The organism is Streptomyces sp. NPDC051286, from assembly GCF_044455345.1.
GTDB lineage: Bacteria > Actinomycetota > Actinomycetes > Streptomycetales > Streptomycetaceae > Streptomyces.
Map to the genome: position 1 here is coordinate 1 of NZ_JBITER010000045.1, position 52,383 is coordinate 52,383.

Annotated in this window: 37 protein-coding genes and 2 pseudogenes; 21 read left to right on the forward strand and 18 right to left on the reverse strand. The window is 69.3% G+C overall.

The window, feature by feature from the left end:
* Window positions 1-1,077: 1,077 nt before the first annotated feature.
* The 3 genes from ACIBB8_RS30690 (at window position 1,078) to ACIBB8_RS30700 (ending at window position 6,011) form a co-directional block, all read left to right on the forward strand.
* Window positions 1,078-3,798 (forward strand): SpoIIE family protein phosphatase, encoded by a 2,721-nt coding sequence (locus ACIBB8_RS30690; protein WP_398957636.1) that lies wholly within the window; start codon window positions 1,078-1,080, stop codon window positions 3,796-3,798.
* A gap of 520 nt (window positions 3,799-4,318) precedes the next feature.
* Window positions 4,319-4,975 (forward strand): CBS domain-containing protein, encoded by a 657-nt coding sequence (locus tag ACIBB8_RS30695; RefSeq protein ID WP_398957638.1) that lies wholly within the window; start codon window positions 4,319-4,321, stop codon window positions 4,973-4,975.
* 160 nt (window positions 4,976-5,135) lie between these two features.
* Window positions 5,136-6,011, forward strand: a complete 876-nt coding sequence (locus tag ACIBB8_RS30700) for a universal stress protein (RefSeq protein WP_398957640.1) — start codon at window positions 5,136-5,138, stop codon at window positions 6,009-6,011.
* 412 nt (window positions 6,012-6,423) lie between these two features.
* On the opposite strand, the pseudogene ACIBB8_RS30705 reads toward ACIBB8_RS30700, so the two are convergent.
* Window positions 6,424-7,301, reverse strand: a pseudogene (locus ACIBB8_RS30705) (universal stress protein).
* 902 nt (window positions 7,302-8,203) lie between these two features.
* Between ACIBB8_RS30705 and ACIBB8_RS30710 the strand changes: the two are divergent.
* Both ACIBB8_RS30710 and ACIBB8_RS30715 read left to right on the forward strand, forming a co-directional pair.
* On the forward strand, window positions 8,204-8,638 hold the full coding sequence (locus ACIBB8_RS30710; RefSeq protein ID WP_398957642.1) for a Crp/Fnr family transcriptional regulator: 435 nt from the start codon (window positions 8,204-8,206) through the stop codon (window positions 8,636-8,638).
* 65 nt (window positions 8,639-8,703) lie between these two features.
* Entirely contained in the window at window positions 8,704-9,342 is a 639-nt protein-coding gene (locus ACIBB8_RS30715; RefSeq protein ID WP_398957644.1) for a CBS domain-containing protein, read from the forward strand.
* A 149-nt stretch (window positions 9,343-9,491) separates the two neighbouring features.
* Here the strand turns inward: ACIBB8_RS30715 and ACIBB8_RS30720 are convergent, their stop codons facing one another.
* A complete protein-coding gene (locus ACIBB8_RS30720) occupies window positions 9,492-11,105 on the reverse strand; it encodes an MFS transporter (RefSeq protein ID WP_398957646.1) in 1,614 nt (537 codons plus the stop codon).
* Between the two features lie 211 nt (window positions 11,106-11,316).
* Window positions 11,317-12,225, reverse strand: a complete 909-nt coding sequence (locus ACIBB8_RS30725) for a universal stress protein (protein ID WP_398957648.1) — start codon at window positions 12,223-12,225, stop codon at window positions 11,317-11,319.
* Window positions 12,226-12,895: 670 nt separating this feature from the next.
* On the opposite strand from ACIBB8_RS30725, the pseudogene ACIBB8_RS30730 reads away from it, so the two are divergent.
* A pseudogene (locus tag ACIBB8_RS30730) lies at window positions 12,896-13,003 on the forward strand (CBS domain-containing protein); the annotation flags it as partial.
* Window positions 13,004-13,082: 79 nt separating this feature from the next.
* Window positions 13,083-13,721, forward strand: a complete 639-nt coding sequence (locus tag ACIBB8_RS30735; RefSeq protein ID WP_398957650.1) for a CBS domain-containing protein — start codon at window positions 13,083-13,085, stop codon at window positions 13,719-13,721.
* A 200-nt stretch (window positions 13,722-13,921) separates the two neighbouring features.
* Here the strand turns inward: ACIBB8_RS30735 and ACIBB8_RS30740 are convergent, their stop codons facing one another.
* The 4 genes from ACIBB8_RS30740 to ACIBB8_RS30755 form a co-directional block, all read right to left on the reverse strand.
* Window positions 13,922-14,515 carry a hypothetical protein gene (locus ACIBB8_RS30740; RefSeq protein ID WP_398957653.1) on the reverse strand — a complete coding sequence of 198 codons (594 nt, stop codon included), beginning with the start codon at window positions 14,513-14,515 and terminating at the stop codon, window positions 13,922-13,924.
* 166 nt (window positions 14,516-14,681) lie between these two features.
* A complete protein-coding gene (locus tag ACIBB8_RS30745) occupies window positions 14,682-15,089 on the reverse strand; it encodes an Hsp20/alpha crystallin family protein (RefSeq protein WP_398957655.1) in 408 nt (135 codons plus the stop codon).
* 399 nt (window positions 15,090-15,488) lie between these two features.
* Window positions 15,489-17,951 (reverse strand): glycoside hydrolase family 65 protein, encoded by a 2,463-nt coding sequence (locus tag ACIBB8_RS30750; protein ID WP_398957656.1) that lies wholly within the window; start codon window positions 17,949-17,951, stop codon window positions 15,489-15,491.
* On the reverse strand, window positions 17,951-18,709 hold the full coding sequence (locus ACIBB8_RS30755) for an HAD family hydrolase (RefSeq protein WP_398957658.1): 759 nt from the start codon (window positions 18,707-18,709) through the stop codon (window positions 17,951-17,953). Before ACIBB8_RS30755 ends, ACIBB8_RS30750 begins: the two co-directional genes overlap by 1 nt.
* Before the next feature lie 502 nt (window positions 18,710-19,211).
* On the opposite strand from ACIBB8_RS30755, the gene ACIBB8_RS30760 reads away from it, so the two are divergent.
* Entirely contained in the window at window positions 19,212-19,670 is a 459-nt protein-coding gene (locus ACIBB8_RS30760) for a cyclic nucleotide-binding domain-containing protein (protein ID WP_358859486.1), read from the forward strand.
* Between the two features lie 107 nt (window positions 19,671-19,777).
* Window positions 19,778-20,491, forward strand: coding sequence for a response regulator (locus ACIBB8_RS30765; RefSeq protein ID WP_398957662.1), 714 nt, complete (start codon window positions 19,778-19,780; stop codon window positions 20,489-20,491).
* A 34-nt stretch (window positions 20,492-20,525) separates the two neighbouring features.
* Here ACIBB8_RS30765 and ACIBB8_RS30770 read toward each other — a convergent pair whose 3' ends face one another.
* The 3 genes from ACIBB8_RS30770 to ACIBB8_RS30780 form a co-directional block, all read right to left on the reverse strand.
* Window positions 20,526-22,241: a GAF domain-containing protein gene (locus tag ACIBB8_RS30770; protein ID WP_398957664.1), complete on the reverse strand. Its 1,716-nt coding sequence runs from the start codon at window positions 22,239-22,241 to the stop codon at window positions 20,526-20,528.
* Between the two features lie 391 nt (window positions 22,242-22,632).
* The gene (locus ACIBB8_RS30775; protein ID WP_398957666.1) at window positions 22,633-23,313 is read right to left on the reverse strand and encodes a helix-turn-helix domain-containing protein; all 681 of its coding nucleotides are present in this window, start codon (window positions 23,311-23,313) and stop codon (window positions 22,633-22,635) included.
* A 19-nt stretch (window positions 23,314-23,332) separates the two neighbouring features.
* The gene (locus ACIBB8_RS30780) at window positions 23,333-24,406 is read right to left on the reverse strand and encodes a zinc-dependent alcohol dehydrogenase family protein (RefSeq protein WP_398957667.1); all 1,074 of its coding nucleotides are present in this window, start codon (window positions 24,404-24,406) and stop codon (window positions 23,333-23,335) included.
* Window positions 24,407-24,619: 213 nt separating this feature from the next.
* Here ACIBB8_RS30780 and ACIBB8_RS30785 point away from each other — a divergent pair, with 213 nt between their 5' ends.
* Window positions 24,620-25,645 carry a zinc-binding alcohol dehydrogenase family protein gene (locus ACIBB8_RS30785; protein ID WP_398957668.1) on the forward strand — a complete coding sequence of 342 codons (1,026 nt, stop codon included), beginning with the start codon at window positions 24,620-24,622 and terminating at the stop codon, window positions 25,643-25,645.
* Window positions 25,646-25,862: 217 nt separating this feature from the next.
* Here the strand turns inward: ACIBB8_RS30785 and nhaA are convergent, their stop codons facing one another.
* Complete coding sequence (nhaA, locus tag ACIBB8_RS30790) at window positions 25,863-27,752, reverse strand: Na+/H+ antiporter NhaA (protein WP_398957669.1); 1,890 nt, start codon at window positions 27,750-27,752, stop codon at window positions 25,863-25,865.
* 724 nt (window positions 27,753-28,476) lie between these two features.
* Between nhaA and ACIBB8_RS30795 the strand changes: the two genes are divergently transcribed.
* Complete coding sequence (locus tag ACIBB8_RS30795) at window positions 28,477-29,922, forward strand: glyceraldehyde-3-phosphate dehydrogenase (protein ID WP_398957671.1); 1,446 nt, start codon at window positions 28,477-28,479, stop codon at window positions 29,920-29,922.
* Window positions 29,923-30,353: 431 nt separating this feature from the next.
* On the opposite strand, the gene ACIBB8_RS30800 is transcribed toward ACIBB8_RS30795, so the two are convergent.
* The gene (locus ACIBB8_RS30800) at window positions 30,354-30,773 is read right to left on the reverse strand and encodes a PPOX class F420-dependent oxidoreductase (protein WP_398957673.1); all 420 of its coding nucleotides are present in this window, start codon (window positions 30,771-30,773) and stop codon (window positions 30,354-30,356) included.
* A gap of 395 nt (window positions 30,774-31,168) precedes the next feature.
* Here ACIBB8_RS30800 and ACIBB8_RS30805 point away from each other — a divergent pair, with 395 nt between their 5' ends.
* Complete coding sequence (locus ACIBB8_RS30805; protein ID WP_398957675.1) at window positions 31,169-32,068, forward strand: YihY/virulence factor BrkB family protein; 900 nt, start codon at window positions 31,169-31,171, stop codon at window positions 32,066-32,068.
* Between the two features lie 144 nt (window positions 32,069-32,212).
* Here ACIBB8_RS30805 and ACIBB8_RS30810 read toward each other — a convergent pair whose 3' ends face one another.
* Entirely contained in the window at window positions 32,213-33,322 is a 1,110-nt protein-coding gene (locus ACIBB8_RS30810) for a galactosyldiacylglycerol synthase (RefSeq protein WP_398957677.1), read from the reverse strand.
* A 242-nt stretch (window positions 33,323-33,564) separates the two neighbouring features.
* Here ACIBB8_RS30810 and ACIBB8_RS30815 point away from each other — a divergent pair, with 242 nt between their 5' ends.
* The 4 genes from ACIBB8_RS30815 to ACIBB8_RS30830 all read left to right on the forward strand — a co-directional run bounded on the left by ACIBB8_RS30815 (window position 33,565) and on the right by ACIBB8_RS30830 (window position 36,691).
* Window positions 33,565-34,398: an SDR family NAD(P)-dependent oxidoreductase gene (locus tag ACIBB8_RS30815; RefSeq protein WP_398957679.1), complete on the forward strand. Its 834-nt coding sequence runs from the start codon at window positions 33,565-33,567 to the stop codon at window positions 34,396-34,398.
* A 39-nt stretch (window positions 34,399-34,437) separates the two neighbouring features.
* Window positions 34,438-35,304: a DMT family transporter gene (locus tag ACIBB8_RS30820; protein ID WP_398957681.1), complete on the forward strand. Its 867-nt coding sequence runs from the start codon at window positions 34,438-34,440 to the stop codon at window positions 35,302-35,304.
* Window positions 35,298-36,101: a polysaccharide deacetylase family protein gene (locus ACIBB8_RS30825; protein WP_398957683.1), complete on the forward strand. Its 804-nt coding sequence runs from the start codon at window positions 35,298-35,300 to the stop codon at window positions 36,099-36,101. The genes ACIBB8_RS30820 and ACIBB8_RS30825 overlap by 7 nt, the downstream gene beginning before the upstream one ends.
* Before the next feature lie 134 nt (window positions 36,102-36,235).
* A complete protein-coding gene (locus ACIBB8_RS30830; protein ID WP_398957686.1) occupies window positions 36,236-36,691 on the forward strand; it encodes a MarR family winged helix-turn-helix transcriptional regulator in 456 nt (151 codons plus the stop codon).
* A 207-nt stretch (window positions 36,692-36,898) separates the two neighbouring features.
* On the opposite strand, the gene ACIBB8_RS30835 is transcribed toward ACIBB8_RS30830, so the two are convergent.
* A complete protein-coding gene (locus tag ACIBB8_RS30835) occupies window positions 36,899-37,444 on the reverse strand; it encodes a DUF1697 domain-containing protein (protein ID WP_398957688.1) in 546 nt (181 codons plus the stop codon).
* A gap of 162 nt (window positions 37,445-37,606) precedes the next feature.
* A complete protein-coding gene (locus tag ACIBB8_RS30840) occupies window positions 37,607-39,421 on the reverse strand; it encodes an ABC transporter ATP-binding protein (RefSeq protein WP_398957690.1) in 1,815 nt (604 codons plus the stop codon).
* A 592-nt stretch (window positions 39,422-40,013) separates the two neighbouring features.
* Between ACIBB8_RS30840 and ACIBB8_RS30845 the strand changes: the two genes are divergently transcribed.
* Both ACIBB8_RS30845 and ACIBB8_RS30850 read left to right on the forward strand, forming a co-directional pair.
* Window positions 40,014-43,835: a S8 family serine peptidase gene (locus tag ACIBB8_RS30845; protein ID WP_398957692.1), complete on the forward strand. Its 3,822-nt coding sequence runs from the start codon at window positions 40,014-40,016 to the stop codon at window positions 43,833-43,835.
* Between the two features lie 288 nt (window positions 43,836-44,123).
* On the forward strand, window positions 44,124-44,936 hold the full coding sequence (locus ACIBB8_RS30850) for a hypothetical protein (RefSeq protein ID WP_398957694.1): 813 nt from the start codon (window positions 44,124-44,126) through the stop codon (window positions 44,934-44,936).
* A 301-nt stretch (window positions 44,937-45,237) separates the two neighbouring features.
* On the opposite strand, the gene ACIBB8_RS30855 is transcribed toward ACIBB8_RS30850, so the two are convergent.
* Window positions 45,238-46,128 (reverse strand): LysR substrate-binding domain-containing protein, encoded by an 891-nt coding sequence (locus tag ACIBB8_RS30855; RefSeq protein ID WP_398957696.1) that lies wholly within the window; start codon window positions 46,126-46,128, stop codon window positions 45,238-45,240.
* A 209-nt stretch (window positions 46,129-46,337) separates the two neighbouring features.
* Here ACIBB8_RS30855 and ACIBB8_RS30860 point away from each other — a divergent pair, with 209 nt between their 5' ends.
* Complete coding sequence (locus ACIBB8_RS30860) at window positions 46,338-47,675, forward strand: MFS transporter (RefSeq protein WP_366691737.1); 1,338 nt, start codon at window positions 46,338-46,340, stop codon at window positions 47,673-47,675.
* Between the two features lie 88 nt (window positions 47,676-47,763).
* Window positions 47,764-49,431: an amidohydrolase gene (locus ACIBB8_RS30865; protein WP_398957699.1), complete on the forward strand. Its 1,668-nt coding sequence runs from the start codon at window positions 47,764-47,766 to the stop codon at window positions 49,429-49,431.
* 27 nt (window positions 49,432-49,458) lie between these two features.
* Here ACIBB8_RS30865 and ACIBB8_RS30870 read toward each other — a convergent pair whose 3' ends face one another.
* Together ACIBB8_RS30870 and ACIBB8_RS30875 are read right to left on the reverse strand one after the other, a co-directional pair.
* Window positions 49,459-50,751: a sensor histidine kinase gene (locus tag ACIBB8_RS30870; protein ID WP_398957701.1), complete on the reverse strand. Its 1,293-nt coding sequence runs from the start codon at window positions 50,749-50,751 to the stop codon at window positions 49,459-49,461.
* Window positions 50,748-51,404, reverse strand: coding sequence for a response regulator transcription factor (locus tag ACIBB8_RS30875; protein ID WP_366691739.1), 657 nt, complete (start codon window positions 51,402-51,404; stop codon window positions 50,748-50,750). The genes ACIBB8_RS30870 and ACIBB8_RS30875 overlap by 4 nt, the downstream gene beginning before the upstream one ends.
* 171 nt (window positions 51,405-51,575) lie before the next feature.
* Between ACIBB8_RS30875 and ACIBB8_RS30880 the strand changes: the two genes are divergently transcribed.
* The gene (locus tag ACIBB8_RS30880) at window positions 51,576-52,115 is read left to right on the forward strand and encodes a hypothetical protein (protein ID WP_398957704.1); all 540 of its coding nucleotides are present in this window, start codon (window positions 51,576-51,578) and stop codon (window positions 52,113-52,115) included.
* Window positions 52,116-52,383: the final 268 nt, after the last annotated feature.

Consider the following 52,383-nt stretch of genomic DNA (forward strand, 5'->3'; position numbering starts at 1 on the left):
GTCTGCGTCACACAAAGGGCGCCCTATTCGCTCACCGTAATGACGAATGAACACGCTGTATTGGCGGCGGGGCGGCGATTATTGGCGCGCATCGGAAAGGAATCCTGACCGGCGGCCGGCGCGAGGACGACGGTCAGCTGGAGGACGTTGCTGCAGTCCAGCCCACGACCGCCTTCGGGGATGTCGCCCGGGGAAGGCAGCGGGAGAAGTCGGCACTGCTGGTTGCTCGAGAGGCTGGTTCCGCGGGCCCGGACGACGCAGCACGGGGGCACCCGACCCACCGCAGGGTCGTCGGCCCGCGCACAGCTGACCACGGCGGCCCGGCGCGAAGCGCGTCGTGCGGTTGAGCGGCCACGGTGGCGGCACGGTCGGCAACGCGCCGTCGACGGTGTACGTGGCGGCGGGTTCCCGGGCCTCGGTGTCGGTGCAGTGCCGGCTCGCCGAGAGGCGGGACACCGGCGGCGTGGCATGACGTGGTGACCGTGCGTGTGCAGGGCGCCTCCAGGCCCGGGAGCAGTGCTACGGCGGCCTGCGGCCCGGGGGCCACGACCACGACAGGCGCGGCCCGTTCACCGCCGTCGTCCAGCACCGCTCCCCGCTGGTGAGGGCGTACACCGGGCCCTGGAGTCAAGTGCACCGGGCGGCAGGCCGTCGGCGAGTTGCGCGGGCACGGCGCCAATGCCCTGCTCCGGCGCCCGTACCGGTGCTCGCGCGTTCCGCCGGTCGGTGCGCATCCTGCCGCCCCGGGCATCCGATGCCGCGACCACATGTACGTCGAGTCCGATTCCGGCAACGTCCAGCGCGCGGGCGAAGCCTGCCGTGCCCGAGCCGATCCGAGGGACCGCGACGTGTCGCGCGTGCCTGTCCGATCCGCGCGGGGCCACCTTGTGGCGCACGATTGAAGCAGTGGCCCGAGGTAGATCTCATCGTCGCCGACCGGAGCATCCAGCATCCATGTCCCCTGCGCCCCATGGCATTCACTGGGTGAAGCCGAGGCTGCGGCGAGTCGGCCGATGCCAATCGGACAATGAGTGAACCAAAGGGCATACATTGCAAGAAAGTGTTAGGAATGTCGACATGGTCGACCATTCCGACCGATCCCGGAGCGGGTCGGCTCGGTCACTGAGCGGCAAGGGTCCGCGAAGCGTAGCCGGGCAGGTTTTCATCCTGCAGGCGGTGGTCATTGCCCTGCTTGTCGCGAGCGCGGTTCTGGCGCTGGTCCTCCAATCGTTGAACGACGCCGAGACGGAGGCCAAGCACGTCTCGGTGGCTACAGCACAGTCGTTCGCACACTCTCCGGGGATCGTGGCGGCGCTCAAATCTCCCGATCCCTCCAAGGTGCTGCAGCCGCTCACCGAGGAGGCGCGGAAGCTGGCCGGTGTCGACTTCATCGTGGTGACGGACACACACGGGACTCGCTACACACACCCCCGTCCGGAACTCATCGGAAAGAGATTCATCGGCAACATCGAACCTTCGCTGGCGGGCCAGGTCCACGTAGAAACCGTCCACGGGCCCCTTGGTCGTGAAGTCCAGGCCGTGGTTCCCGTCAACGCTTCCGACAAATCCGTCGTGGGCCTGGTGGCCGCCGGTCTCAAGGTCGAGAACGTCGCCAGCGTGGTCGACAGGCAGCTACTGGTCATCTTTGCCAGTGGGGCCGCGGCGCTCGTCCTGGCCACGGGCGGGGCCGCCCTGGTGGCCAAGCGCCTGCGAAGGCAGACCCACGGGCTCGATCCCGCCCAGATGACCAGCATGTACGAGCACCATGACGCGGTGCTGCATTCCGTCCGCGAAGGGGTGCTCATCGTCGGACACGACGGTCGGCTGCTGCTGGCAAACGACGAGGCCGAACGGCTTCTTGACCTGCCGCCCGACGCCCAGGGACGCCCCGTCAAGGAACTGGAGAGCCTCGACCCGGCCACGGCGGAGCTGCTTGCCTCCGGCCGCGTGGCCACGGACGAGGTGTACTTGGCCGGAGACCGCATGCTGGTGGTGAACCAGCGACGCACGGCCCGCAACGGAAGCCCCCTGGGAACGGTGGCGACCCTCCGCGACTCCACCCAGCTCCTGGCACTGTCGGGCAAGGTGGAATCGACGAACGAACGCCTCAGGCTGCTGTACGACGCGGGGGTGAACATCGGCACCACCCTGGACGTGACGCGCACGGCCGAGGAACTGGCCGATCTGGCCGTCCCCCGTATCGCGGACTTCGTCACGGTCGACCTCGCCGCCCCCGTCCTGCACGGGGAGGAACCGACCGGCACGGCTGCCGACCTGCGCCGCACCGCCGTCAGCGGCATCCGGGACGACCACCCCCTCTACCCGTGCGACAAGCTCATCTCCTATCTCCCCTCCACACCTCAGGCACGCGGACTCGCCACCGGCCGGTCGGTGATGGTTCCCGATCTGTCCTGCGCACCCGAATGGCGCGCTCAGGACCCCGAGCGGACTGACAAGATCGTCGACTACGGAATCCACTCGCTGCTCACGACGCCACTGCTGGCGCGGGGCGTGGTTCTGGGCCTGACCAACTTCTGGCGCTCGCGGGAGGCCGGAGCGTTCGACGAGGAGGACCAGTCACTCGCCGAGGAGCTGGTCGCCCGTGCCGCGGTCAGCATCGACAACGCACGCCGGTACACCCGCGAACACGCCCTGGCGGTGATGTTGCAGCGCAGCCTGCTGCCCCGCGCTCTGCCCGAACAGAACGCGCTGGATGTCGCCCACCGCTATCTGCCCGCACAGTCCGGAGTCAGCGGTGACTGGTTCGATGTGATTCCCCTGTCGGGCAACCGCGTCGCATTGGTCGTCGGTGACGTCGTCGGCCATGGGCTGCACGCCGCCGCCACCATGGGTCGGCTCCGCACCGCTGTGCACAACTTCTCCACGCTCGATCTGCCGCCCGATGAGCTCCTCGGCCACCTCGACGACCTCGTGGACCGCATCGACAAGGAAGAGGGGAGCACACACGTCGGTGCAGGCATCGTGGGAGCCACGTGCCTGTACGCGATCTACGATCCGGTCTCCCGGCACTGCACCATGGCCCGCGCCGGGCATCATCTCCCCGCGCTGGTCCACCCCGACGGAAGCGTGGAGTTCCCCGCGCTTCCTGCCGGACCACCGCTGGGGCTCGGCAGCATGCCGTTCAAGACCGCCGAACTGGATCTGGCCGTGGGTGCTCAGCTGGTCCTCTACACCGACGGGCTGATCGAGGACCGCACCCGGGACATCGACGTGGGGATGGAGCTGCTCCGCCAGGCCCTTTCACATCCCGGCCGTTCGCCTGAACAGCACTGCCTGGCGGTGCTCGACGCGCTCCTTCCCACCCAGGCCAAGGATGACGTGGCACTGCTCATCGCCCGCACCCGCGCGCTTTCCGCCGACCAGATCGCCGAATGGGACGTTCCGTTCGACCCCGCCGCCGTGGCCGGGATACGCGCCGCCGTCGCGGAGAAGCTGGACGACTGGGGCCTGCCGGAACTGGCGTTCACCACCGAGTTGATACTCAGCGAGCTGATCACCAACGCCATCCGGCACGCCTCCGCGCCGGTCCGGGTGCGGCTCCTGCGTGACCGCAGCCTGATCTGCGAGGTATCCGACGGCAGCAGCACCTCACCCCATCTGAGGTACGCGGCCACGATGGACGAGGGAGGCCGCGGACTATTCCTCGTCTCGCAGATCGCCGAGGACTGGGGCACCCGGTATACCCATGAGGGCAAGGTCATCTGGGCACAGCTGCCGCTGTCTGAATCCGCCACGGGCGCGAACGACAGGAACCCGTCGCCGACGTCGTCGTCCTGATCCCCCCGGCGGATCCAGGCCCGGCCCGCGATCGTGGCCACCGGTGAGCCGCCGCTCCACGCAAGGGCGGAAAGAGCCCACCCGCTTCTCGCGGATCCCGATTGTGCGGTGCACGGCCGCCAGCCGCTTCTCCGCATCCTGGTAAGGACTCTTTCCGTCAATTTCATGAAAGCACCCCGGGTGGCAGGCGGCCACCAGGGCCGAACAGCTTTCATCCGGCCCCGTACGACCCTACCCGGCGCGATTCCCGGCCCTCAGGCTCGGAGATGCGGATCACTGTTCCGGAGGAGTCATGAAACATCTGCGCACAGTCGACGATGTGATGACGCACGCCGCCCTCGTGGTTGCCGAAGGGGTGCTGCCCCTCAACGGAACCATGCCCCGGTCGAGCCGCGCCCTCCCCGTCCTGCGGTCGTGCCGGAGCGTCGGCGGAGTGGTGAACGCGCCAATCGGCTCACGTACGAGCAGGACGACATGTCGGTCAACGCCCGAGAGGCCGCAGGGCGATAGGAGTGGACGGGTGAGACATCGAGACATTGGCGAGCTGATGACCCGCGAGGTCGTCACGGTCCCGAGAAACGCGGCGTTCAAGGACATCGTGCGCACGCTCACTGAGCACCAGGTGTCGGCCGTCGCGGTCGTCGACGACGTGGGGCACCCGCTCGGAGTGGTATCGGAAGGCGACCTGCTGCCGAAGTCGGCCGATCAGGGAGACTTCCTCCGGTCCCTGCCCGCTCCCGAGCCGCGCAAGCGGGAGAAAGCGGAGGGCACGCGGGCCGAGGAACTGATGTCTGCGCCCGCCGTGTGCGCCAGGGCGGACTGGACCGTCGCCGAGGCGGCCCGGCTCATGGAGGCGCAGAGCGTCAGAAGACTGCTGGTCGTGGATGAGGCGGACACATTGGTGGGCATCGTCAGCAGGCGCGATCTGCTCAAGATCTTCCTGCGCGACGACGAAACCATCCGCCACGAGATCACCGGCGAGGTACTCGACCTGACCTTGCACCAGGACCCAGGCGCCATCACCGTCGAAGTGACCGACGGCCGCGTCGAGCTGAACGGCTCGGTGCGGTTCAAGAGCCTCATCCCGGTGATCGAACGGCTGTGCCGCACAGTCGACGGAGTGGTTCATGTGGCACAGCACCTCGGATACGCCGTCGACGACGCATCCGTCGGGTGACCGTACGGCCATCGCACGGCACCCGCGGTCTGCGTCCGGTGCCGCGGACCGCGACCTGCACCGGCCCGATGACCGACGGATACCCGCCGTTCCACTCCGGCACGGGCGAGGACGAATCCTTCGGCACACCCCACAGCACCGCACTCGTGAGGAGGGCGCCTTGGACCACCACATCATCGTCGGCCTCGACGCATTCCCCGAAAGCGCAGCCGCTGCCCGCTGGGCGGCGCGCGAGGCCCGTCTGCGGGATGCGGCCCTGCACCTCATCCATGCCGAGCCGTGGTCCTTGCCGCTCGGCATTCCCGCAGCAGCCTCCGACGCACGGCGTGGCTGGGCCGAAGCCGTCCTGCAAGACATGGCCGACGAACTGCGCCGCGCTCACCCGGGACTCGACATCACCGCGCAGTCGGTCGACGGCCCGCCCGCAGCCTCGCTCGCCACAGCCGCGACAACTGCCGACATGCTCGTCATGGGATCCCGCGGGCTCGGCAGCGTGACCGGCTTCGTGCTCGGCTCCGTCGGCATGACCGTCATACACACCACCGAGCGGCCTGTGGTGCTCGTACGCAGCGGAGAGGACGCGCTGCCTCACGAGACCGAGCAGCACTCCCGGCGCCACGTAGTCGTCGGTGTCGACATCGGCCGGCCCTGTGACGCCCTGCTCGCGTTCGCATTCGAGGAGGCGTCGCGCCGATCCTGCCCGTTGCATGCCCTGCACAGTTGGCCGCCCCCGCAGTTCTACGGGTACGGATCGGCCTACGATCCCGGAATGCTTGCGCACATCAACCAGAGCGTGACCACCGGCCTGGACCAGGCTCTCAGCCCTTGGCGGGACGCGTTCCCCACGGTCGAGGTGACCGCCCGTACCCCGATGGGACACGCTGCGCAGCAACTCCTGGACGCCGGTGCCGACGCCGGTCTGATCGTCGTCGGCCGCCGGATCCGCCGCTCATTGCTGGGGGTTCGCATCGGCTCCACCACGCATGCCGTGATCCACCACGCGACCGCTCCGGTCGCCGTCGTCGCCCACGACTGAGACAGTCTCCGGCTCGGCGTTCCGGAGGCGGTCCGCGCGGTCGGGACGACCCACGGGGGGCATGCCTGCCGTGCGCAGCGAGGGAGGGTCGATGCCTTTCGTGCCCTGCCCGGACGCCGGGGACACCGCGGAGACCGGCCGCTGGCGGCCCTGACACAGGCCCGGCACGAGGCGGCTTCCTGGGCGGCCCGGAGCACAGCCCTGGCCGCATGGTCCGAGCCGTCCGAACCGGCAACGACCGGTCCGAACGCCTGACTGCCCAGTCGTGTGCCGAACGCGGCGCCGTCCATGGCGATCCTCCTGATACGAAGGTCACGAGTGATACGAAGGTCGCGAGGGCGTTGGTCTGTCAGACGCCGCAGGCCACGCGGGCCTGCCCACTGTCCGTCCACCTCCTTGCCTCAACGGTGGTTCATGGACGGTGGGGTACCACTGCGACAGGACAGCTGGAGTGATGGAGCGCCGTATGGGCTGTCCGGCCGAGTTGCAGACCCACGTGCCCCTTGCGCCGCGATGCACCCACGACAAGGAGGTCGGCGGCGGCGGAGCGCCGGACGAGAACTTGATGGGCCGGCCCCTCGACAGTGGAGCGGGAGACGGCAATGCCCGGGTTCTCCTCGATCGAGGCCGCAAGCGCTCGGTCAAGCTCTGTCTCCGCCCGCATCTCCCAGGTGAGGGGCGGCGGAGAGTCTTTGGTGTGCGGCCGGCCGACCGCTTCGGACGCGGGGCAACGCCAGGCGCGTACTGCGTCGATCTCACAGTGCCGGGTGGCAGCCTCACGGAAGGCGAACCTCACGGCAGCCGACCCGTGGGCCACGTCCGCGACGCCGAGCAGGATGCGTCCGTGTGCTCCGGCTGTTCCTGCCGCGTCACCACGTACCACGATGACCGGGCACTGGGCCCGGGACGCCAGGGCCAGACTTACGGATCCCAGCAGGAGCTCCTTGAGCTGGCCCCGGCCCCTGGATCCGACAACCAGCATCGCAGCCTCGTGCGCCTCGTCGAGCAGCGCGTTGACGTGTCCTCCGCCAGAACCTCGGTGGTGATCTTCAGATCGGGATGACGGGTGCTGGCGCGCGTGACCGCGGTGGCCACGATGCTGTCGGCCAGAATCTGCTCGGAGGGGCGCTCAACGCCCCGATACAGGCCTACCCCCTCGTAGCGTTCCCATCGGGAGGCATAGACGACTCTCAGAGGAAGGCCGTGACGGGCTGCCTCTTCCACGGCCCAGTCGACCGCCCGGAAGCTCGAATCCGATCCATCCACGCCCACGACCAAGGACTGCTCCATGGTCCCCATCGCCTTTCGTCCCGTTGTTCGTCGGATGCCCACGTCGCCGCCGTGCCCCCCTGACCTTCCCAGGAGGGATGATCAGGACCCGATCAGGGACATTCGACCTAATATTCGCAATAAACGATGCGATCGGCATACACCACCTCAGGAGGATCTGGCGTAGGTGTTCGGTGCGGATCCATCCCGCCGCCCCGGCCTCTGTACGTTGCGGCCCTTCCCCGCCGGCTCGGGTCCCGCCGTGCAGCACGGTGGGACGACAACCGAATGCCCTGCTCGCTCCCTCAGCAGGGCGCAGGCCCTCATGCAGGCAGTCTCGGGCGCTCGCGCGAAGCCAGGCTCACATCCGGTGCCGTGATCGGCCATGTGTGCCCCGTGAGGAGCGTCGTCCAGTGCGTGCGATCGCCAGGCGTCCGGACGTCCTTGGGTGGGGTCTCCCCTGCTCGACGAAGCTGAGAGCTTGAGGAAGGAGCTACCAGGGCTCGTGATCGACGCGGCGAGCGGGCGTGCCAGGCGTCGCCAGGCAGGCGGGACTTTCGGAACATGCCTTCCGCAGACGCAGCCAGGCCAGAGCCCGCCGCTCCCCCTACAAACGCAGAGGCCACAACCCCCAGATGCGGTTGCAGTACTAGGGCCGATTGGTCCCCGGGTCACCCCCGTAGAGCCCCTGGGGACCACAGGTCATTCGGCGCAGGCTGTTCTCAGTTCCGTCGAAGGAAGCACCGACGCGACCGGAACCGAGTCACGACGGCAGCCTCGGCCCGCGGATGGTACGAGCATGTGGATCCCCATCGGCAGGACCCGCACGCAGTGCAAGGATGCACAGTGCCGAGAGGAACACGGCTCCGGCTCTGCCGACAACGATCTCAAGATCCGTGCCGCCCCGTGGAGGAGACCAGATCATGACCACTCCAACCCTCCGGTCGCTGGGCACCAGGCATCGGGACCGGCTCATGCAGTTCGCCCGGGAAGTGTCCTTCCCGGAGGGGACACGCATCTTTGAGGAAGGGCAGCGTGCCGACCACTTCTGGATCGTGCGGACCGGCACCGTCAGCCTCGACTTTCACGTGCCGAAAGGACCGCCGGCGGTCATCGAGTCGCTCGGGCACGGAGAGCTGATCGGCTGGTCATGGCTGTTCAGCCCCTATGTGTGGCAGCTCGGAGCAGAGGCGATGACGCCCGTGCGTGCCTACGAACTCGATGCCGCGCAGGTGCGCCACGCATGCGACTTGGACCCGGAACTGGCGGCCGCCGTGGCCCTGTGGGTAGGCCAGGTGATAGCTCACCGGCTCCAGTCCGCCAGGGCCCGTCTGCTGGACCTGTATGCACCGCACTGAAGGGGGCTGCCCCATGTCACCTGATCCGTCGTCCCGGTCGGACGGGCCCCGGTGAGGAGATCGCCATGCCTGATTCACCGCACACGGTCAGCGATGTCATGACCCACACCGCCATCGCGGTGGGAGGACAGGCGAGTTACAAGCAAATCGTCGAGCTGATGAAAGAGTGGAGGGTGAGCGCCCTTCCTGTACTCGAGGGCGAGGGACGAGTGATCGGCGTGGTCTCGGAGGCCGATCTGCTCCCCAAGGAGGAGTCCCGGACCGACGACCCGAGCCGGCCGGAGCTGCCTCTGACCGACCGGCTGAAGGCGAGCGCCGTCAGCGCAAAGGACCTGATGTCGAGCCCGGCAGTGACGGTCCATCCTGACGCCCTGATAGCAGAGGCGGCACGCATCATGGCCCAGCGCCACGTGAAGCGGCTGCCGGTAGTCGACGCGACCGGACTGCTGGAGGGAGTCGTCAGCCGCAGTGATCTGTTGAAGGTCTTTCTCCGCTCGGACGAGGACCTTGCCGACGAGATCCGGCGCACCGTCACCGACTTGTCCCACCCCGGAGGAGCGGTGACCGTATCCGTCGTGGACGGAGTGGTCACGCTCGGCGGGGCGGTACGCGACCGGACGCTCATCCCGTTGCTCGCCCGCGCCACCCGAGCGGTCGAGGGCGTTGTGGACATCCACGTGGAACTGAACGGGACCACGGGTTAGGAACCTGAAAAGGGGCCGTTCACGGCACTGTGGTCGTCTTCGGGGCGGTCTCGGTTGAACGACGGGCCGCTTCGTCTCCTTGTTCGACTTCAGAGCGGTGATCGACGGGAGCGCCCGGAAGACCCCGACCGGATCGCAGTGGGCCAACCCTAACGACGACTGCGGGGTTGGGTCGCGGGGATGCGATGAGTGAAGAACAAAGCGATCAGCCCGGCAAGAGCAAGGATGCTGAGAGCGGCTCGCAGAGCGTCGACCCTCGCGTCTGCGTTGGCATCGAGAGCGGCCTGGGCCGCATCCGTATGTGCACCCGCCTCGTCGAGTTGCTTTTTGAGCTGGGCGTCCGACAGAAACGGTACGCCACCTGAGAGCTCGATGTTCGCCCGTGCCTTGATTTCAGCCGGGATCGCTGGGCTCCGTTCGATGTTGGCGAGAAACGAGGACGTCAGGGCGGCGATGAGAATCGACCCGGCCAGCGCGGTACCGATCGACGCACCGAGATTGGTGACGGTGTTCTGGACGCCACCCACATCGGCGCTCTGTTCGTCGGGCACCGCCGACACGGTGACCGACCCGAGCTGCGACGCCAGCGCCCCCATGCCGTATCCGATGAACAGGAGGGGGATAGTGACAATCTCGGCGCCCGCCTCCGTATCGAGTGCCGCGAGAAGGACAATCGCCCCCACGAGAAGCGCGAAGATCCCCTGGCGCACCACGCGCCGCGGCGAAGCGCGCGGGAGAAAGCGCGGAATCGCGGTGGCGGCTGCGAGCAGCGTCAAAGACAACGGAAGGATGCGGACACCGGTATCGATTGCCGGGAGGCCAAGCGCGACCGACAGATACAGCGGGACAATGAAGAACACCCCCATCTGCACCAGATATTGGAAGAAGAACATCGTCAGGCCACCGGTGAGTTGCCGGTTCTTCAGGAATTCAGGATCGATGAGCGGCTCCTTGCCGTGGTCCGAGAGTCGGACCTCCCAACGGAAGAAGAGCCAGACCAGGAACAGCCCTGCCAGCATCAACCAGACAACCAGGGAGATGCCGAGCATGGAGGGGGTTCCGGCCTTGGGTACGAACCAACCCCATTCGGCCGAGCGGAGTACACCGAAGACAAAGATTCCAACGCCCAGGCCGGAGAGCAGCGCGCCAGGAATGTCGATGTGCGGTCGCCTGGCGAGGGGTGCGTCGGCCATACGGCGGGTGAACAGGAGGATCCCGACCACCACCACCACCTCGCCGGCGAACACCCAGCGCCAGGAAAAGTAGGTCGTCGCGATGCCGCCGATGATCGGCCCGAGTGCAATGGCCACCGCTCCTGCAGCGGTGACGATCCCGTAGGCGGCAGGACGCCGTTCCACAGTGAAGTTCCCCGCTACGAGCGACACAATCGCCGGCAGGATCAGCGCCGCCCCGATTCCCTCGAGGAACGACCACCCAACCATGAGTACGGCGAGGTTCGGAGCGAGCGCGGTGGTGAGAGACCCGCAGCCGTAGACGACGCAGCCGGCCATGAAGGCGCGCTTACGGCCGACGAGCGCACCCACCTTTCCGCCGCAGATCATGAACATCGCCATCACGAGCGTGTAGGCCGTGATCGCACCCTGGATACCGGTCACCGTGGTCCCCACGTCGGCGGCGACACTCGCGATGGAGACGTTCATGACCGAGCTGTCGAGAGCCATCAAGAACTGACCCGCCGCCAAGGTGATGAGAACAATCCTTGTGGCTGGCATCCCATCGGAGGTACCTGCAGCGACTGTCATGGGCGGAGCCTCGCACAGCTGCCGGCAGGGACATGGTCAGCGCTGCATCAGATCAGTCAGTTGGCCGAGTACGGAGAGCCGCATTGCCGGGCCGGCACAGCGGTCGGGAGAAAGGCTGCTGCAGCCGAGCCTCACCGGCGGGGAAGGCCCGCAGCACCTACTCCGTCGACGGCACCGATGCCGCCCCTCGCATGACAGCGCGCCTCACTGTTCATTGCGACTCACTCGTCGTCCGCTTGTCATGCCGCGGGATCAGCTCGACCGGACAGTTCGCATGGTGCAGCAGGCTGTGGGTGACCCGGCTGAGCGTCGGGCCGAAGTTCCCGGGCGAGCGTCGCCCGCCCACGACCAGCAGATCCGCGTGCCGAGTCGCCTCAACCAAAATACCGGCGGCGGACATGCCCTTCTCCGCATCCGCCTCCACGGTGAGTCCCGGGAAATCGGCACGGATACGGTCCGCCACTCCCGTCAACGTGCGAACGTGGTTGCGAGCCACCTCGTCCACGGCGTCGAGCATCGTCACGACATTCCCGACCGACCCCAGCACGTTCCATACGTGCAGCAGCCGCAACGATGCCTCGCGCAGCTCCGCCTCACTCGCCGCGTGGCGTGCGCATTCCAGGTCGTGCTCGTCGTGGACGGCGACCAGCACGACGTCTGCCGCGGGAGCGCCTTCGATGCCGCGCACCACGACCACCGGCGTCCTGGCACCCGCAGCAACCTTCAGACCGACCGAGCCGAGCAACAGAGAGTTGAAACCTCCGCGACCGCGGTTGCCCACCACGATCGTGCCGTGGTTTCCCGCCGCGGTGTGCAGACTCACCACCGGTTCCCGGCGGCTCAGCTCCTTCGTCACCCTCAGGCCGGGGTAACGCTCGGACACCATGGCCGCGGTCTCCTCGAGAAGATCTCGACCCGCGTGCCGAACCTGCTCGATGGTTTCCATGGACGCGTAGATCATCCGGCTGTCCGTGTCGGCTGCGTAGACGAGGTGCAGGGGACGATCACGCCGTAGTGCTTCCTCGGAGGCCCACAGCACCGCGCGCTTGGCGGGCTCGGAGCCGTCCACCCCGGCCACGAGCGCTCCGAGTGCTGGGCCGCCCTTGTCGCTGGAATTCATGGTTCCTCCTCACCGAAGGCTGCCGGTGCGGCTCTCACCCTGACACCGCGCCCCCTCGCTGCGAGAGGGCCGCTCAGGACCCCGCGGGGGCCGAGTGTCCCTGTCGGTTACGCCGCCCTGTGGGCTTCTCCCGCGCCGTGGCGTGCCCGAACGCCTGTGAGTGAGGCTCGTTCGACCCTGCTTGCGGTGCCGTGGTCCAGCGGGTCCTGAGTCCGGAACGAGGGCGGGCGCTGCGTCCCGGGGTATCGCCGAGAACCGGCAGGGGTTGCCTCCATGAAGCACATCAAGGCGGGAGGCCTGATGACCGGCGAGGTCGTTTCGGTCGTCTCCGCCGACTCCTTCTGTCGTCTCCGCCAACTCCTTCCAAGGATGTCGCGAAGTTGCTCGCGCAGCACACCCCGACGGGACGCCCCGCGCAAGACCGGCGGACCGCACCGCGCCCCCGGATGCCTGTGGCCCTCCGCGCTCACACATAATCCGCACGCCAGTTCGACACCTGGCTCTCCGCCGCTCGTGGTGTCCGCACATGCCTCCGAGGGCCGAACAGCCCGCGGCGAACCCCGGAAGGCCCTACCCCCTGCGCATGCCGGTGCCCACGCTCGGAGTAATCCCCTCCGGGCGGAATCATGTGGCAGGGGGTGGACGTGCCTCTGTTACCGCCGGACATCTCATGACCGCGTCGGCGGTAACGGTGACGCGCGACGCGACCCTGGCCGTCCGTCTCATGGCGCGGGGCAACGTGAAGCGGCTCCCGGTCGTCGACGGCGACGGGCAGCTGCTCGTCGGTGTGACCGGCCGGAGTCGTGGACGTCACGGCTCGACTGAACGCCGACAATCCCACGCGAAGGTGATCGACAATGAGGCATCGCAGTGTGGCGGATCTGATGACGCCTACGGCCGTCAGTGTCCAGCGCGGCACGGCTTTCGTGGAGATCACCAGGCTTCTGGACGAGTTCGGTATCACGGCCGTGCCCGTACTGGACGACGACAGGCATCCCGTGGGCATCGTCTCCGAGGCCGACCTGCTCCGTCGCCGCAACGCCGGAAGCGGTACGCCCACAGCGGTCGATCTCATGTCCAGCCCTGCCATCACCGCCCGTCCCGACTGGAGTGCGGTCCGTGCTGCTCGCGTGATGGAGAAGCACAGAGTGAAGAGGCTGCCGGTCGTCGACGCCGACGACAGGCTGATCGGGATAGTCGCCCGCAGCGACCTCCTCCAGTTGTTCCTGCGCAGGGATCACGCGATCCAGGAGGAGATTCTTGAGGATGTGCTGACCGGCGCACTCCGGCTCAGCCCGTCGGCTGTGACCGTAGAAGTCGCCGACGGTCTGGTCACCCTCAGCGGCACCGTGCCCCGGAGCAGCCTCCTTCCCGTCATCCTCCGGATGTGCCAGAGCGTCGACGGTGTCGTGGACGTGCTCGATCGGCTCGACTACGAGCGCGACGACCTGTCGGACGGTCACACGAAGCCACAGGACGGCGGGAGAACACAGTGAGAGTGTCCGCGTGTCTGCATCCGCAGGAGACGAGTTGCACGACGTCGGATCACGACGACAGCGCGCCGCCTCTCGCGCAGCGAAGCCGCGCGGGCGGATGCCGAGTTGCCGGCGCAGCAGTGGAAGCGAATCCAGCGGGTCCGGGCGCGGCATCGAAGCGGAGGCGGTGGTCCTGGCACCGGTGGATCCGTCAGGCGTCATCAGTCGTCATCGGCCCCCGAGTCCCGGCGCAGCCGACCGGACCAGCGCGGCTCCACGCGCTCCCACTCCTGGTCCCATTGGGCGAGGCTGCGCGTCTCGACGCGGCGGAGCCTGAGGCGGACAACCAATCCGGCGGACAGGGCAACCACGCCCATGGCACAGGCCCCTGCTGCCGCGGCCTGCACCGCGCATTCTCCCCGGGAAGGCGGGGCAGCTGAAATCCTCCCCGAGTCATCCACCCACAGCGTGACCGTCCGGCCCACCGGCGTGTGGGGGGTGACCGCGATGGTGTCCGTATGAGGCAGGGAGGCGGGATACTCCCAGAAGGCCCGAGCCGTTGCTTCCGAAGCCCCCGTAAACCGGGCAGGGAGTCTGTCTTCGGCCTTGCTGACTGTCGTCGCCGTCACCTGGTGGCGGTGTCGGGCCTCCTGCTGCGCGGTCACGCTGTCGGCGTCCCAGACTTTGATTCCGACAGCAACACCGCAGAACACGGCTACGAGCGCAAAGAGCACGGAAGCGGCGAGCCAGCGGCTGCGTACACGGTCGGCAGTCCGCTGCAGCGAATTCGGGCGGCGCTCGAACAGTCGTCGCATTCGGCTTCCGTGCCGTTTCCGGGGCCATATGGACTCGGGTCCGGGCGAGTCGGACTGGAACATGTCACGCCTCCGCCCCGTGCCATCGCCGTACCCGCGCGCAGGGGTGGGTTCGGCACCTGGGAGATGAGCTCTGGTCTGGACCCCCGGAAGAGTGCGGACGTCCTCACCCCGGCCCGCTCCTGTGCGGGGCGGACACGGCCACCGGCGGGAGGATGCCGTCCTTGCAGGCCGCCTTGACACCTTCCGTCGGAATCTCGGCCGGCAGGCGGACGCGGCCCCGGAACGGGCGGTAGCGGAGCTCCGAGTGTTCCATCTCCGTCCTGCTCTCGGTGTGCTCGGCGCCGATGGTGGGGGTGTCGCCCTCGACCGGGATCCGGATGTCTATCTCGGGGTCCATCCCGGGAAGTCCGGCTCGCGGCACGTACTGCGCGTCCTGGTCACCCACCTCGATCGGGATCGGGTGAACGGCGATGGTCGGCCGCCCCACCGGGAACCGGGGGAAGTCGGCGCCGAACCAGTCCACGAGATCCGGGAAGAGGCCGTGCCTCCGCTCCATCTGCGTTCCTGACATCGTGTGCTCCACTTCCGGCGCCCCGGGGCGCCATCATCGATGTCCTTCTTCAATGTCATCCGGCAGAGGACACCTCCGCTTGGGGCCAACGGGCCCCTGCGGGGGCCGTCCGGCCCCTCCCTGCCGGTTCGCCCCGGCGGGTGCATCGAGGACACCTCGCACTGTCCGTCGCAACCCCACTGGTGAGTGCTGTGGAAGGCGTCGTGGGGAGGCCGTTAGGGCGTGTTTCGAAAGTAGCGTCGTCCGCCCGTAGGGCGGGCCTGGCGGCGTCTGGTGCGTGCGATCGCAAGGCGGAGGGTCGCCCCGATACCGGTCGTATCGGGGCGAGCCCGACAACGCAGCGAGCGTGCGTGCGTGCGTGCCAGGCGTCGCCAGGCAGGCGGGACTTTCGAACACGCCCTAGTCCTGACGGCCCTTCCCGTGACGGCGGGCGGGGCGTCGGCCCGACGGCAGATCAAGCCATCGCAGGGTGCCGGGGGCGATCATGTGGGTGTGGCCGCCCAGGACCAGCCGGACGGCTGGGCGGTGCGAGTCCGATACCGTGATCCGGAGCCGCTGTGCCCGTATGCCCAGGTCCACCTCGTGCCCGCGGAATCCGATGCGTACGCCGAATTTCGAGAGCTGGGGAAGCGGGGCCGGGGAAAGCCACAATGCGTCGTCACGCATCTCCAGCCCGGTCATTCCGCGCTGCACGAAATCGAGGGTGCCGGCCATCGCCCCCAGATGAATGCCTTCCGCCGTGGTACCGCCCTGGATGTCGAGCACGTCACCGGTCAGCGCCTCCTCGCAGTGCGCCCACGCCTCCTCACGGTGCGCCCGTGCCAGCACCCAGGCATGAACCAGGGAGCTGAGGGTGGAACCGTGACTCGTACGCGCGAGGTAGTAGTCGACGGTGGCGCGCCAGATGTCTTCGTCCAGCACATGTCCGAGACGCTGGAACAGGCAGCCGAGCTCTCCGGGTGAGAACAGGTAGCCGAGCATCAGCACATCGGCCTGTTTGGATGCCTGGTAGCGGTTGACCGTATCGCCCTCCTGCTCAAGGATGCGGTCGAGCCGCCGGATGTCGCCGTAGCGCTTCCGGTAAGCGGCCCAGTCGAGTTCCTCCAGTTCTCCGTAACCGGCGAACTGGCTGATGACACCACGGTGATACGGCACATGCAGCCGACGGGAGACGTCCTCCCAACGCTCCAGCTCCGCGGGGTCGAGGCATATGCGCTCCAGAAGAAGCTTGCGCCGCGGCTCGGGCAGGTCGCGGTAAAGCTCAGTGGCCCGTGCCAGCACCCAGGCCGCCGTCACGTTCGTGTACGTGTTGTCATCTATGCCTGCGGTCCCGGCTCCCGGATAGGCGTCGTGATACTCGTCGGGGCCGACCACACCGCGGATGCGGTACCGGGCCAGCGGCGCGTCCCATGCGGCGCTGTCCGCCCAGAACCGGGCGATCTGCAGCAGCATTTCCGCGCCCTTGGAATGCAGGTAGTCCGTGTCCGCGGTGGCCTGGCAGTACTGCCACACGTTGTAGGCGACGGCCGAACCGACATGGTGCTGCAGACGTGAATGGTCGGGCAGCCAGCGCCCCGAACGCGGGTTGAGATGGAGTTCCTGGGTCTCCTCCCGGCCGTCGTCGGCACTCTGCCAGGGGTACATGGCCCCGGCCCGCCCCATCTGTTGTGCCGCGCGGCAGGCCGCGGGCAGCCTCCGGTGGCGGTAGTCCAGAAGTCCCCGGGAAACCTCCGGGAAATGCAGACTCAGGAACCTCAGCACGAAGAGCTCGTCCCAGAAGACATGGCCCCGGTATGCCTCCCCGTGCAGTCCTCTCGCCGGTACGCCCACATCGAGCTCTGCCGTGTGCGGGGACAGCGTCTGCAGCACGTGGAAGAGGTGCAGTCGTAGAATCCTGCCCGCTTCGCCCGGAACCTCGATTCGGCTCCGCTGCCACAGGCCGGCCCACGCCCGATGGTGCGAGGCCAGCAGCTCGGAATACTGCGGGGCCGTCCGCACACCGGCCACAGCAGCCCGCAGCGGGTTGCCGATCGCCGGATCACGCGACGTGTGCAGCGCCACCGTCTTGTCCACGACGGCGTCGCATTCCGGATCCAGCGGCAGCACCAGTGTCTGGAAGATCTTCCGAGGAGTCTGCCGGGGACGGGGACGCCGGCCGGACTCATCCGGCTCGGGCCCATGACCTCCGGACGTGGCCACGATGCGGGAGGCCAGCGCGACGGCGATCTCCGACTCCACGGTGCGACATCTGAGCCACACCACGTCGTCCTGTTCCGTCCCGGTCGACCAGCCGGTCAGATGGCAGGCCGACAGATCCCGGTACCGCGCGACACCGGCGTTCCGGATGTCGCCGTCGATCGCCGCCTCCACCTCGATCGCCCCCACCCACCCGGTCGCGGTGAAAGCCGTGTGGAGGGCGGCGAGATGCGGGTTGCCCATGTGCACCAGACGGCACTGCTCGACATACAGGCGTCGGCCTGCCTGGTCCTGGTAGACGGACCGGCGGGTCAGCGTGCCGCGGCGCAGATCGAGCGTCTGCCGGCATTCGGCAAGATGTTCGTGGTCCGGTGACAGCCACGGCCCGGGGGCTGTGCCGGCGGGGCGGATGCGGTAGCGCAGCGGCAGCCAGTTCGGCACGTTGACCAAGTCGGCGTTCTCCACCTGCCGGCCCTGGACCGATGAGGTCAGCCGGTCGTAGCAACCCGCGATGTAGGTGCCGGGGTAGTGAGACCTGCTTGCGATGGACTCGGATGCGGCTCCACGGGTGGCGAAGTAACCGTTGCCGAGCGTGCACAGCGCCTCGCGGAGCCGCTCCTCCTCCGGCTCGTACCCCTCGTACGACCACTCCCAGGCCCCCGCCATCAGTCGTCGCCGATCAGCAGTTCGCCGGGATCGGACACCACGATGTCGGCGCCACGGCGTCGCAGGTCCGCGGCTTTGCCGGGATCGCCTGTCCGGTCCACGCCGACCACAAGGCCGAATCCGCCGTGGCGGCCCGCCTCGACACCGGCCAGGGAGTCCTCCACCACAGCGGTGTCCGAAACGGGAACCCCGAGGCGCCGCGCCGCCTCGACGAAGAGCGCGGGATCCGGTTTTCCCGCGAGCCCGAGCCGCCGTGCCTCATTTCCGTCGACCACGGCACCGAACTGCCCGACGAGGCCGGCCCGCGACAGGAGTTCCGTCGCGTGGCGGGAGGCGGACACGGCAGCACAGGGGATCCGCTCACTGCGCAGCGCGTGAAGGAGACGCACCGTGCCGGGCCAGACAGCGACCGGGTGGGCGCGCAGCGTTTCCGTGAACAGCTCGTCCTTGCGTGCGGCGACCGCCCCTACCGTCGCGGTGCCGGGTGGGTCGTCCGGGCTGCCTTCGGGAAGGTTCAGGCCTCGCGACGCGAGGAAGGCCGCCGCGCCGTCCTGCCGTGAACGGCCGTCGACGTGGCGGAGATAGTCGTCGACCGGATCGAAGGGCCGCTGTCCCGCGCGCTCCGACAGACAGGCGTCGAATGCCTTCTTCCAGGCCGCGGCGTGGCTCCGGGCGGAGTCGGTGATCACTCCGTCGGTGTCGAAGACCACGGCCCGCACGGAGTGCAGGCACGGGGCAAGAGACGGTACGGCTGCCATGAGCGGGGAGGACCCTTCGCCGGGGGTACCTTTCATGGCATCACGGCTCCGGGACACCGGCGCGTCGTGGACCTCAGTAGGGCAGCGGCCGCCCGGACGGGGTTCGCAGGTCGAGGGGCCGAGGCCCCGAGGGAGGCGGTGGGCGACGGACGATTCTGATGCGGCTCACTGCCACCACCTCCTGGCGCTCACCGAGTATGTGCCCAGGTGCGTGCTCCACAATCCTGCGGCGTGAGATCCGAGCCCATGGGCCGATCGGTCCCGGACCGCCCCCCGTACGGCCCAAGCGGGCGGGTCGCTGAGCGGACCACCGTGAAAGTCACGTGGAATGCCGGTCAACGGGCTGATGCCGTTCAGCGGGTTCGGGTACGGCAGACCCCGGGGGTGCCCGATGACCGAGCCTCCCCCGGAGCCCCGCCTATCGTTCACACCGGACGGTCGGGTACGCGGCCGGGCTGTCACGCGCGGAGCCGCGATCGCCCGCCAGGGACGGAGGACCCCCATGTCGACGCACAGTCTGCTCGACGCGCTCCCGCCCGAGAGCCGGCAGCGCCTTGTCGACACGGCGGCACACGAAGTGCCGCTGGTCCTCGACTCACGCCTCTTCGAGGAGGGCCGGCGGGCCGACCGTTTCTGGATCATCCGCTCCGGCCGGGTCGAAATCGACCTCCGGGTGCCCGGCCGCCGCCCGGCGGTCGTCGAGACCCTGGGCCAGGACGACCTGCTGGGCTGGTCCTGGCTCTGCTCCCCGCACGTGTGGCACATGGGCGCACACGTGGTCCACGCGGGTCAGGCCCTGGAGTTCGAGGCCGCGACGGTGCGCGCGCTGTGCGCGGCCGATGCCGTGCTGGGCCGGGCGGTGTACAAGTACGTGGCCGAGACAGTGGCGGAGCGGTTGAACGGAACGCGGGCGAGGTTGCTCCAGCTGTACGGTCCCCAGGCCGACATCGCCGAGGACTGAACGGCCCGGGTGGTGCAGGGGCCGATCGGCTCTGGTGCACCGTCGGTGTGCGGGCGACGATGAACACGGGGCCGGTGGCAGAGCCCTGCAGAAGCGAGGTGGGCGCCATGAGCGGCGAAGTCGCGTTCTCCGCACAGCATCCTATCCGCGTGTTCCTGCTGGACGACCACGAGGTGGTCAGGCGCGGGGTGCAGGATCTGCTCGACGCGGAACCCGACATCGAGGTCGTCGGCGATGCCGGCACGGCGGATCACGCGCTGGCCCGTGGCCCTGCGCTGCGCCCGGATGTCGCGATTCTCGATGTGCGGCTGCCGGACGGCGACGGGATCAGCGTCTGTCGTGAGCTGCGTTCACGGATGCCGGAACTGGCCTGCCTGATGCTCACCTCGTTCGACGACGACGAAGCACTGCTCGACGCCATCATGGCGGGCGCGGCAGGCTACGTACTCAAGGAGATCAAGGGATCCGACCTCGTCACAGCCGTCCGCACGCTGGCTTCCGGGCGCTCCACCCTCGATCCGGCGACCACCGCGCGGCTGATGGACAGCCTGCGCGGAGGTAGTTCCGACACCAAGGCCGAGGACGAGGACGCGCTCTCCGCACTGTCTCCACGGGAGAAGGACGTTCTTGCCCTGATCGGTGAAGGGCTGACCAACAGTCAGATCGGCAAACGCCTCTATCTGTCGGAGAAAACGGTCAAGAACCACATTTCCCGCCTCCTGGCGAAGCTCGGCGTGGAGCGCCGTATTCAGGCAGCCGTGATCGCCGCGCACAGACCGACGCCCTCCTCGCCGCCCTCGGCGAGCGGTCGCGAGTACTGACGCCGACGCCGCGGCCCGCCGCGCGGTCCGCGGATCACGTCAGTCGCAGCGGCACGCGCCACCTCACCCGGGTGCCGCCCTCCGCCGATGGCTCGACCGTCATGTCACCGCCGAGGTTCTTGGCGCGCTGCGCGAGGTTGTCCAGCCCACTGTGTGCCCCGTCGTGTTCCGGCATGCCCACTCCGTTGTCGGACACGACCAACGTCAGTGCTCCCTCACCGACCACCATCGAGACGTCCACCGAGGTCGCCCGGGCATGGCGTGCGACATTGCTGAGCGCTTCGCCGAGCACAGCGATCACCTGGTCCGCGGTCTCAGCCGGCACATCTGTGTCGATGAGCCCTGCCATGCGGAGAGACGGCTGGAAGCCCAGGGCAGGCGCGGCCTGCTCCACCGCGGTCAGCGTGCGGACCCGGAGCCCTTGTTCGGCACGGCCCGATTCGCGTGCGCGGAGGCCGAAGATGGTGGACCGGATGATCTTGATGGTCTCGTCGAGATCGTCCACGGCGCGCAGCAGCCGTTCACCGGCCTGGGGATGGTCCACGAACCGCACCACGCTCTGCAGGGTCATACCGGTGGCGAACAGCCGCTGAATGGCGAGGTCGTGCAGGTCCCGGGCGATCCGGTCCCGGTCCTCCAGCAGGGCGATCTGCTCGGCGGACTCACGCCGTTCCGTGAGTTCCATCGCCAGCGCCGCCTGCCCGGCGAACGTCAGCAGGGGCGCGGTCTCCCACTCGGTGAATGCGGGACGCTCCCGTACTCGGGCCAGCAGCAGCACCCCCAGGACCCGTCCCCCCGTCTTCATCGGCACCGCGACGGCCGGACCGAGCCCAGCCCATCGCGGGGGCCCAGCGGTGATCCTCGGATCACACTCGACATCGAGGCTGATGATCGGCTCGCCCGTGTGGAGAGCTGTGCCGACGAACGAACCTTCGCGTGGCAGGACCAGTCCGCGGTGCGTGTCGGCGTCCACGCCGGAGGCTATCGCCACCCGCAGGGCGCCCTCGCCCTCGGGGAGCGCCAGAACCCCCAGGTCGGCGGAGAGGATGCGCGAGGCATGGTCGACGATCATCTGCAGGACGTACGCCTCGTCCACGCCGCTCAGCAGACCCTCGACGATCTCGCTGTTGGCCTCCTGCCAACGCTGCCGGTCACGCGTCTCCGAGTACAGGCGTGCGTTCTCGATGGCGACCCCGGCTGCCACAGAGAGGGTGGAGAGCACCGTCTCGTCCTCGGCGTCGAAGGCGCGGCCGCCCCGTTTCTCGGTCAGGTACAGGTTGCCGAACACCTCGTCGCGGACCCGGATGGGCACCCCCAGAAACGAGTGCATGGGGGGATGGTTCGGCGGAAACCCGTGGGACGACCGGTGGTCGGCGAGTTCCTTGAGCCTCAGTGGCACGGGGTGGCGGATCAGCTCGCCGAGGATGCCATGCCCCTCGGGCAGCGAGCCGATGGCTTCCCTCTGTTCGTCCGTGATGCCCACGGGCAGGAACTGCGCAAGGCGGGTTCCCTCGCCGAGCACCCCGAGGGCTCCGTACTCGGCGTCGACCACGACGACTGCGGCTTCGACGATCTGGCGCAGCACCTGCGGCAGATCGAGCCCCCTTCCCACCGACATGACGGCGTCCAGCAGCAGCGCCGCCTCGGCGGGGCCGCGCTTCGAAAGATCGAGGCGGTCCTGGAGGTCGCCGGGGAGTGTGCCCAGCCGACGGCGTTCCTCGCCGTTGCGGTCAGTGCCCTTGTCGCCCACGGTGCCTCCACCGTGGCCCGCGCGTCACGGGCGGGCCATATGTCCACGGTAGCGGCCGAACACCACAAGGCACCCGGTGGAGCGCACCCGGCGGAACACGTCCCGGTACGGAAACCCGCTGGCCGAAGCGGACCGAACGGCCCCGCCGAGAAGCCCGTCCGAGGGACGAATGACCCAGATCCCCGAGGGACGCCCACGCCATCCTCCATGTCTCACCCCATCGCCATGTCTCACCCCGTCCCGGTGGCTCCACGACTGCGGCCGTGTCGCGGCCGGTCCGCGGGTTCCGCCCGCGCGCCCGGGCACCGGGCGGTCGCAGCCCGCTCGCACTCCCGCCCGCCGCACACCGTTTGCGGCGCGAGCGGCGTGCCGGCGACGACACGCAGCTCTCTCACTTCTGCACCACGCGACGCCCGGTGATACGAGTGGGGGTGACCACCATCCAGTGGGTGCGGGGGCCGCCGGCCCAGGGAAGGGAGGGGGCCACACGGTCCAGTCGCTGGATGGCCTGGGCACCGGTGACGCCTGATGCATCGCCCACCACCAGCACACTCCAGCCCTGGCTCATCGCGTCGTCGATGTGATCGGCCTCGAAGGCCACCTCGGTTCCCGCGGAAGCGGCCAGAAGTCCATCGCCGGCGGTCCGGAACGCGATCTCGTTGCCCGTCAGCACGTAGTTGACCGGGAAGACGGCCGGCCCGTCCGCCGTGACGAGCGCGATCCTGCCGACACCGTGGCCGGCAAGCAGTCGAAGGCACTCAGTGTCACTGAGCGCGACGAGTTCGGCGCCCGGCAGTGCCGCTGCCCTGCCGGGGGGACGTTCCACCGTCATACCGGTCAGCTCGGCCACGGTCGTCTCCAGCGCATCGGCGAGGCGCACGAGGACGCTGACGGCCGGTACAGCATCCCGGTCCTCCAGATAGGCAATGTACGAAGGAGCGGCGCCGCAGCGTTCGGCCACCTCCTCGCGGGTGAGACCGAGTTCCTGACGGCGCGCTGCCACGCGCCGTCCGAGGTCGCTGCGGCCGGTCGGAGACTCGCTGGAAGCGGATGAAGACGTGCCCTCACTCATGGTCCTCACGTCCTTCGGGTCACGGCAGGTCGGGGACGGAGACGGCGTTGTGCTGCGGGCCGCCCAGTGCCACCTTGAGGGCACCGGTTTCGGCGGCGCGGGAGAAGATGTCGTACGCCTCCTCCATCTGGCCCAGCTCAAAACGGTGGGTGATCAGCGAATCCGAGGGAAGGCGCCCCGCGGCCATCATTCCCAGCAGCATGGGCGTCGAGTGGGTGTCCACCAGCCCGGTGGTGATCGTGACGTCCTTGATCCAGAGGTCTTCGAGGTGCAGGACCGCAGGCTTGCCGTGGACCCCGATGTTCGCGACCCGGCCGCCCGGGCGCACCATCCGGGTGCACATCTCGAATGTCTCCGGTATGCCGACGGCCTCCATGACGACATCGGCACCGAGTCCATCGGTGAGGTCCTCGACGAGGCGCTCGGGTTCCTCGCTCGCGCTGACGGTCGCGTCCGCACCGAGTGCGCGCGCGGTAGCCAGCCGGGACTCCGCGAGGTCCACCGCGATGATGCGGCCGGGGCTGTACAGACGCGCGGTGATGATGGCCGCCAGACCGATCGGCCCAGCACCGACCACGGCGACCGTGTCGCCGGGCCGCACGTTGCCGTTCACCACCCCGACCTCGTACGACGTCGGGAAGATGTCGGCCAACAGGACCGCGTCGTCACTGTCAACGGCACCCGGCAGCGGATGGACGGACAGGTCGGCGAACGGCACCCGCACATATTCGGCCTGGGTGCCATCGATCGTGTGGCCCAACACCCAGCCGCCGCCCCCGCGGCACTGACCGTACTGTCCGCCGCGGCAGAACCGGCACCGTCCACAGGCGGAGATGCACGAGATCAGCACGCGGTCACCGGGCCGCACCGTCCGGACATCGCCGCCGGTCTCGACCACGGTGCCCACCGCTTCGTGCCCGAGCACACGGCCCGGAACCACCTCGGGCACATCGCCCTTGACGATGTGCAGATCGGTGCCACAGATAGTCACCGTGTCGACGCGAACGATCGCGTCCGCGGCGTCCTTGATGCCGGGATCCGGTACATCCCCCCACGCGGTCCGGCCGGGGCCCTGGAAGACGAGTGCCTTCATGACATCGCCCTTCTTCCTGTCAGGTCCAGTACGGGGCACTGCCAGGCTGACTCGGCAGGAGCTCGGGGCGCATGGGCCGGATGGCCCCCGGGCAAGGACCTGGCGGGCCACCCACTCCCGCCGACGCAGCAGCGGCCCCGGTCCGCGGTTCCCGAGGCGCATGCGGAAACCGGCCGGTTTGCCGGACCCACCCAGCGGCCGCAGGCTGGAGGTATGGGGCTCCCCCACTCACAGATGCTCAGCGGCTGGGCCGTCGGGACACCGGGGTCGATCGGTACCGGTCCCCTGATACGGATACACCGCGAGGTGAGCGCGCCCGCCCCGGACGAACTCCTGCTGCGGGTGGAAGCCTGTGGTGTCTGCCGCACGGACCTGCATCTCGCCGAGGGGGACCTCACTCCCCACCGTCCGTCGACGATTCCCGGACACGAGATCGTCGGCCGCGTGGCAGCAGTCGGCGAGGCGACCAGCGAGTTCCGGGTGGGCGACCGGGTCGGCGGTGCCTGGTTGCGCCGTACCTGCGGATCCTGCCGCTACTGCCGCTCCGGACGGGAGAACCTGTGCCCCCGGTCCACGTACACGGGGTGGGATGCGGACGGCGGCTTCGCCGACCTGGTACTTGTTCCCGAGGCGTTCGCCTACCGGCTCCCCGAGTCCCAGGACGCGGCCCTGCTCGCCCCTCTCCTGTGCGCGGGAATCATCGGCTACCGGTCGCTGCGCCGCAGTGCGTTGCCGAAGGGTGGCAGGCTCGGAATCTACGGTTTCGGCGCATCGGCCCATCTGGCCGCTCAGGTGGCGCTGGCCGACGGCGCGACCGTCCATGTAATGACGCGTTCCGCACAGGCGCGTGAACTCGCTCTGTCCCTGGGTGTTTCATCGGTCGGCGGCGCCTACGACAGCCCACCGGAGCCGTTGGACTCGGCGATCCTGTTCGCTCCGGTGGGTGATCTGGTACCGGTGGCCCTGGAGGGACTCGACCGGTCGGGCACCCTCGCGATCGCCGGCATCCATCTCTCCGACATTCCCGCGCTGAACTATCAGCGGCATCTCTTCCAGGAGCGGAATCTACGGAGCGTCACCTCCAACACCCGCGAGAACGGCCGCGAATTTCTCGAACTCGCCGAACGCATCGGTATCCAGGTCACCGTCAGCCGCTATCCCCTGAACCGGGCTGATCAGGCACTGGCCGACCTGGCCGCGGACCGTGTGAACGGCGCCGCGGTGCTCACGCCGGACTGACAGGAATCCGGCCCGGCGCCACTCAGCCACTCTCGAACCAGCGATGGGCCAACGGGGGCGATCCAGGGGCCCGACAGTCCGGGCAGCGACCTCCGCCCGGCTCCAATGGCTTCAGACGCCTCCGTAGCCGCCGGAAACGCCGAGCCGACATCCACGAAGCCTTCCTTGGACTCGCCTGCTGCCGGAACGCCGTGCCGTCACGCCCGCATCCGGCGGATCACCCCGTCAGTCCCGCGCGCGCACGGGCTGTTCGCACCGCGGCGGACAGCGCGTCGATGTCGTAGGCGCCGTGGTGCAGCAGGCCGTTGATGAAGAAGGTGGGGGTTCCTGTCACCCCGCTCAGATCGGCCGATTCGCCGTCCTCAGCGACCCGGCCGGCCCCCGCGTGGGTGCGCAGACTGTGCCGGAAGCGCTCGGCGTCCAAACCCAGTTCGTCCGCGTAGCGCATCAGGTCGGGCACCAGGAGCGCCCCTTGGTGCTTCAGGAGAAGTTCGTGCATCTGCCAGAAGGCCCCCTGATCCGCCGCGGCCTCGGCGGCCTCGGCGGCGAGTTGCGCGCCGGGATGGACGTCGGTGAGCGGCAGGTGCCGCCACACGTAGCGCAGATCGCCGAAGTCGGCGAGAAGGTCACGGACCACTGGTTCGGCCTGGCCGCAGTAGGGGCATTCGAAATCGGCGTACTCGACCAGTGTCACCGGAGCGGTCATCGGGCCCCGGACATGGTCACGATCGGGGTCGACCGGGACCGCGAGATCGATCACCCTCTCGGCCGTGCCGAGCAGTACCCGTGCACGCCGCTGCGGCGGCAGGAGCCTGATCGTCATCGCCACGGCGCAGGTCGCGAGGATGGAACAGGCCACCGCGCCCAGGATGCCCACCTTCGCCTCTTCGAGTCGGTCTCCTTCGAAGGCGAGCGTGGAGATCAGCAGGGCGACGGTGAACCCGACCCCGGCGATCGTGCCGCCCCCGGCGAGGGCGCCCCAACCGACCGGAGGCCTCAGCCGATGACGGCTCAGCCGGGCAAGCAGCCATGAGGCACCGGTGATGCCCACCGGCTTGCCGACCAGATAGCCGAGCAGGATACCCAAGGTGACCGGGGACGTTACCGCCCGCGACACCAGTCCCGCGTCGATGGTGATGCCTGCATTGGCGAGGGCGAACACCGGCACGATCACATAACTCGTCCACGGGTGGTACATCCGTTGCAGCCGCTCATTGAGCGACAGCGCCGACGCCAGTCCCCGGCGTGCCGAGCGCTCGAGCTCAGGTGTGGGCTGCTCGCGGAATGAGACGAACAGATCGCTCGCGCGTTCCAGGTCGCTGCGCGCCGCCGGGTAGGCATAGGTCAGCAGTCCCATGGCCAGACCCACGACCACCGGATCGACACCGGACTTGAGCAGGGCGACCCAGGTCGCGGCCCCCATCAGCAGGTACGTCAGCCCGTGACGCACGCCCGCCGCCCTGACCAGCAGGATCAGGCCGAACAGGGTCACGGCGGAAAGCAGGGCGGGCACGGTGACGTGCTCGCTGTAGACGAGGGCGATGACCACCAGAGCCAACAGGTCGTCGACGACGGTCACCGTGAGGATGAACGTGCGCAAGGCGTCGGGGAACCGTCGTCCCAGAATCGCCAGCATGCCCAGGGCGAACGCGGTGTCCGTGGACATGGCCGCCCCCCAACCGCGGGCCGAGGCACCGCCCGAGTTGAACGCGAGGTAGACCCCGACGGGGACGATCATGCCGGCGAGCCCTGCGGCCAGGGGCAGCATGACCCGCTGCCGCTCCCGGAGCTCGCCCATGTCGAACTCCCGGCGAGCCTCCAGCCCGATGACGAAGAAGAAGAACGTCATCAGACCGCTGTTCACCCACTCGCGCAGATCCAGCGATACCCCTGCGGATCCCACGGTCACCGACAGGCGCACCTCCCAGAAGGATGCGTAGGCCCCGGGAGCCGCGTTCGCCCACACCAGTGCCGCCACCGTGGCGGCCAACAGCACCGCCGCGCTGCCGGCCTCGGTCCTGAGGAACGCGCGCAGCGGGGTCCGGGTCTCCGGGGCATGTGTGCTCTGCTCCTGGAGGGGAGAAGGGAAGGAGGGATCATGGGTCACGGGAACATCACCGTGTGCCGTGGCCCTGTCGGCGGCGCAATGGCCCACCAGCGGCCGCATGGCGCTCAACCGCCACATGCTTCCGGGTTCCTCCCGGGACAGGCTGCGGGTGTGATCGAGCGCGGCGTCCAGCACCATGGTGAGGGGAGCGGGAGAGCGCGGTGACCGAGTCGGTGACGGCACTGGGCACACCGGCTGAGGCCGCTCCGCCTGCAGCCCGGCGGGCGAATCGGTCCCCACCGCAGCGGCTGGTGAAGACCCGCACGATGTCTGCTGTCACCTTCACCGGTGAAGATCCCCTCGAAGTCCTTACCGTCGACAACCCGCCACTGAACCTCGTGTCCCATAAGACCATGTGCGCGCCGGAGAACGCGCTCATTGCCGCCGCGACGCGAGGGCGAAGGCACAGCTCCTGGCAGCGTCCTGTCCGGCCGAAGCCTCGCGGTGCCGCCCCGGCTCGAAGAACGTGCCCTGCCGACGGTCGCCGCAGTTCAGGGCCCCCGTGCCGCGGGAGCGCGACGGGCGGTCCGGGTGCGTTCCCGATGGGGGACAAACCGGGTGAGAGCCCTGCACATCGAGCGCCATGCCCCGCACGATGGCCCGTTCCATGTCCTGACGTGGCCATGGGGCCCGATCACGGGATCCCGCTCAGGTGGCACCGGGTGAATGATCGAATCGGCGGGCGGTTAGCATATGAGCACCGCCTAGCTCGAAAGATAAGCCTGTGACTGTCAACGAGGACTCGTTCACCAACTGGAAGAACCGCGAGGAGATCGCAGAGTCGATGATCCCGATCATCGGGAAGCTGCACCGGGAGCAGGACGTCACAGTCCTGCTTCACAGCCGCTCCCTGGTGAACAAGTCGGTGGTGAGTATTCTCAAGACCCACCGATTCGCCCGGCAGATCGCCGGTGAGGAACTCTCGGTCACCGAGACGATGCCGTTCCTGCAGGCCCTCACCACGCTCGATCTCGGCCCTTCCCAGATCGACATCGGCATGCTCGCCGCCACGTACAAGGCCGACGACCGCGGTCTCTCGGTGGAGGACTTCACCGCCCAGGCCGTCGCCGGTGCCACGGGCGACAACAAGATGGAACGCCGCGAGGGGCGCGATGTCGTCCTCTACGGCTTCGGCCGCATCGGCCGTCTCGTAGCCCGCCTGCTCATCGAGAAGGCCGGCTCCGGCAACGGCCTGCGGCTGCGCGCCATCGTCGTCCGCCAGGGCGGCGACCAGGACATCGTCAAGCGCGCTTCGCTGCTGCGCCGCGACTCCATCCACGGCCAGTTCCAGGGCACGATCACCGTCGACGAGGCGAACAGCACGATCGTCGCCAACGGCAACGAGATCAAGGTGATCTACGCCAACGACCCGTCCGAGGTCGACTACACGGCGTACGGCATCGACAACGCCATCCTCATCGACAACACCGGCAAGTGGCGCGACCGCGAGGGCCTCTCGAAGCACCTGCGCCCCGGCATCGACAAGGTCGTCCTGACCGCGCCGGGCAAGGGCGACGTCCCCAACATCGTCCACGGCGTCAACCACGACACGATCAAGCCGGACGAGCAGATCCTGTCCTGCGCCTCCTGCACCACGAACGCGATCGTCCCGCCGCTGAAGGCGATGGACGACGAGTACGGCGTCCTGCGCGGCCACGTGGAGACCGTCCACTCGTTCACCAACGACCAGAACCTGCTGGACAACTACCACAAGGCCGACCGTCGCGGCCGCTCGGCGCCGCTCAACATGGTCATCACCGAGACCGGTGCCGCCTCCGCCGTCGCCAAGGCGCTGCCCGACCTCAAGGCGCCGATCACCGGCAGCTCGATCCGCGTTCCGGTACCGGACGTCTCGATCGCGATCCTCAGCCTGCGGCTCGGGCGCGAGACCACCCGCGAGGAGGTCCTCGACTACCTCCGCAACGTGTCGCTGACCTCGCCGCTCAAGCGGCAGATCGACTTCACCACCGCCCCCGATGCGGTCTCCAGCGACTTCATCGGCTCGCGCCACGCCTCGATCGTCGACGCCGGCGCCACCAAGGTCGACGGCGACAACGCGATCCTCTACCTGTGGTACGACAACGAGTTCGGCTACTCCTGCCAGGTCATCCGCGTCGTTCAGCACGTCTCCGGAGTCGAGTACCCGACCTTCCCGGCCCCGGCGGTCTGACCTCGGCGGACTGTCCGGTCCGGTGCCTCGACAGGCGGGGCGGCGGTGGGGCGGCAACCTGGTACCGATCGGCATCAGGTTGCTTTCCCACCGCCGGCCGCCACCGGCAGCGGACTGGGCCGTACGCCCGGTTACCCCCGGGCGGCCCCCGGTCACGACGTACGCCGCTCCGCGCACCTTGCTGACAGCCGGCAGACTCGCCTCCCCCGGACAGGGGCCGGCCAGGCCTCCTGTGCAACTGATGTCGGTACGGGCGGCAAAGCCGCGCCTGGGTGACGAGGCGTTGGTTGCGCCGGATCGGCGGCGACTGCCACCTCCTCTCGGCGTCCGGTGCGTGCGATCGCGAGGCACAGGGTCGCCCTTGTACCGGTCGTGTGTGGGTGATCCCGGCACGGCGGCGAGCGTGTGTGCCGACCGCCGCGGCGCGCGGGTCAGCCGGGCTGCCTGTTCTCCTTGAGCGTGCCCCAGCCGTGCCAGCGGTCGATCTCGATCCAAGCGCTGACCCGGCCGCGGTCCCGCTGCGGGTACGGCGTGCCGAGGTACTGCTGGGCCAGGCGGTCGATGTCGGTGAAGTCCTTGTCCTCACGTACGTCGGCGACGTGCCCGATGATGCTGAGGTGGGTGTACCAGTTCCCCTCGTCGAGCACAGTGAGCGTGACCCGGGGGTCGTTGCGGATGTGTTCGAGCCGCTTGCGGCCCTCATCCATGTTGACCAGGATCCGGCCGTCGCACCAGAGGTACCAGGTGGCCGTGGACACTGGCTGGCCGTCGGCCCGAAGCGTCGCGATGACGGCCGGGTTGGGCTTCTTCAGCATGGCGATCGCGGTCTCGGAAAGCGGTGGCTTCGACACGGAATCTCCTCCTCGGTGATCCATTCCGGGTGATCCATCGGGCTGCGTGTTCACCGTGCCACACCCCGGCGTGCCGAAGGCCTCACGCCCCGTCGGACCGGTCCGCGCGCCGCAGCTTCGGGTCAACGGATGGCATCGCGTCCCGTGCGGCCCGTGCCGAGTACACGAATGGGCTGGTGGCGCAGGGGGTCGAGGCGCGCGCGTCCCGCATCTGAGCTGCCGGGACGGACTCGTCCGGTCGTGCAGGTGGCCCTGGAACACGGGAGGAGTACGACCCATGATCGGAGGCACGAGGAAAGGTGGTAGCAAAGGACGTCCGTACCCCGGGGGATCCGCTGCCTCCCCCGGCGCCGCCAGGCCGCGCCGTGCCTGACCACGTCCCCCCGGAGACCAGTGTGCCCAGCAAGACCACACCCACCGCCTCGGGAACCGTCCCCCGCCAGGGCGCGCCCTCGGGGCGGGCGGCCCACTACCGGGCCGCCCTGCGCCGCACCCCCGTCTCCCTGTGGAACGACGACCTTTCGGACTGGGCTGCCGCCCTGACGTACTACGCCATCCTCGCCCTCCTCCCGGCGCTCCTGGTCACCGTTGCCCTCATCGGCCTGGCCAACCCCCGAGCAACCGACGCGCTGATCGCCGACATCATGGCCTTCGCTCCCGCGGAGTCCGGCGCCGCACTGCGCGAACCCCTGGAGGCCGCGTCCCAGGAACGCGGCCCGGTGTGGCTGCTGGTCGCGACGGGGACCGTCAGCGCCGTGTGGTCCGCTTCCAGCTATCTGGCCGTCTTCCGCCGTGCTCTGCACGCCCTGTACGGCGTCCGCGACACACGGCCCGCGCTGCGCAAGGCGCACATCATCGTGACCACCGCCGTCGGACTGCTTCTGCTGATGATGACCAGCGCATTCGCGCTGGTGCTGACCGGGCCGCCGGCCCACTGGCTGGGACACCGGATGGGTCTCGCACACGCAAGTGACGCGGTCTGGACGCTGCTGAAGTGGCCCCTCCTGATATTTCTTGTGGCCTGTCTGATCACGGTGCTGTTCCGTACCGGCCCGGCGGCGGCCAAGGGGCTGCGGCGGGGGCTGCCCGGCGGAGTGCTCGCCGCGTCCCTGTGGCTCGTGGCATCGGCCGGATTCACCTTGTACGCCACCCACATCGGTTCCTACAGCCGGCTGTACGGATCGCTCGCCGGGCTCGTCATCTTCCTGATCTGGATCTGGTTCACCAATCTCGCTCTGCTGGCCGGGGCCCAGTTCAATGTCGAGCTGGCACGGTCGGTGCAGGAAGCTCGGTAACAGCGTCGCCCTGAGCTTGCTCCGCTTTGACGGACACCATCGCTGTGGTGGTCACGAGCCGCGAGTTCCTACTCCGGTCCGGCATCCAGGGCAAAACTTGCCGGGAGGGGCATGAGCGACCGTACGTTCCCCGACCTACGCCGCTCACCAGGCGACCAGTTCGGCCGCGTCTGCGGTGAAGGCAGCCTGCCCGGCGGCGATCCGTCGGTCCCGCTCGGGGCCGGGACGCATCAACCGGTCGAGTGAGCTGAGCAGCCCGATCGTGTCGGCAGCGTGTTCGGTAAGGCCTGCCGCAGCCATCTCACCGACGCCTTCGGCGCCATGGCCGGGGATCGGCCGGTATCCGACGACCGGTACGCCTGCGGCGAGGGCCTGCACGGCCGTCTGCCCCGCGGCGTTGTCCACCAGGGCGCTCGATGCCGCCATGAGCTCAGGCAGGTCCTCGACCCAGCCCAGCGCCAGGACACCGGGAAGCTTCGCGGCGCGAGTCCGCAGTCGTTCGTCCCTTCCGCACAGCAGCACCGGAAGGTGGCCTGCACCGGCGAGCAGGAGCGCGGTGTCGGTCAGCCCCTGTCCCACGCCCCAGGCACCGGCCGACAGCAGCACGGCAGGCCGGCCGGGGCCACGCCGCGCGAACTCCCGCGCCCAGCGCGACGGCCGCCCGCACGCACGCTCGTGGGCCGCCGCGGCGAAGGCCGGAGGCACGACCGGGCCGCACACCTCCGCCGGGCGTCCGGTCCTGGCACGGACGCGTGCCGCTGCGGCCTCGGTCAGGCACAGGTGCAGGTCGTTGCTGGGGTGGAGCCACTGCCGGTGCACAGCGAAGTCGGTGACCACGACCGTGCTGGGCGGGCAGTCACCGCCCTGGGCCCGCAGCCGCCCTGTGACCTGAGCAGCCTGGTGGAAGGTGGAGACGAGCGCATCCGGGCGCCAGCGCTCGACGACGTCGCGCAGTCGTGGCTCCAGGGCTGCGGCCAGCGGCCCGGTGCCCGGCGCCCAGCCGTTCCGGTCGCGCTGGTCTCCGCGGTCGCGGAAGAATGCCGAGTAGACCGCCGCGTAGGCCCCTGGGCAGTGGCGGAGCGCCGTACGGTATGCGGCGCGCAGCCCGCGCCCGGCGCCGGGGGGCAGTATGTCGAGGAGGTCCACACGTGCGGTCAGGTGGCCGCCGGCCCGCAGCCGCCCGGCCAGTTCGGCGGCCACGGCGTCGTGTCCGGCGCCCATGCTCGCGCTGACGATCAGAATCCGGCGTCCCATTCTTGGATGTTCCTCGCATCGCGGCCGGTGCGCCAACCACGGACGGGCGGGGTTAGGGCGTGTTTCGAAAGTCCCGCCTGGCCCGCCCTGCGGGCGGTCGACGCTCCTTTCGAAGTTCGCCCTGGCCCAGGTGCGGACGAGCGCGATTGCCGGTGCGCTGGTTGCATGAAGGATGACTCGTTACGGGCCGCTACCGGCTGGTGCTTCACCAGGATGTCGGCGGCCCCGGAGGACGGAAGCCCATGCGCAAGAGCCACCCAGCCCACGGCACCCCGGCAACCGGGACCGACGCGACGCGGTCGGTTGCGGCCGGTCCGCCCGCCCCCGGCCCGCGGCCGGTCGTGTTGATCACCGGGGCCTCCTCCGGTATCGGCGCCGAAATCGCGTCACGGCTCGCGGCCGACGGGCGATGGGAACTGCTGCTCAACGGGCGGGACGAGGGCCGGCTCGGCAGTGTCGCCGCCCGCACCGCCGGTGCCGCGCTGCCGATGGACCTGGCCTCCGAGGAGGGCTGCCGCAAACTGGCCGAGGCGGCACTGGCGCACAGCGGAAGAGTTGACGCGCTCGTCGCCGGAGCGGGGCTCGGCTGGGCCGGCGCGTACACCGACATGCCGCCCGCCACAGTGGACCGTCTGGTGAGTGTCAACATCTGCGCCGTACTCCACCTCGTCCGCCTGGTGCTGCCGCAGATGGTGTCCCGCAGGTCGGGCCGGCTGGTACTGATCGGCTCTGTCGCCGGCCGGTTCGGTGTACGGGACGAGGCGGTCTACGCGGCGACGAAGGGCGCACTGATCGCATTCGCGGACAGCCTGCGCTACGAACTCCGGGGCACAGGCGTCCACGTCTGCCTGGTGCTGCCAGGTCCCGTGGACACGCCGTTCTTCACCCGCCGTGGCACCCCGTACACCCGGTCCTGGCCACGGCCGGTACCCGCCGGGCGGGTCGCGGCAGCGGTCGAGAAGGCGCTCGCCGGTGGCCGGGACGAGATCACCGTGCCGCGCTGGCTGGGCGTGCCGGGGCGGCTGCAGGGCGTGGCTCCGCGGCTCTTCCGCAAGCTGGCCATGCGGTTCGGCTGAGCGGGCCGGCAGCGGGCACGCGCGCAGGGTGTGTGACACGTGATCATCGTCTCCGTGGTGCTGGCGCTGCTCGCCGCGCTCGGGAACGCGGCAGCCTCCGTGCTGCAGCGCCGCGCTGCGGCAGCGGACCGGCCCGGCCCCATGGGCAGGCATCGCCTCGGGAGCCTGAGCCTCGTCCGCCGACCGGCCTGGCGCTGGGGTGCGGGACTGCTGCTGGTCTCGGGCCTGGCGCAGGCCCTCGCCCTGGCGACTGGGCCACTGGCTGTGGTGCAGCCAGTGATGACGACGGAGCTGCTGTTCACGTCGGTGCTGGCTGCGGCCGTCTTCCGGCAGCCGCCCGGGGCGCGGACCTGGGGGGCGTTCCTCGGTATGGCGCTGGGCCTGGCGGCCTTCCTCCTACTGGCCAGTCCGACCGGTGGCGTGGACACCGTGCCTCCGAAGAGGTGGCTGCTCAGTGCTGTGCCCACCGTCGCCGTGTCGACCGTGCTGATCATGGTGGGAATGGGGTTGCGGGGCTCCGCCCGTGCGGCGGTACTGGGGTCGGCGACCGCCATCGGCTTCTCCTTCACCGCGGCGCTGATCAAGGACACGCTCGGTTTGCTGTCCGGCGGAGTCGGGGTGCTGTTCACCACGTGGCAGATCTACGCGGCCGTGGCCGTCGGCCTGGGCTCGTTCCTGATGCTGCAAGCCACGTTGCGGGCGGGCTCGCTGGGCGCCTCGCAGCCCGCGCTCACTCTCGGGGACTCATTGCTGAGCGTCATTCTGGGCGTCTTGCTGTTCGAGGAGCAGATCGAACTGGGCTGGCGGGTGCTGCCGGAGGCTGCGGCGCTCGGGCTCATCGCGTTCGCCAGCGTGCATCTGAGCAGTTCCCCCGTGGTCTCCGGAAAGGACGAACAGCGATGGTAGGACGCTCCGCCGCAGGGCGGACGGTGGTGTCATCCGGCGCGGTGGCCGGCGCTCTGGGTGCGGCCGCCGGGGTGGCTGCCGCGTGGCACATGGGGCCCGCCGCCGCCTGGCTGCCGCCCGTACGGAGGATCCTCAGCCCCGCGCTGGACGGCCGCGGTCATCCCTCTCACGTGGCACTGACCTTCGACGACGGGCCGGACCCGGCCAGCACCCCGCACGTCCTGCGCGTCCTGGACGAATACCGGGTGCGAGCCACCTTCTTCGTCGTCGGCGACTCGCTGGAACGTCATCCCGCCCTAGGCCGGGCGCTTGTGGCGGGTGGTCACGAGGTCGCGGTGCACGGCTGGCATCACGAGCGCCCCTGGTTCCCCACACCGTTGCGTGACGTACGGGAGGTAAAGCGAGCCGTCGGCGCGGTACAGCAGATCTGTGGGACCGTCCCGCAGTGGTACCGGCCGCCCTACGGCATCCTCACCGGCGGCCGACTGGCCGCGGCCCGGCGCGCGGGGCTGCGACCGGTGCTGTGGTCGGCCTGGGGCCGGGACTGGACGGCGGACGCCGATGCCCGCTCCGTGAGGGCCTCGGTCCTCGCAGGTCTGACCGGCGGTGCCACCGTGCTGCTGCACGATGCGGACGGATGGAGCGCGCCGGGCGCGTGGCGAGCCACGCTGAATGCGCTGCCCGGCCTGCTCGCCGAGTGCCGTCGACTCGGTCTGAGCGTCGGCCCGCTGGCGGAGCACGGCATCGGACACGTCGAAAACGGCACAAACCTTCGCCGGGCACAACGTCACAGGTGACACGGGATGTGCATCATGCACTTTCCATACATCAACCACTTTACATGCATGATACACATCCATGAGAGAATGGAGAGCGGGCCGCCCGGACGAGAGCGAGAGTGGCCCGGCAACAGGCAGGAGGCGACAGGCGCATGGCCCGGGCAACACACGAAGTCGAGTACGAGCAGATGCTGCTCAGTCGCCACACGTTCTTGAACCAGCGAGGCAAACACCGCAGGGCCGGGGCCCTGGAGCGCAGCGCCTACATCCTGCTCAGCCGCATTCGCGTGCAGGGACCGATGTCCATCGGCGAACTGAGCGACGCCTTCGGACTGGACGCCTCCACCTTGAACCGGCAGACGGCTGCGATGATGCGCACCGGACTCGTGGAGCGCATCCCGGACCCTGACGGCGGAATGGCCCGCAAGTTCCGCATCACCGACGAGGGAGCACGCGTACTCGACATGGAAAGGGAGGGCATCGTCCGCTCCCTGGACCGGGTCATGGTCGATTGGCCGGAAGAAGACATCGCCGCCTTCGCTTCCTGTCTGAGGCGCTTCAACACCGACATCGAACGTCTCGGGGCCCGGCCGTGGCCGCGCCTGTAGACGCGGGCACCTTGAGACAGATGTGGGCTGCGAGGGTCAAAGGGCGATGCCGGTGAGGCTGCCGATCGGGCCCGGGCTCACGCGAGAAGGGGCGATCGTGAACGGCTCCAGCAAATACCGGCGAATTCAGCATGCGTCGCCCGCCCGCGATTCCCCGTCCAGAATCGGACAGGGGATGCCGGCCTCGGCCAAGCCCGGACTTGAGCGTCAGGACGCGCCCTTCTTGGCCGCGTCGAGAATCTTCACCACGGTGTGGAAGTAGCGCGTCGTCGCGTCGCGTCCCAGCGCGCGTTCCTGAAAGCCCTTGGCCGCGGGCGCCTTGCCGTTGATCAGATACCAGATGACAAAGGCGTCGTACTCGGTGCTGCCTATGATCTCCATGTCCTTCTTCGGGGAGATCAGCGGCAGAGCCAGGTCCGGATCGATCCGCTCGGTCGTGAACACCACGCAGCAGCGCATGTCGTGGGTGACCGTGACGTCCTTGAACGGGTCAAGCGTGATCAGCGCCTGCAGTTCCGGGACCGTACGCAGACAGACCGCGACCTCGTAGCCGAGCGTCTCTCCCAGATGGTCACCGATCCGGTCACTGAGCACGGCGCGGTCGGTCTCGCGGGACTCGAAGAAGACGTTCCCGCTCTGGATGTAGCTGCGCACGGAGTCGAATCCCATGTCCGTGAACAGGCTGCGCAAGTACTCCATCTTCACCGAACGGCCCGGCACATTCATCCCGCGCAGGAACGCGATGTACAGCAAATCCAACCACCTGTCCGCAAGAAGGAGGGGAACCTCGGCGTGCGTCCGCCAGCGTAGCGGTGACGGACGGACGGGCGAGCTCGACGACCTCGCGCGGATGGCCGCCGACGGTATCCGCCTGCCCGCCGCCGTGAATGATGCCGCCTGCCACCGGGCCGGCCTTCAGTGCAGGTCGGCCTGCGGCGCGGGAGTGTCGTCGAGGAAGCCGCCCGACTGGTGCTGCCACAGCTTCGCGTAGGCGCCGTCCGACGCGAGCAGCTCCTGGTGCGTGCCCTGCTCGACGATCCGACCGCGGTCCAGGACTACGAGCCGGTCCATCGTGGCGACCGTGCTCAGCCGGTGCGCCACCACGAGCGCCGTTCGCCCGTCCATGAGCCGCCACAGCGCCTCCTGGACGAGGATCTCGCTCTCGGAGTCCAGGGCGCTGGTCGCCTCGTCGAGCAGCAGGATCGGCGCGTCGCGCAGGATCGCCCTGGCGAGGGCGACCCGCTGGCGCTGTCCGCCGGACAGCTTGAGACCGCGCTCACCCACCATGGTGTCGAAGCCGTCCGGCAGCGCGTCGGCGAACTCCGTGACATGCGCCGCCTCGGCCGCGCGGCGGATCTGGGCGTCGGTGGCGTCCGGCCGGGCGAACGCGATGTTGTCCCGCAGCGTGCGGTGGAACATCGCCGGGTCCTGCGGCACGTAGGAGATCAGGCTGCGCACATCGGCCTGACGCAGCGTGCTGATGTCCTGACCGCCGATCAGGATCCGGCCGGCGTCGATGTCCGTCATCCGCAGCAGCAGCCGGGTGAGCGTGGTCTTGCCCCCGCCGGACCGGCCGACAAGGCCGATCTTCGCCCCGCTGTGCACGGCCAGGTCGAGGCGCTCGAAGAGCGGCTCCGCACCCGCGTGGGCGAAGGTCACCTTCTCGAAGCGGACATCGGCGGCCCGGGACAGCAGCGGCTCCGGCGACACCGGGTCGAGCACGGTCGGCGGCGTCAGGAGCAGTTCGGTGAACTGCGCGGCCTCCGTCATCGAACTCTCCAGGCGGCGGTAGATCTGGTTGAACTCGAACATGATCCGCGTCGCGTTGGTGTAGTACGTGAAGGCGACAACGACCGCCTCCACGCCGTGCCCGCCACCGCCGAGAGTAACCGCGAGCAGCAGGCCCAACGCGTTGGTCAGCACGGACATCGGCGCGACCAGCGTGTCGATGCGCAGGTTTCCGTAGTCCCACGACCTCAGCGTGAGCCGCCGTGACTGGGCGACGCGGGACCGGTGCTCGGCAGCCTCGCGCTTCTCGGCGGCGAACGCCCGGACCGTGTCCATGTTCATCAGGCTGTCGGCGACGTGGCCCGACACCCGGGCGATCGCCTCCTCACGCTGGTCGACGAGCAACTGGCGGCGACGGATGAGGGGCGTCACACACAGCGCCGTCAGCGCGATCATCGCCAACAGCCCGACAACGAGCAGCGGTTCGTAGTGCCACAGCACCACGGACCCGAACACCAACGGCACGAAGCTGCCCACGACCGAGAACGTCAGCGTGTCGACGAAATCCTCGAAGCGGGAGGCGAAGCTCAGAACCCGTTTGGTCAGCGAGCCGGCAAAGTTGTCGTGAAAGAACGCGGCGTCCTTGGCGAACAGTTCATCCATGCCGATCACGTACAGGTGCTCGATGCCGAGGGCATCGAGGCGGTTCAGGAAGTGCAGGCCGATACGCCACAGCGTCTCCGCGAGGAGCAGCACGCCGGCGAAGGCAAGTACGTAGGGCAACGTCGAGCCGATGGAGGTACCGGCGTCGCCGGCGATTCGACCGACGAGCTTCGCGACGACCAGCGGCGCGATGTAGGCAATGCCGATATTGCCAAGCGCCGGCAACAGCATCCCGGGCACCGTCAGCCACCGGAGCCTGGCCAACTCCCGGCCGTAGTAACGAAGTGCGAGGAGCACCGAGCCCCTGCCCGGCGCTTCGCGCGATTCAGGCGATCCCATACCAACCCCGTGTGGTCGTGCGGCGGTCCGCCTCGCGCTTCTGTGGGGGTGAGTCCCTTGCGTCAGTGGCCGCGCGGAGCTTCAGTTCGGGTGAGTGCGTCGCTCGGGTCGTCGTGCGACAGGCGGGAAACGGCCGCAGAGCCCCCGCGCAGCTCGTGGCGACGCACATGTGCGAGTACGGGGAGGCCAGGCCCGGAACCTCAGTGTCCCGCGACAGCGCCCGCGGAGTCCAAGCGTTTTTCTCAACCGGCGGCAACCCCGCATACAGGTAACGGCCAGGGGGAGGTTGTAAGACCCCGCCCGCAGCCCTCAGCGCCTCGCCGAGAACGTCACCGCCGCATCGAGACGGCTGATCCGCCTGCCCGGTGTGAAGTTTCATGGGGTGAGTGACCGTCATGTGCGGCCTTGACAAGGATGCTCAGGCACTTGGATTTTGTCAGGTTCCCGCCATGCCGGATTCTGACAGCGCCGACGTCTTTCTCCGGGAAGCGATCTCCGTAGACCCTGGCCCGGCACAGCCGACCGCCCCTCCCGCCCCGCAAGGGCAACAGGCGCGTCGGCTCCAGCCTGTAAACGGAGTTAAGGGGAGCACGTGGACAACCCAAGAGCAACCCGGTACAGACGACTTGCGGCGACGGCGGTGGTCCTGGCCGCTGTCGCCGCGCTGCCCGGCCTGGCAGGTGCCGCCGGGGCTTCGGAGCAGCACACAGGCCTGCGGCAGCCCGCAGCCTCTGCCGACCGGGCCGTCACGACCCGGATCACCCTGGTCACCGGCGACACCATCGATGTCGTCAAGGACGCAGACGGCAAACAGTCGGTGCACATCGCCGGCGCCGAGGGCGCGAGCAAGAGCACCGGCTTCCAGACGATGTCCGGCCCGGACGGGGACCTTTATGTGATCCCCGCGGACGCGATGGACGCCATCGCCTCCGACGCCGTCGACCGTGAGCTGTTCAATGTCACCCGGCTCATCAGGGACGGCTACGCCGACTCCCGCAGTGACAGCCTGCCGGTGATCGTCGGCTATGCGGACAAGCCGTCGGACGCCACCCTCAAGGCGCGCGCCGACAAGCTGCCCGCCGCCGACCCCGGTGCGCTGCTGGAGACCGTCGACATGGCGGGCGTGAAGATCAACAAGAAGGACGCCGAAGACTTCTGGCGGTCCGTCAAGCCGGTCTCCAAGGCGCCCCGGCACGGCAGAACGGTCACCGCCCCGAACGCATCGAAGGTCTCCCGCCTGTGGTACGACGGGAAGGTCCAGGCGTCCCTCGACAAGAGCGTGCCGCAGATCGGCGCTCCCGAGGCATGGGCGAAGGGTGTGGACGGCAAGGGCGTCAAGGTCGCCGTCCTCGACACCGGCGTGGACCTGGGCAACGCCGACGTCAAGGGCAGGCTGACAGCCACTCAGAGCTTTGTGCCGGGCGTCGCCACGGTCCAGGACGGACACGGCCACGGTACCCATGTCGCCTCCACCATCGTGGGCAGCGGCGCCAACTCGGGCGGCAAGTACAAGGGTGTGGCCCCCGGCGCCGACCTCCTCGTGGGCAAGGTGCTCGCAGACCAGAACGGCGGCCAGCAGTCGTGGATCATCAACGGCATGGAGTGGGCCGCGGCCCAGGGCGCCGATGTGGTGAACATGAGCCTCGGCGGCGCCGCGAGCAGCCCCAGTGATCCGATGACGCAGACGGTGGACCGGCTGTCGGCGACCACCGGCACCCTGTTCGTCATCTCCGCCGGCAACTCCGGCCCCGGCGAGAGCACCGTCGGCAGTCCCGGCACGGCCGACTCCGCGCTCACCGTGGGCGCGGTCGACAAGGCCGAAGTCCTCGCCGAATTCTCCAGCCGCGGCCCGCGCGTCGGCGACAGGGCCATCAAGCCCGAGATCACCGCACCGGGCGTCGGCATCGTCGCGGCCCGCGCCGCCGGCACCTCCATGGGCGCGCCCGTCGACGCGAACTACACCGCGGCCAGCGGCACGTCGATGGCGGCTCCGCATGTCGCGGGCGCCGCCGCCCTGCTGGCCCAGCGCCACCCGGACTGGACCGGCCGGCGCATCAAGGCCGCACTCGTCACGCATGCCAAGCCCAGCAGCGACTACTCCGTCTACCAGCAGGGCAACGGCCGGGTGGATGTCCCCGCCGCGCTCGACCCGGCGCTGGAGCTGTCCGGTACGGCCGACTTCGGGCTGGTCGAGTGGCAGCCGGGGACGTACGAGAAGGAAACCCGTACCGTCACCGTCACCAACACCACGGACACTGCCACCACCGTGACCCCCGCTATCAGCGGGAACATCCCGCAGGGCGCGGTCACCGTCCCGGGACCGGTCGAGGTGGCTGCGGGCGCCAGCGCCGAGATCACCGTCACCCTCGACCCGAACCTCGCTCCGACCGGTCTGACCTACGGCACCGTCACCCTGACCAGCGCGTCGGGCGCCACCGCCCACACCGCCGTCGGCCTGGACAAGCAGCTCGAACAGCGCAAGCTCACCGTCCACTTCAAGGACCGCAAGGGCCAGACGCCCAGCAGTTTCTTCTACAGCCTCATGGACCTGAGCACCCGCAGTATCAAGTACGGGGGCGGCTCCAACAAAGGGAAGGCCGAACTGAGCCTGCCCGTGGGTCGCTACAGCATGATGGGTTCGATGAACACCCAGACCAGCGGGGACAACTTCACGAACTACGCCATCGATCTCTACGCCCTTCCGACGATCGACCTCACCTCCCATGACGCCGAGCTGACCGTCGACGGCACCACAGCCACCGACTTCAAGCTGGACGTGCGCGACGAGGAGCGGCCCCTGGAGACCGCGGACTACGCGCACACCCTCACCCGCTCGAGGGAGGGGGACACGGGCTTGCCGCAGGGCTGGGGCGTGGCGTACATAGCCTTCAGTGAGCAGCACGCGGGCGCCATCCCGGTCGAGGCACCGAAGAAGGGTGACGGCGAGCTGTGGGCCTCGTTCTACCAGTCACGCCGCGAGCCGCTGATCCGGGCGTCGGTGACCCGGCCGGACTCGTATGCACTGACGCCCATCCCCACCGACTATCTCAACCGGTTCGACGGCCACGGCCGCTATGACGTCGTGGACGTCGGCGCCGGAACCGAGGAGGACCTGGCGGGACTCGACCTCAAGGGCAAGGCGGCCCTTCTGCACCGGGACAAATCCTTCGGCAACAACCCGGTGCTCCAGCGCGTGGAGGCGGCCGGCGCCGCCGCGATCGTCCTCGTTCCCACCGTCGACGAGACCCTCAGCGTGTACGTCGACGGGGTGAACGTGCCGTACTTCGGCGTCAACTACGACGAAGGCGTGAGGCTCACCGCCGCTGTCGCGGCCGGCCGGACCACGATCGACGTCCGGAGCATCAAGGAGTCGCGCTACCAGTACGCGGGCCACTACGCCTGGAACACCGGTATCCCGGCGAACCTGTCGACCCCGAGCAAGAAGGAGGACTACGCCAAGGTCCGCAACTCGTTCCACAGCGACGGCGCCGGAAAGACATCCTCTTACAGGATGGACTCCTCGGGTCCGGCCCCCTGGAACGGCGGCCGGTTCTCGCGCAGTATCCAGCTGGGCACCGAACGCGACGACTACATGCTGGCCCGTCCGGACATCACCTACCGGGCCCAGGTCAGTTCCTCCAGCAGCCGCGGGTCAATGATGATGCTCGAGTCGGCGCGCAGCTACAAGCCCGGGACCTCGGCCACCGCGCACTGGTTTGCGCCCGTGCAGCATCCGTCCGTCGCACCCAGCTTCGCCTGCTCGTTCTGCCGTTCCGACGTGGGCACCACCTTCGCTCCGGCTCTCGGCGGTGACAGCGACCCGACACACTTCACGAGTTCCGGTGTGAACCGGACCTGGGCGTACTACCGCAACGGCGAGCAGATCACCGGCACCTCCGGGATCTTCGTGCCGGAGAAGGCCGACTACACCTTTGTCTCCACCGACACCCATGCCGACAGCACAGTGAAGCTCGGCGGCAAGGCCGTCACCGAGTACGGCTTCACTTCCGAGGCGCCGACGTCGATGGAGGCACCCGACTGCAAGGCGGTCATCCCCCAGGCGACCGCCTGCGAGACACTGCCCGTCGTCCAGCTCCACTACCGGATGAAGGCCTCCCTGCTCAACGAGGTGGCCGCGGGCAGCCACTCCACGATCACCGTGGACGCCTCCCGCGCGAAGGGCTTCACCGGCGACAGCCGGATGGCCGGGGCGAAGTTCTCCGTCAGCTACGACGACGGCGCCACCTGGAAGAGCGTCGACGTCGACCGCACCGACGACAACTCGTTCAAGGCCCGGTTCACCAACGCCGAACTGTCCGACTCGAACGGCTACGTCAGCACCAAGGCCGAGGTCTGGGACGAGGCGGGCAACCGCACGGTCCAGACCGTCACCCGGGCGTACGCGCTGAAGTAACGCAACATGCCCACAGCGGGGCGCCGCACGGGAACTCCCGCGCGGCGCCCTTCGCGCCACTGGCACCATCGCATGAGCCGCATCCTGGCCGAGCCGCGCGACCGCACCCGGGCGGCTGCGTACGAGTCGGGCCCGACCGTGCCGCGTGGGGTGGGAACCCGTCTCTGAGCACCCGAGATTGCCGTATCCCGGCAACCAGGCGCAGGTATGACGCTGCCGCACCCCGGCCTGTTACCTGATCAGTGGTGTGTGGCTCAATGCTCCCGGAGCGACGGGGGGACAACGGAAATGGCTGTGCAGACGGCGGAGCAGTTGGGGTCGGCCCGGTCCGGGAAAGCGTGGCTGCGTGCGGTGGCCTGGGCGCTGCTCGGACTGGTGTTGCTGGCGGTCTCGGTGGCCCCGAGCATTCCGGTCCCCGAACGGATCGCCGATGAGAGAGCCTTCCTGGATGCACAGCCGTGCGGCAGCGGGGAGGCAGCAGGGGGCACGGCAGGCTGCCTGCACACGATCCGTGGGACGGCTCTCTCCGCCGAGCGCGTCAAGAGCGGCAAAGCGACGGTGTTCCGCGTGCAGTTGCGGGCTCCTGTTCCGGCCCCCGCCGATCGGCCGATGCACCTCGATTCGCACGGCGAGTTGTCGGAGCTCATCAAGCCGGGGGACGAGGTGGAGGTCACCACCTGGCGGAATGTCCAGGTCGCCGTCAGCCACGACGGGGTGAGCGAGACGCTCCCCGGACTGCCGGACGAGAAGGCCACCATGCTCGTCGGGCTCACGCTGGCCGGTGTCTGGCTAGCGATCCTGGGCTTCATCGCCGCGTTCGGCAGCGCCCGGCGGGCCCGCTGCCTTGCCACCGGCCGCCCCTTCCCACCGCCGGTCCGATTCAGTCTGGCGAAGTGCGTGGGCGTGGTGGCCGCATCGCTCGCCGCGGGGTTCGTCGCCGGCAGTATCTGGGACGCCTGGACGGCAGTGGTGATGACGGTGGCCTTCTGGGCACTGATCGCGCTCCCGGCCACGATCGCGGCCCTGCTCTGGGACCGCGATCAGTCTCGCACCTCATTGGCCGCCGCTCAGCTTGGCGCTGAGCACGGCCGGGCCAACTAGGGCCTGTTCTGAGTTCCCCGCCTGCGCCCCGACGCCCGGCACGCACGCTCGCCGCACGGCGCACGCACCGACCACCGCTGCGCCCGTGCTTCGCGCGGACGACGGGGAACTCAGAACAGGCCCTAAAGCACTGGGGACTCCTGTTCGGCCTTGGCATCGGAGAGCCGTAAGGCGCTTCGATGCTCACTGACCGCCCCGAAACGCGCCGCGCGTGCGGCGGACCCGTCGGAGCACGCCCGCAGTGCATCGCGCCCGGTCCCGTCCCGGTCGGCCCAGGTCACAGTTGGGGCCGCAGCCGGGGTCACAGTCCTGGGAACCGCCGCATATGTCGGTCACAGAAGGCGCGCAGGCCGTCGACCAGAGCGTGGATGGAGGAGCGGGCGTAGTGGGAGGCGTCCCAGCCCGCGTACAGGGGGACGGTCAGCGGGCCGTCTGGCGTGTCCACGATCAGTTCCTCGAGACCGAAGCGGGCGCCGTCGGTGACCAGGCAGACCCCTCGGCCCGCCGCGGCCAGCGCCTGGGCGAAGGCCGAGGAGCCGGTCTCGGTGACACCCGCAGGGGTGAGGCCCGTCCGGCTGACAGCCTCGTCGACAACCAGCCGGGCCGCGTTGGAACGAGTCATCAGGATCAGCGGCTCGGTGACCAGCTCGGCGAGGGTGATCGCGGTGCGTCCGCTCCAGGGGTGATCGGCGGGAACCTGGGCGATGACGGGAGTGCGGCCCAGGAACGCCGTTTCCAGCGGGGCCGGGGCCGGGGTGGTGGAGAGACCGAGGTCGGCGTCGCTGCGCATCAGCGTGTCGAAGACCTTGTTCGGCTCCTCCTGGATGGCGTCGCGGAGGGCGGGCCCGGCGGCGGCGCCCGCCATGAACGGGGCCAGGAGGTACGCGACCGTGGAGGGGGCAGCGACCACGGTGAGCGCCGCCCCCTCCCCCCGGCCGACGGCGACCATCGTCTCGGCAGCCTGCTCGGCGCGGCGCACCAGGTCCTGGGCGATGGGGCGGAAGCGCCGGCCGGCAGCGTTCAGGGTCAGCGAACCGGGGCGGCGAGCAAACAGAGAGACACCCAAGTCCCTTTCCAGAGCACTCAGTTGGCGAGAAAGGGAGGGCTGGGCGATATGCACCTGGCGGGCCGCGGCGGTGACCGACTCGGTCTCGGCGACGGCGAGGAAATAGCGCAGCACCCGTAGTTCCATGACGACCTCCCGGACGCCTCGCGAGGTGCCATGCCTCAAAGGCATGGGAATGTTAGCAATCAAGTATTAGACGGCATGGGTGGCCGAATTCAAACTGTGACTGTCCTGTTCACCGTCCTGACACCTTCACCGAAGGCCTCCCCGCCCGATCCTCTCGCACCGTCCGGCGGCCCCTTCACCGAAGTCTGCATGTCCCCGCCGGAGGATCCATGAACGTCCCACGCCCTGCCGCTGCCGCCGGGAGAACCCGTGCTTCGCGCCAGGCCCGCCGCGCCGGTCTCGCCTCGTTCGTCGGCACCACCATCGAGTGGTACGACTTCTACATCTACGGAACGGCGTCCGCGCTGGTCTTCGGAAAGCTGTTCTTCCCCGACGTGTCGCCCGCCGCGGGTGTGCTCGCCTCCTTCGCGACGTTCTGGGTCGGCTTTCTCGCCCGGCCGCTCGGCGGGATCATCTTCGGCCACTTCGGCGACCGCATGGGCCGCAAGGGCACCCTGGTCACCACACTGCTGCTGATGGGCGCCGCCACCTTCCTCGTCGGAGTACTGCCCACCCACGCGCAGATCGGGGTCGCCGCGCCGGTGCTGCTGGCGCTGCTGCGCGCCGTCCAGGGCATCGCCGTGGGCGGCGAATGGGGCGGCGCGGTGCTGATGGCGTCCGAGAGCGCACCGAAGGGCCGGAGTTCCTTCTTCGCCATGCTGGTGCAGCAGGGCTCCCCGGCGGGGGCGATCCTGTCCACGCTGGTCTTCCTCGCCGCGGGCACCCTGGACGACGCGGCCTTCCTGTCGTGGGGCTGGCGCGTGCCGTTCCTGCTGTCGGGACTGCTCGTCGTGGTCGGCCTCGTGATCCGCCTGAAGGTCGAGGAATCGGACGACTTCGAGCGTGTGAGGGAGAGCGGCGACGTGGTGAAGCTGCCGATCGCCGAGGTGCTGCGCACCGCCTGGCGGACCGTGCTGCTCGGCATCGGCGCCTCGATCATGGGTATCTCCGCCGCGTACTTCACCAACACGTTCGTGCTCTCCTGGACCACCAATGAGCTGCACATGGACCGGCAGACGATGCTGTACATCCTCCTGGCGCTCTCGGTGGTGCAGTTCACCTGGCAGCCGATCGCCGCGCTGATCTCCGAGCGGGTGGGCGAGGCCCGGTTCATGGTGTGTTCGCTGCTGGCCAACGCCGTCGCCGCCGTCCCGATGTTCCTGCTGATCAACACCGCGCGGCCGGTCCTTGTCTTCTGCGGCATCGCGCTCGCCACGATCAGCGGCTCCGGGTACTACGCCGTCCTCGCCGGCTTCCTCGCCCGCGCCTTCCCCTCCCGGGTCCGCTACACCGGCATCTCGCTCTCGTACCAGCTGTGCTCGACCCTCATCGGCGGTACGACCCCGCTGGTGGCCCAGTCCCTGCTGACGTCCGGCGGCGGCTCCGTCTGGCCCGTGGCCGGGTTCTACACGGTCCTGCTGCTGGTCACCACGGCGTGCGTCGCCGCTCTCGCCCGGCTCACCGAACGGCGCGCGCCTCAGGAGCGGCCCGTCCCGGCAGCCGTCTGACCTCCACCGCACCAGACCTTCGGTGGCGCCGCGCTGCCTTCCCGGCCGCGGCGGCCGCCGGACCCCATCCCCCAAGGAGTTGACCATCGTGCGCCTCGACGCCGTGTTCCACAATGGACGGTTCACCACCCTCGACCCGGACCGCCCCACGGCTCGCTCCATCGGCGTCCTGGGCGGCCGGATCGCCGCCTTCGACGAAGAACTGCGGGGCTGCACCGCCGACATGGTCGTCGACCTCGGCGGGGCGCACGCCGTGCCCGGCTTCAACGACGCGCACCACCACCTGAGCATGGTCGGCAAGGGGCTGCGCGAGCTGGACGTCTCGTACGCCGCCGCGCCCGGCCTCGACGCGGTGTACCGGGCCGTGGCGGAGCGGGCCGCGACGCTGCCGGCCGACGCCTGGGTGCTGGGCGCGGGCTACGACCAGAACAAGATCGGCGCCCATCCGACGGCCGAGGCGCTCGACCGGGCAGCCCAGGGCCGTCCGGTCTGGCTGGTGCACACCTCGCACCACATGGCCGTGGCCAGTACGGAGGCGTTCGCCCGGGCCGGGTTCACCGATCTCAGCACCGTGCCCGAGGTGCCCGGCGGCATGGTCGTGCGTGGCGCGGACGGGCGCGCGGAGGGCCTGCTCCAGGAGACCGCGATGCAACTGGTCGAGCGAGTGCTCCGGCCGGCGCCCGCCGAGGAGTGGATCGCGAACATCGCCGCCGGGTCAGAGGCTGCCCTCGCGGTCGGCCTGACCAGCGCGACCGAGCCGGGCATCGGTGTGACCGACGGCATCGGCAACGGGCCCGCCGACCTGGACGCCTTCATGCGGGCACGGGAACGGGGCCAGCTCGGCGTCCGGATGACGGTCATGCCGTACATCACCGCACTGCGCAACTGCGGCGTCTTCGAACCGGGCGCCAGGTGGTACGGCCTCGACCTCGGTCTGCGCACCGGCTTCGGCGACGAGTGGCTGCGCATCGGGCCGACGAAGATCCTCTCGGACGGTTCGCTGATCGGCCGTTCGGCCGCGATGTGCTGCGACTACCACGACTCCCCCGGCAACAGCGGGTTGCTCCAGTACGAGCGCGAACAGATCCGCCGGTACATCGTCGAGGCGCACCGCTGCGGCTGGCAGGTCGCCACGCACGCCATCGGGGACGCCGCCCTGGACATCGTCTTGGATGCGTACGAGGAGGCGGGGCGGCTGTATCCGCGCGCCGATGTGCGTCACCGGATCGAGCACGCGGCGGTGACGAGCGACGCGCAGGTCGCCCGGATCGCGGCGCAGGGCCTGATCCCGGTACCGCAGGGCCGGTTCCTGTCGGAGACCGGTGACGGCCTGCTGGCGGCACTCGGCCCCGTTCGGGGCCAACTGGCCTACCGGATGCGGTCTTTCCTGGACGCGGGCGTAGTGCTGCCCGGCTCCTCGGATGCCCCCGTGGTCGCCGGCGACCCGCTGCTGAGCATCCACGACATGGTGAACCGGCGCACCGCCTCCGGCATGCCGATCGGCCCGCACGAGGCGGTGACGGCGCAGGAGGCACTGCGCGCGTACACGGTCGGCTCGGCCCATGCCGTCCACGAGGAGCACATCAAGGGAACCCTCACCCGGGGCATGCTCGCCGACTTCGTGGTCCTCAGCGACGACCTGCTGGGGGTGGCCCCCGAACGCATAAGGGAGCTGACCGTGGGGGCGACCGTCGTCGGCGGACGAGTCGCCCACGACTCGGGGGCGCTGAAAGTCTCCGCGGCAGAGGAATCCTAGAAGGGATCACCGCCTTCGGACTGGTGTTCACATCCGGAGAGTCGGGCCTTGGGGCGGGGCGGTCCATGCCTCGGGGTGCGGTGGAGTGGAGTCGGGTGGCAGGGTGACCGTGACGACCAGGCCACCGCCTTCGTGAGGGCGGGCTGTGGCGTCGCCGCCGTGGGCGCGGACGATCGAGCGGACGATGGACAGGCCGAGGCCCGCTCCCTTGGCGGTGACCAGACGTTCGTTGCCCAGGCGGCGGAAGGGCTCGAAGAGGGCCGGAATCTCGTACGCAGGCACCACGGGGCCGGTGTTCGCGACGTCGATCTCGATCCTGCCGTCGTCGCGGGTGCGGCTGGCCACCCGTACCCAGCCGCCGTGGCCAAAGTTGTGCCGAATGCCGTTCTCCACCAGGTTCTGGACGAGTCGTTCGAGCAGCAGGGCATCGCCGGCGGTGACCGCCTCGTGCGCCTCTTCGTGCAGGGTGACCCCGGCCTGCTGCGCCTCCGGGGCCGTCTGCGTCACCACATGGGCGACCACGTCGGCCAGATCGACCGGACGCCGCTCGATGACCTCGTTCTCCGAAGTGGCCAGCAGCAGCAGGCCGTCGATCAGCTGCTCATGCCGGGCGTTGATCTGCAGCAGGTCTTCGCCGAGCCGCTTGACGTCCTGCGAGGCGGTCCTGCGGTGCATGGCCATCTCGACCAGGGCGCGGCCCAGGGTCAAAGGTGTGCGTAATTCGTGGGAGGCGTTGGCCACGAAGCGCCGCTGGCCGTCGAAGGAGCGGTCGAGGCGTTCGACCATGGTGTCGAAGGCGTTGGCGAGGTCCTTGACCTCGTCGTCGGGGCCACGCAGGGAGATGCGTTCGTGCAGCCCGCGGTCGGCGACCGGAGCGGCGGCGATACGCCGGGCGGTGTCGGTGACCCGGTGCAGCGGGGCCAGGACACGGCCGGCGATGAGCCAGCCGAATCCCGCAGCGACACTGCCGACGACGGCGAGTGCGATGCCGCCCTGGGTGATCAGGGAGGTGGTCGCGGCGTCGCGCAGCTTGTCCTCCTGGGCCTTCATCCACTTCCCCGGATCGCTGCCGATGCGTACGGCGCCGTCGGCAGGAGGCAAGACGGTGGCGGGCGGGGTGGCCGGGCTGCGACCGCTGAAGACCTTGGGGCCCTGCGGGCTCAGCTGCTGACTGAACAGGACATAGGTGACACCGAGCAGGACCACCCCCGCGGCGAGGAACATACCGCTGTAGATCAGGGTGAGCCGGCCTCGCAGGGTGATGCGGCGCGGCAGCAGTTTCCGGGGCTTCAGGGGTTTCACGGGCTCTCCGGGCGTCATGGGATGCGGTACCCCACCCCGGTGACGGTCTCGACGACGGGCGGGTCTCCCAGCTTGCGGCGCAGTTTGAGGACGGTGAGGCGGACCGCACCGGTGAACGGGTCGGCGTGCTCGTCCCACACCTTCTCCAGCAGATGCTCGGCGGAGACCACGGCCCCGTCCGCGCGCAGCAGCTCGGCCAGTACGGCGAACTCCTTCCGTGCAAGCGGAACGTACCGCCCGTCCCGGAAGACCTCATGGCGCGCCGGATCCAAGGTGATTCCCGAGCGGCTCAGGACCGGCGGCACCGCGGGGCGGCTGCGCCGCCCCAGGGCCAGGACGCGGGCGGCGAGTTCGGGGAAGGCGAAGGGCTTGGTGAGGTAGTCGTCAGCGCCGAGACCGAGCCCGACGACCCGGTCGGTGACGTCCGCGGCGGCGGTCAGCATCAGCACCCGCGAGGACGCCCCGTTCGCGACGAGCCGGCGGCAGACCTCGTCGCCGTGGACCAGAGGCAGGTCCCGGTCCAGGACGACGACGTCGTAGGCATGGACGTCCGTGCGTTCCAGGGCGGCGGCGCCGTCGTGTGCGACGTCGACGGCGTGGGCCTCCTGACGCAGCCATTCCGCGATCGTGTCGGCGAGGACCGGCTCGTCCTCCACCACCAGCACCCGCATACGTCCCCTGCCCTTCTCCTCGGTGTACGGACCGTCCGACGTTCACAACAGCCCATGGTGCGGGTCGGGTTGTTTCCTTTTCGTCAGGAAACAACAAGGAAACGCGCCACCGTCTTCCATTCCCTTCCAGACCGGCACTGCAGCCGGCCGCGACGAAGAGGAGACGACGACGTGCGCACATTCAACCGCAGCGTGCTTGCGGCACTGCCGCTCGCCCTGGCCCTGGTGCTGACCGGATGCGGTTCCGATGACGGCGGCGCCAAGGTGGCCTCGGCCGACGGAAACAAGAAAGACAGCAGGAGCGAGGGCAGCCAGACCGACAAGGAAAAGCAGGAGTCGGGCGTGAAGTTCGCCCGGTGCATGCGGGAGAACGGCGTGGACATGGAGGACCCGCAGCCCGGTAAGCCCATGCGTGTGATGGGGGACGGCAGCACCGACCTGAACAAGGCCATGCAGGCATGCCGCAAGTACATGCCCCAGGGAGGCCCCGGCTCCCCCAACGAGGACCCCAAGGCCCAGGAGCAGATGCGGAAGTACGCGCAGTGCATGCGCAAGAACGGCGTGGAGAACTTCCCCGACCCCGGGGACGGCGGCATGCGGCTCGACAACTCGATCACCGGGGACCCGGACTTCAAGAAGGCCGACAAGGCGTGCCAGGACATCATCAAGCGACTGCGCAACGGCAACGTGCAGAAGAAGGAGCAGGGATGAGCGAGCCCGCAGCCGCCACTGCGGCGGACCAGCCGTCGCCCGGAACGGAAGAGGCACCCCGCCGGAAGCGACGGGGCGGGAAGATCGCCGCCACCACCGCCCTCCTCGTGGTCGCCACAGGTGGGGCAGCGGCCGCGGGCCTCGGCCTGGGCGGCGGGGGGGGGGCGGGGGGGGGGCGCCCCCCCGCCCGCCCCCCCCCCCCCCCCACGCCCCCCCCCCCCCCCCCCAAACCCCCCCCCCCCGCGCCCCCGGCCTCGCGCAGAGCAAC

Bases quoted from the DNA above. Each gene is read 5' to 3' on its own strand.
- ACIBB8_RS30690 (WP_398957636.1), top strand. From the start codon at position 1,078: ATGGTCGACCATTCCGACCGATCCCGGAGCGGGTCGGCTCGGTCACTG.
- ACIBB8_RS30710 (WP_398957642.1), top strand. From the start codon at position 8,204: ATGACCACTCCAACCCTCCGGTCGCTGGGCACCAGGCATCGGGACCGG.
- ACIBB8_RS30715 (WP_398957644.1), top strand. From the start codon at position 8,704: ATGCCTGATTCACCGCACACGGTCAGCGATGTCATGACCCACACCGCC.
- ACIBB8_RS30720 (WP_398957646.1), bottom strand. From the start codon at position 11,105: ATGACAGTCGCTGCAGGTACCTCCGATGGGATGCCAGCCACAAGGATT.
- ACIBB8_RS30725 (WP_398957648.1), bottom strand. From the start codon at position 12,225: ATGAATTCCAGCGACAAGGGCGGCCCAGCACTCGGAGCGCTCGTGGCC.
- ACIBB8_RS30735 (WP_398957650.1), top strand. From the start codon at position 13,083: ATGAGGCATCGCAGTGTGGCGGATCTGATGACGCCTACGGCCGTCAGT.
- ACIBB8_RS30740 (WP_398957653.1), bottom strand. From the start codon at position 14,515: ATGCGACGACTGTTCGAGCGCCGCCCGAATTCGCTGCAGCGGACTGCC.
- ACIBB8_RS30745 (WP_398957655.1), bottom strand. From the start codon at position 15,089: ATGTCAGGAACGCAGATGGAGCGGAGGCACGGCCTCTTCCCGGATCTC.
- ACIBB8_RS30750 (WP_398957656.1), bottom strand. From the start codon at position 17,951: ATGGCGGGGGCCTGGGAGTGGTCGTACGAGGGGTACGAGCCGGAGGAG.
- ACIBB8_RS30755 (WP_398957658.1), bottom strand. From the start codon at position 18,709: ATGGCAGCCGTACCGTCTCTTGCCCCGTGCCTGCACTCCGTGCGGGCC.
- ACIBB8_RS30760 (WP_358859486.1), top strand. From the start codon at position 19,212: ATGTCGACGCACAGTCTGCTCGACGCGCTCCCGCCCGAGAGCCGGCAG.
- ACIBB8_RS30765 (WP_398957662.1), top strand. From the start codon at position 19,778: ATGAGCGGCGAAGTCGCGTTCTCCGCACAGCATCCTATCCGCGTGTTC.
- ACIBB8_RS30775 (WP_398957666.1), bottom strand. From the start codon at position 23,313: ATGAGTGAGGGCACGTCTTCATCCGCTTCCAGCGAGTCTCCGACCGGC.
- ACIBB8_RS30780 (WP_398957667.1), bottom strand. From the start codon at position 24,406: ATGAAGGCACTCGTCTTCCAGGGCCCCGGCCGGACCGCGTGGGGGGAT.
- ACIBB8_RS30785 (WP_398957668.1), top strand. From the start codon at position 24,620: ATGGGGCTCCCCCACTCACAGATGCTCAGCGGCTGGGCCGTCGGGACA.
- ACIBB8_RS30810 (WP_398957677.1), bottom strand. From the start codon at position 33,322: ATGGGACGCCGGATTCTGATCGTCAGCGCGAGCATGGGCGCCGGACAC.
- ACIBB8_RS30815 (WP_398957679.1), top strand. From the start codon at position 33,565: ATGCGCAAGAGCCACCCAGCCCACGGCACCCCGGCAACCGGGACCGAC.
- ACIBB8_RS30825 (WP_398957683.1), top strand. From the start codon at position 35,298: ATGGTAGGACGCTCCGCCGCAGGGCGGACGGTGGTGTCATCCGGCGCG.
- ACIBB8_RS30830 (WP_398957686.1), top strand. From the start codon at position 36,236: ATGGCCCGGGCAACACACGAAGTCGAGTACGAGCAGATGCTGCTCAGT.
- ACIBB8_RS30840 (WP_398957690.1), bottom strand. From the start codon at position 39,421: ATGGGATCGCCTGAATCGCGCGAAGCGCCGGGCAGGGGCTCGGTGCTC.
- ACIBB8_RS30850 (WP_398957694.1), top strand. From the start codon at position 44,124: ATGGCTGTGCAGACGGCGGAGCAGTTGGGGTCGGCCCGGTCCGGGAAA.
- ACIBB8_RS30855 (WP_398957696.1), bottom strand. From the start codon at position 46,128: ATGGAACTACGGGTGCTGCGCTATTTCCTCGCCGTCGCCGAGACCGAG.
- ACIBB8_RS30860 (WP_366691737.1), top strand. From the start codon at position 46,338: ATGAACGTCCCACGCCCTGCCGCTGCCGCCGGGAGAACCCGTGCTTCG.
- ACIBB8_RS30870 (WP_398957701.1), bottom strand. From the start codon at position 50,751: ATGACGCCCGGAGAGCCCGTGAAACCCCTGAAGCCCCGGAAACTGCTG.
- ACIBB8_RS30875 (WP_366691739.1), bottom strand. From the start codon at position 51,404: ATGCGGGTGCTGGTGGTGGAGGACGAGCCGGTCCTCGCCGACACGATC.